General features: G+C 42.4%; 55 protein-coding genes (1 of these 55 running past the window's edge). 21 read left to right on the forward strand and 34 right to left on the reverse strand.

The features are described 5' to 3' along the window. Positions 1-478: 478 nt before the first annotated feature. A complete protein-coding gene (gene ccoG / locus BM736_RS22075) occupies positions 479-1,912 on the reverse strand; it encodes a cytochrome c oxidase accessory protein CcoG (RefSeq protein ID WP_076416324.1) in 1,434 nt (477 codons plus the stop codon). A gap of 88 nt (positions 1,913-2,000) precedes the next feature. On the opposite strand from ccoG, the gene BM736_RS22080 reads away from it, so the two are divergent. The 9 genes from BM736_RS22080 (at position 2,001) to fliB (ending at position 9,459) form a co-directional block, all read left to right on the forward strand. Next, on the forward strand, positions 2,001-2,354 hold the full coding sequence (locus BM736_RS22080; RefSeq protein WP_076416327.1) for a hypothetical protein: 354 nt from the start codon (positions 2,001-2,003) through the stop codon (positions 2,352-2,354). 148 nt (positions 2,355-2,502) lie between these two features. Further along, entirely contained in the window at positions 2,503-3,405 is a 903-nt protein-coding gene (locus tag BM736_RS22085; RefSeq protein WP_076416330.1) for a 1,4-dihydroxy-2-naphthoyl-CoA synthase, read from the forward strand. 207 nt (positions 3,406-3,612) lie between these two features. Beyond that, positions 3,613-3,807, forward strand: a complete 195-nt coding sequence (locus BM736_RS22090) for a DUF2061 domain-containing protein (protein ID WP_076416332.1) — start codon at positions 3,613-3,615, stop codon at positions 3,805-3,807. 462 nt (positions 3,808-4,269) lie between these two features. Continuing rightward, entirely contained in the window at positions 4,270-5,079 is an 810-nt protein-coding gene (locus BM736_RS22095) for a phosphate ABC transporter substrate-binding protein (protein ID WP_076416335.1), read from the forward strand. A 107-nt stretch (positions 5,080-5,186) separates the two neighbouring features. Next, positions 5,187-6,092 carry a phosphate ABC transporter permease subunit PstC gene (gene pstC / locus BM736_RS22100; protein ID WP_076416336.1) on the forward strand — a complete coding sequence of 302 codons (906 nt, stop codon included), beginning with the start codon at positions 5,187-5,189 and terminating at the stop codon, positions 6,090-6,092. Then, positions 6,092-6,952 (forward strand): phosphate ABC transporter permease PstA, encoded by an 861-nt coding sequence (gene pstA, locus BM736_RS22105; protein WP_143562464.1) that lies wholly within the window; start codon positions 6,092-6,094, stop codon positions 6,950-6,952. Before pstC ends, pstA begins: the two co-directional genes overlap by 1 nt. Before the next feature lie 14 nt (positions 6,953-6,966). After that, positions 6,967-7,716: a phosphate ABC transporter ATP-binding protein PstB gene (gene pstB, locus BM736_RS22110; RefSeq protein WP_076416339.1), complete on the forward strand. Its 750-nt coding sequence runs from the start codon at positions 6,967-6,969 to the stop codon at positions 7,714-7,716. A 144-nt stretch (positions 7,717-7,860) separates the two neighbouring features. Beyond that, complete coding sequence (locus tag BM736_RS22115) at positions 7,861-8,139, forward strand: hypothetical protein (RefSeq protein WP_076416342.1); 279 nt, start codon at positions 7,861-7,863, stop codon at positions 8,137-8,139. Positions 8,140-8,262: 123 nt separating this feature from the next. Then, positions 8,263-9,459: a flagellin lysine-N-methylase gene (gene fliB, locus BM736_RS22120; protein ID WP_076416344.1), complete on the forward strand. Its 1,197-nt coding sequence runs from the start codon at positions 8,263-8,265 to the stop codon at positions 9,457-9,459. Positions 9,460-9,800: 341 nt separating this feature from the next. Here the strand turns inward: fliB and glmS are convergent, their stop codons facing one another. From glmS to ubiG, 20 genes are all read right to left on the reverse strand, one after another. Further along, positions 9,801-11,630 (reverse strand): glutamine--fructose-6-phosphate transaminase (isomerizing), encoded by a 1,830-nt coding sequence (gene glmS / locus BM736_RS22125; protein WP_076416347.1) that lies wholly within the window; start codon positions 11,628-11,630, stop codon positions 9,801-9,803. A 58-nt stretch (positions 11,631-11,688) separates the two neighbouring features. Then, on the reverse strand, positions 11,689-12,459 hold the full coding sequence (locus BM736_RS22130) for a DeoR/GlpR family DNA-binding transcription regulator (RefSeq protein ID WP_076416350.1): 771 nt from the start codon (positions 12,457-12,459) through the stop codon (positions 11,689-11,691). 189 nt (positions 12,460-12,648) lie between these two features. Then, on the reverse strand, positions 12,649-14,790 hold the full coding sequence (locus BM736_RS22135) for a TonB-dependent siderophore receptor (RefSeq protein ID WP_076416353.1): 2,142 nt from the start codon (positions 14,788-14,790) through the stop codon (positions 12,649-12,651). 274 nt (positions 14,791-15,064) lie between these two features. Next, the gene (gene glmU, locus BM736_RS22140) at positions 15,065-16,447 is read right to left on the reverse strand and encodes a bifunctional UDP-N-acetylglucosamine diphosphorylase/glucosamine-1-phosphate N-acetyltransferase GlmU (protein ID WP_076416355.1); all 1,383 of its coding nucleotides are present in this window, start codon (positions 16,445-16,447) and stop codon (positions 15,065-15,067) included. Positions 16,448-16,948: 501 nt separating this feature from the next. After that, a complete protein-coding gene (locus BM736_RS22150; protein WP_076416522.1) occupies positions 16,949-17,305 on the reverse strand; it encodes a DsrE/DsrF/TusD sulfur relay family protein in 357 nt (118 codons plus the stop codon). A 327-nt stretch (positions 17,306-17,632) separates the two neighbouring features. Continuing rightward, on the reverse strand, positions 17,633-18,061 hold the full coding sequence (locus BM736_RS22155; RefSeq protein ID WP_076416360.1) for a F0F1 ATP synthase subunit epsilon: 429 nt from the start codon (positions 18,059-18,061) through the stop codon (positions 17,633-17,635). 40 nt (positions 18,062-18,101) lie between these two features. Next, positions 18,102-19,478 (reverse strand): F0F1 ATP synthase subunit beta, encoded by a 1,377-nt coding sequence (gene atpD, locus BM736_RS22160; RefSeq protein ID WP_076416363.1) that lies wholly within the window; start codon positions 19,476-19,478, stop codon positions 18,102-18,104. Positions 19,479-19,513: 35 nt separating this feature from the next. Continuing rightward, on the reverse strand, positions 19,514-20,374 hold the full coding sequence (gene atpG / locus BM736_RS22165; RefSeq protein ID WP_076416365.1) for a F0F1 ATP synthase subunit gamma: 861 nt from the start codon (positions 20,372-20,374) through the stop codon (positions 19,514-19,516). Positions 20,375-20,422: 48 nt separating this feature from the next. After that, on the reverse strand, positions 20,423-21,964 hold the full coding sequence (gene atpA / locus BM736_RS22170; protein ID WP_076416368.1) for a F0F1 ATP synthase subunit alpha: 1,542 nt from the start codon (positions 21,962-21,964) through the stop codon (positions 20,423-20,425). Positions 21,965-21,978: 14 nt separating this feature from the next. Then, complete coding sequence (atpH, locus tag BM736_RS22175) at positions 21,979-22,512, reverse strand: F0F1 ATP synthase subunit delta (protein WP_076416371.1); 534 nt, start codon at positions 22,510-22,512, stop codon at positions 21,979-21,981. 16 nt (positions 22,513-22,528) lie between these two features. After that, positions 22,529-22,999, reverse strand: a complete 471-nt coding sequence (gene atpF / locus BM736_RS22180; protein WP_076416373.1) for a F0F1 ATP synthase subunit B — start codon at positions 22,997-22,999, stop codon at positions 22,529-22,531. A gap of 37 nt (positions 23,000-23,036) precedes the next feature. Continuing rightward, positions 23,037-23,288, reverse strand: a complete 252-nt coding sequence (gene atpE, locus BM736_RS22185) for a F0F1 ATP synthase subunit C (protein ID WP_011639455.1) — start codon at positions 23,286-23,288, stop codon at positions 23,037-23,039. A gap of 67 nt (positions 23,289-23,355) precedes the next feature. Further along, entirely contained in the window at positions 23,356-24,150 is a 795-nt protein-coding gene (atpB, locus tag BM736_RS22190; protein WP_076416375.1) for a F0F1 ATP synthase subunit A, read from the reverse strand. 12 nt (positions 24,151-24,162) lie between these two features. Continuing rightward, positions 24,163-24,546 (reverse strand): ATP synthase subunit I, encoded by a 384-nt coding sequence (locus tag BM736_RS22195; RefSeq protein WP_076416377.1) that lies wholly within the window; start codon positions 24,544-24,546, stop codon positions 24,163-24,165. 225 nt (positions 24,547-24,771) lie between these two features. Then, positions 24,772-25,662 (reverse strand): ParB/RepB/Spo0J family partition protein, encoded by an 891-nt coding sequence (locus tag BM736_RS22200; RefSeq protein ID WP_076416380.1) that lies wholly within the window; start codon positions 25,660-25,662, stop codon positions 24,772-24,774. Positions 25,663-25,677: 15 nt separating this feature from the next. Continuing rightward, positions 25,678-26,466, reverse strand: coding sequence for a ParA family protein (locus BM736_RS22205; RefSeq protein WP_076416383.1), 789 nt, complete (start codon positions 26,464-26,466; stop codon positions 25,678-25,680). A 90-nt stretch (positions 26,467-26,556) separates the two neighbouring features. Continuing rightward, positions 26,557-27,177, reverse strand: coding sequence for a 16S rRNA (guanine(527)-N(7))-methyltransferase RsmG (rsmG, locus tag BM736_RS22210; protein ID WP_076416385.1), 621 nt, complete (start codon positions 27,175-27,177; stop codon positions 26,557-26,559). Positions 27,178-27,286: 109 nt separating this feature from the next. Beyond that, positions 27,287-29,179: a tRNA uridine-5-carboxymethylaminomethyl(34) synthesis enzyme MnmG gene (gene mnmG / locus BM736_RS22215; RefSeq protein ID WP_076416388.1), complete on the reverse strand. Its 1,893-nt coding sequence runs from the start codon at positions 29,177-29,179 to the stop codon at positions 27,287-27,289. A 458-nt stretch (positions 29,180-29,637) separates the two neighbouring features. Beyond that, positions 29,638-30,078: an FMN-binding protein MioC gene (gene mioC / locus BM736_RS22220; protein ID WP_076416390.1), complete on the reverse strand. Its 441-nt coding sequence runs from the start codon at positions 30,076-30,078 to the stop codon at positions 29,638-29,640. Positions 30,079-30,138: 60 nt separating this feature from the next. Then, complete coding sequence (gene ubiG, locus BM736_RS22225; protein WP_076416523.1) at positions 30,139-30,912, reverse strand: bifunctional 2-polyprenyl-6-hydroxyphenol methylase/3-demethylubiquinol 3-O-methyltransferase UbiG; 774 nt, start codon at positions 30,910-30,912, stop codon at positions 30,139-30,141. Between the two features lie 207 nt (positions 30,913-31,119). Here ubiG and BM736_RS22230 point away from each other — a divergent pair, with 207 nt between their 5' ends. Beyond that, complete coding sequence (locus tag BM736_RS22230) at positions 31,120-31,632, forward strand: NAD/FAD-utilizing enzyme (RefSeq protein WP_076416393.1); 513 nt, start codon at positions 31,120-31,122, stop codon at positions 31,630-31,632. 14 nt (positions 31,633-31,646) lie between these two features. Here the strand turns inward: BM736_RS22230 and BM736_RS22235 are convergent, their stop codons facing one another. Further along, a complete protein-coding gene (locus BM736_RS22235) occupies positions 31,647-32,288 on the reverse strand; it encodes a LysE family translocator (protein ID WP_076416396.1) in 642 nt (213 codons plus the stop codon). 837 nt (positions 32,289-33,125) lie between these two features. Between BM736_RS22235 and BM736_RS22240 the strand changes: the two genes are divergently transcribed. Further along, positions 33,126-33,359, forward strand: a complete 234-nt coding sequence (locus tag BM736_RS22240) for a hypothetical protein (RefSeq protein WP_076416399.1) — start codon at positions 33,126-33,128, stop codon at positions 33,357-33,359. Between the two features lie 74 nt (positions 33,360-33,433). After that, a complete protein-coding gene (locus tag BM736_RS22245) occupies positions 33,434-34,363 on the forward strand; it encodes a DUF1186 domain-containing protein (protein WP_076416402.1) in 930 nt (309 codons plus the stop codon). 335 nt (positions 34,364-34,698) lie between these two features. On the opposite strand, the gene BM736_RS22250 is transcribed toward BM736_RS22245, so the two are convergent. The 3 genes from BM736_RS22250 to BM736_RS22260 all read right to left on the reverse strand — a co-directional run bounded on the left by BM736_RS22250 (position 34,699) and on the right by BM736_RS22260 (position 37,499). Then, positions 34,699-35,352 carry an HNH endonuclease gene (locus tag BM736_RS22250; RefSeq protein WP_076416405.1) on the reverse strand — a complete coding sequence of 218 codons (654 nt, stop codon included), beginning with the start codon at positions 35,350-35,352 and terminating at the stop codon, positions 34,699-34,701. 109 nt (positions 35,353-35,461) lie between these two features. Further along, entirely contained in the window at positions 35,462-36,595 is a 1,134-nt protein-coding gene (locus tag BM736_RS22255) for an HpaII family restriction endonuclease (RefSeq protein WP_076416407.1), read from the reverse strand. Next, positions 36,588-37,499: a DNA cytosine methyltransferase gene (locus BM736_RS22260; protein WP_076416410.1), complete on the reverse strand. Its 912-nt coding sequence runs from the start codon at positions 37,497-37,499 to the stop codon at positions 36,588-36,590. Before BM736_RS22260 ends, BM736_RS22255 begins: the two co-directional genes overlap by 8 nt. A 340-nt stretch (positions 37,500-37,839) precedes the next feature. Between BM736_RS22260 and BM736_RS22265 the strand changes: the two genes are divergently transcribed. The 3 genes from BM736_RS22265 (at position 37,840) to BM736_RS22270 (ending at position 41,217) form a co-directional block, all read left to right on the forward strand. Further along, entirely contained in the window at positions 37,840-38,049 is a 210-nt protein-coding gene (locus BM736_RS22265; RefSeq protein WP_076416413.1) for a hypothetical protein, read from the forward strand. Between the two features lie 27 nt (positions 38,050-38,076). After that, entirely contained in the window at positions 38,077-38,241 is a 165-nt protein-coding gene (locus BM736_RS25265; protein WP_179079100.1) for a hypothetical protein, read from the forward strand. Positions 38,242-38,595: 354 nt separating this feature from the next. After that, complete coding sequence (locus BM736_RS22270) at positions 38,596-41,217, forward strand: helicase-related protein (protein WP_256717987.1); 2,622 nt, start codon at positions 38,596-38,598, stop codon at positions 41,215-41,217. A gap of 974 nt (positions 41,218-42,191) precedes the next feature. Here the strand turns inward: BM736_RS22270 and mnmE are convergent. The 5 genes from mnmE to rpmH form a co-directional block, all read right to left on the reverse strand. After that, positions 42,192-43,553 carry a tRNA uridine-5-carboxymethylaminomethyl(34) synthesis GTPase MnmE gene (mnmE, locus tag BM736_RS22275; RefSeq protein WP_076416416.1) on the reverse strand — a complete coding sequence of 454 codons (1,362 nt, stop codon included), beginning with the start codon at positions 43,551-43,553 and terminating at the stop codon, positions 42,192-42,194. 134 nt (positions 43,554-43,687) lie between these two features. Continuing rightward, positions 43,688-45,322, reverse strand: a complete 1,635-nt coding sequence (gene yidC, locus BM736_RS22280) for a membrane protein insertase YidC (RefSeq protein WP_076416419.1) — start codon at positions 45,320-45,322, stop codon at positions 43,688-43,690. A gap of 3 nt (positions 45,323-45,325) precedes the next feature. Next, on the reverse strand, positions 45,326-45,583 hold the full coding sequence (gene yidD / locus BM736_RS22285) for a membrane protein insertion efficiency factor YidD (protein ID WP_076416421.1): 258 nt from the start codon (positions 45,581-45,583) through the stop codon (positions 45,326-45,328). Continuing rightward, on the reverse strand, positions 45,550-45,906 hold the full coding sequence (gene rnpA, locus BM736_RS22290; protein ID WP_143562465.1) for a ribonuclease P protein component: 357 nt from the start codon (positions 45,904-45,906) through the stop codon (positions 45,550-45,552). The genes yidD and rnpA overlap by 34 nt, the downstream gene beginning before the upstream one ends. Positions 45,907-45,920: 14 nt before the next feature. After that, positions 45,921-46,058 carry a 50S ribosomal protein L34 gene (gene rpmH, locus BM736_RS22295; RefSeq protein WP_076416426.1) on the reverse strand — a complete coding sequence of 46 codons (138 nt, stop codon included), beginning with the start codon at positions 46,056-46,058 and terminating at the stop codon, positions 45,921-45,923. Between the two features lie 446 nt (positions 46,059-46,504). Here rpmH and dnaA point away from each other — a divergent pair, with 446 nt between their 5' ends. From dnaA to BM736_RS22320, 5 genes are all read left to right on the forward strand, one after another. Next, positions 46,505-47,896, forward strand: coding sequence for a chromosomal replication initiator protein DnaA (dnaA, locus tag BM736_RS22300; protein ID WP_076416428.1), 1,392 nt, complete (start codon positions 46,505-46,507; stop codon positions 47,894-47,896). Positions 47,897-47,915: 19 nt separating this feature from the next. After that, entirely contained in the window at positions 47,916-49,016 is a 1,101-nt protein-coding gene (dnaN, locus tag BM736_RS22305) for a DNA polymerase III subunit beta (RefSeq protein ID WP_076416431.1), read from the forward strand. Between the two features lie 290 nt (positions 49,017-49,306). Further along, positions 49,307-50,389, forward strand: coding sequence for a DNA replication/repair protein RecF (gene recF, locus BM736_RS22310; protein WP_076416434.1), 1,083 nt, complete (start codon positions 49,307-49,309; stop codon positions 50,387-50,389). A gap of 16 nt (positions 50,390-50,405) precedes the next feature. Beyond that, the gene (gene gyrB / locus BM736_RS22315; protein ID WP_076416437.1) at positions 50,406-52,823 is read left to right on the forward strand and encodes a DNA topoisomerase (ATP-hydrolyzing) subunit B; all 2,418 of its coding nucleotides are present in this window, start codon (positions 50,406-50,408) and stop codon (positions 52,821-52,823) included. Positions 52,824-53,069: 246 nt separating this feature from the next. Then, positions 53,070-53,747, forward strand: coding sequence for a hypothetical protein (locus BM736_RS22320; protein WP_076416439.1), 678 nt, complete (start codon positions 53,070-53,072; stop codon positions 53,745-53,747). Here BM736_RS22320 and pxpA read toward each other — a convergent pair. The 3 genes from pxpA to pxpB all read right to left on the reverse strand — a co-directional run bounded on the left by pxpA (position 53,744) and on the right by pxpB (position 56,256). Beyond that, entirely contained in the window at positions 53,744-54,478 is a 735-nt protein-coding gene (pxpA, locus tag BM736_RS22325) for a 5-oxoprolinase subunit PxpA (RefSeq protein WP_083700465.1), read from the reverse strand. The two genes, BM736_RS22320 and pxpA, sit on opposite strands and share 4 nt — an antisense overlap. Positions 54,479-54,610: 132 nt before the next feature. Then, entirely contained in the window at positions 54,611-55,555 is a 945-nt protein-coding gene (locus BM736_RS22330; protein WP_076416442.1) for a biotin-dependent carboxyltransferase family protein, read from the reverse strand. Further along, positions 55,552-56,256 carry a 5-oxoprolinase subunit PxpB gene (gene pxpB, locus BM736_RS22335; RefSeq protein ID WP_076416444.1) on the reverse strand — a complete coding sequence of 235 codons (705 nt, stop codon included), beginning with the start codon at positions 56,254-56,256 and terminating at the stop codon, positions 55,552-55,554. The genes BM736_RS22330 and pxpB overlap by 4 nt, the downstream gene beginning before the upstream one ends. Before the next feature lie 134 nt (positions 56,257-56,390). Here pxpB and BM736_RS22340 point away from each other — a divergent pair, with 134 nt between their 5' ends. Further along, positions 56,391-57,458 (forward strand): HDOD domain-containing protein, encoded by a 1,068-nt coding sequence (locus tag BM736_RS22340; RefSeq protein ID WP_076416447.1) that lies wholly within the window; start codon positions 56,391-56,393, stop codon positions 57,456-57,458. 82 nt (positions 57,459-57,540) lie between these two features. Here the strand turns inward: BM736_RS22340 and glyS are convergent, their stop codons facing one another. After that, a protein-coding gene (gene glyS, locus BM736_RS22345; protein WP_076416450.1) for a glycine--tRNA ligase subunit beta crosses the window boundary here: on the reverse strand, positions 57,541-57,671 show its final stretch. It continues 1,939 nt past the right edge of the window; only the last 131 of its 2,070 coding nucleotides appear in the window; its start codon lies off the right edge, out of view; it ends in the stop codon at positions 57,541-57,543.

Raw genomic sequence — 57,671 nt, forward strand, 5'->3', positions numbered from 1 at the left:
GCTTCCTAAGAAGCAATTTCGAATAACTCAACACCTGTGAATGTCCACACAGATTTCTTGTTTCGTATTGTTAAAGAACGTGGCGCTAAGTAGCACCGCCGTTGACGCTAGGTCGCTGGCTTGAGGAGGCGTATTCTACACTTCCCGTTGTTGGCGTCAAGTGCTTTTAAAAATTTAATTTCAAACGTTTAAAACGAGGAAATTAATTAGCTTACTTGTTGCCCTGACTGGGTTTCAGCTTCTGTTTAAGAAGGCTGGTTTGCCGTGTCAGTGGGAGCGCATTATAGGGATGTCTGCCGTGATGGCAAGGGCTTATTTAAAGAAAATCACAATACCATTGCTAAGTGGCCACTTATCAGGCGAAACGTATATATATGATACAAAACTGTTGTCGTTATGGCTGTTAGAATCAAAAACGGAGCCTAAGGCTCCGTTTTTGATTCTTTTAACTATTAAGTAAGTGCAGTGTTCTTATGAGTTATTGGCTAAAGAAGCGAGATTCTTGTGTCGCTTCGATAAAGGCCCCCTTAGCATCACTTTCTGTTCTTACTTTAAAGTCTATCTTCAGCATTGGCCTAGATAGCTCAACAGGGTCAACGGCAACACTGACAGGCAAGGTAAGCACTTCACCACCAGCTATGCTTACTTCTTGTGGACCATACCACTCATAATTCGGTAAACCTTCAACGCTAATTTTATATTTATGTGCCTGTTCAGTTTTATTCAAAATCTTCAATGTGAAAGTATTCTCAACTAATCCATCGTTATTCTCTCTGAACAACTGGTTCCGGTCTCGAATGATATCAATACGCACAGGTGCGATAGTGGCGCTCGCATAGACAAAGATAATAATCATAGCAGCGAGTGCTACGCCATATCCCACCAGTTTGGGACGAAGTACCTTTTCTTTAATACCATCTAATTTATTTTCGGTGGTATAAGAGATCAAACCTTTAGGGTAATTCATGCGTTCCATTGTTTTATCGCAGGCATCAATACATGCACCACAGTTGATACACTCATATTGCAATCCATTACGAATATCGATACCAGTAGGACATACCTGAACACAAAGGTCGCAGTCTATACAGTCACCTAACCCCATCGCTTTTGGATCGGCTTTTCGAGATCTGGGACCGCGCATTTCTCCACGCTTGCCATCATAGCCGACTATATAGGTATTCTTATCGAACATAGCAGCTTGGAATCTTGCATAGGGGCACATATGAATACACATGATCTCCCGCATCCAACCCGCGTTACCATAGGTAGCTAAGGTAAATAACACCACCCAAAAATAGATATCCCCACCAGCATTAAGGGTAAATACATCTGAGTAGACCTCATAAGTTGGTACAAAGTAGGAGACAAAGGTCATCGCTGTTAATAAGGAGATGAGTATCCATGCGGTATGCTTGGCTACTTTTCGCCACACCTTATTGAAGCTCCAAGGCATCTGGTCTAGCTTCATGCGCTTATTTCTTGCTCCCTCTAACTTCTCTTCAAACCAGATAAAGATAAAGGTCCACACAGTTTGCGGGCAGGTATAACCACACCAAACCCGACCTAAATAAGTGGTAACAAAAAATAAGCCGAAAGCGGCAATGGTTAGTAATGCAGCGAGTAGGGTGAGATCTTGCGGCCAGATAGTTAAGCCAAAAATATGGAATTTTTGCTCTGCAAGGTTGAACCACACCGCTTGCCTATCACCCCAAGGGATCCAAGGTAAGATGAGAAAAAACAACATGGCAACCCAACCAAGACGTCTTCGAAGCTGTGTCCAAACTCCCTCTACAGCACGAACATAAATCCTGTTTCTGGGATTAAATCGATCAGCTTTATTTGCATCGGGCTGATGGATTTTTATTCTCTTTTGCTTCGAATAATCCTTTTTCTCAGACTCTGTGCTCATCTTTGTAACCTTACCGCTTTAATATTGCACGAAAATTAGCTTATTATAACTGTATATTACATCTTATTGACCAAAGTTGGGCTTAAAAATGAGAGGCTGGATAATATTAGGTTTAGGTGCAGGTGTACTCTACTACCTAGCAACTGAAACCAACAAGCTTGACAAGCCAATAGCAGAAACTGACGAGCTGTTACATAAGATTGAACGTAAGCTTCACTCAATGACAGGCACCAAGATAATCAAAGTTGATAATAAGGTTTCCCAACTTAAAAAAGAGATTTCCCAACGTATGTCTACTGGCGAACTAGGGGCGCTCGACGATATTTTAGAATCTCAATACAGCGTGCAGGAATATAAAAAGGAATACTGCAGTGGATCTGCACCAAGACATGAGAGTCTTAGTAGAGATAACCTACAATTTATTTGCGATAAGCTAAGGTAAGTACTCTCTAAAAATCATTGCTCCCACCGCTTCATACTATATATAGGCAAGCTCGGCATTTATATATGCCGATGATTGACCTTAGTTCACTTTCCACCTAGCCTTTGGCCATCATGCCAAAGGGCATCAAGTTGAAAAGGCTATTATCATGACTCAACAGGTTTCAGACATCTTCGATCCTACTCTATGGGATCAGGTTACCGATTTTGATTTTGAAGACATCACTTACCACAGAGCAAAAGATCAAGGCACTGTACGCATCGCAATTAACCGCCCAGACTGCCTAAACTCATTCCGCCCTAAAACTGTCGATGAGCTTTACACTGCACTTGATCATGCTAGACAGTGGTCAGATGTTGGTTGTGTACTTATTACTGGTAATGGTCCTTCGGCTAAAGGTCAGTACTCATTTTGTGCTGGCGGCGATCAGCGTATCCGCGGTAAAGATGGTTATAAATATGAGGGCGCGGAAGAGGGTAAACCCGATGTAGCTCGAATGGGCCGCCTACATATCTTAGAAGTACAACGTTTGATCCGCTTTATGCCTAAAGTTGTAATCGCATTGGTGCCTGGTTGGGCTGTCGGTGGCGGGCATAGTTTACATGTTGTTTGTGACTTAACCTTAGCCTCTAAAGAGCATGCTATTTTCAAACAAACTGATCCAGATGTTGGCAGCTTTGATTCTGGCTATGGTAGTGCCTACCTTGCCAAAATGATTGGCCAAAAGCGTGCAAGAGAGATCTTTTTCCTCGGCTTTAACTACACTGCAGATGAAGCATTTGATATGGGTATGGTTAACAGGTCTATTCCCCATGCAGAACTTGAAACTGAAGCGCTAAACTGGGCAAAAGAGATCAACTCAAAATCGCCAACAGCAATGCGGATGTTGAAATACGGCTTTAACTTACCTGATGACGGTCTAGTTGGTCAGCAGTTATTTGCAGGTGAAGCGACAAGGCTAGCTTACGGCACAGATGAAGCCAAAGAGGGGCGAGACTCCTTCCTTGAAAAACGTGAACAAGATTTTAGTCAGTTTCCTTGGCACTACTAGCCAGTAACTAAACTCTTCACTATCTAAACTATCCAGTAACTAAGAAGTCACCTTCTATATAGCCATCTCCTTGATGGCTATTTTGTTTGATATATAACCAAGATTAACTTTTAACCTAAAATACCTATCAAACTAATCTAATAGTCTCTCTTTACAACCTTAATGATAATGATTATCATTTGAATATTGATTATTGAGGAACTCATTATGCTAAAAACATGTACTTTTGCAATTTTACATTTCGGTGTCGCGTTCACTATTACCTACTTGCTCACTGGAAGTGTTGTTATAGGTGGTGCCGTTGCCTTAATAGAACCCGCAGTCAATACTGTTGTTTTCTACTTCCATGAAAAAGTATGGAAAAGAATAGAGAAACAAAAAGAACAATTAATCACTGTATAGGTAATAAATACCTTTAGCTCACCTTATACCTACTTGGCTTAACTGATAAAGCGATATAACAGGTGTAATAAAAGCTTCATAAAAAATTTATCTCTGCTTATCACAACAGACATTTTAACAAAAACGCTTTTGAAGCTTAAGATAGCCTTAACGCCATAATTTATTACTCCATCTATTTCATTCTAAAAACAGAAAAAAATAATAATAAAAACCTAAATATCAACAAGATATATTTTAGTGCCAATTAAATTCTGTTCGTAAAAAATACAATACAGGACAACCAACAAACACAATCTTGCAACAAGAAAGAAACAAGTAAGATCATTTAGCCATTCACCACAATCCCACTCCTCGCCACACTGTAACTTGGCTGTCATATAACTCTGTCTTAATGCGCTTGCTTCCAGAGAGGAAGTCCTAATTTGAAATTTGTATTACGACTTAATAAGAGTGGAACTTGTGATGAAAAAAGTTATTGGTTTATTAGCCGCTGTAAGCTTTATGACAGCACCACTTGCTCAGGCAAGCACAGTTACGGTATCTGGATCGACTTCAGTTGCCCATGTAATGGAAGTTCTTGCAGAGAAATACCAAAACAGTGCAAATAAAAACGTTGAAGTACAAAGTACTGGCTCATCTGCTGGTATTCGTGCAGCGAAAGATGGCACTAGCATGATTGGCATGTCATCTCGTAACGTCAAAGACAGCGAGTTGAATTCAGATACTAAAGAAATAGTTATCGCACGTGACGGTATTGCTGCAGCGGTAAATAATGCAAACCCAGTTAAAAGCCTGACACAAGAACAGATATCTAAGATTTATCGTGGCGAGATCAAAAACTGGAGTGAAGTAGGCGGTGAGGCTAAGCCAATTGTCGTAGTAACTCGTGAAAATGGCTCAGGTACTCGTGGCGCTTTCGAAGAGATCATGAAACTACAACGTACTGTTAATGGTCACAAGGTAACGGCTATCTCACCAACAGCTCAAGTTGGTAATGGTAACGGTATGATCAAGACCATTGTAGCCAACAACCCATATGCCATTGGTTACATCTCACTCGGTAGTGTCGATAACTCTTTACGCGCAGTAGATGTTAACGGTATTGCAGCAACAGATGAGAATATTGCTACTGGTGATTACCAAATAGCACGTCCCTTCATCGTTCTGATGGATAAGAACGCTCATATCAATGCTCAAGATTTTGTTAACTACATCCTTTCTGAAGATGGTCAGAGCATAGTAGCAGAAGAAGGTTACATTCGAGTTCAGTAACTCATCTATTTAAAAGTAATTATATAGCTCAGAGGAATATAGGTTCCTCTGAGTTTATTTTAATTCATTGATTAAAAATAAATTCAAAATGCTCTCGAGGCAAAGTGATGAATACAGCAAGTAAAGCCAGTAATACAGGGCTACAACTCGCACCAGCAAAAGCAGTTGATTGGAAAGAATCATTCTTCCATATACTTTTTCTCGCCAGCGCTATGGTTGGTGTTATTTCTGTAGCCACTATAGGTTGGTTTGTATTTCAAGAAGGTCTACCTGCATTCAAAGAAGCAGGTGTTGTAAATATGGTTCTCGGTAGAGAATGGTTGCCACCAGCACTGTATGGCATCTTCCCTATGATTATCGCTTCGCTAATATCTACTGCAGGGGCAGTAATTATTGGTGTACCGATAGCCATTTTAACCGCAGTATTTCTCGCGGAACTCGCTCCCAAATGGTTAGCAGATATCGTTAGACCAGCAGTCGAACTGTTAGCCGGTATCCCATCTGTGGTTTATGGCTTTTTTGGCTTAGTTATCATAGTTCCAGCCATAGAAACTCTTTTCAATATTCCTGCAGGTAATACGCTTCTTGCGGGAATAATCGTTCTAGCAATCATGATATTGCCAACGGTAATTACCATTTCAGAAACCTCATTGCGCGCTCTGCCTCCAGTTTATAAAGAGGGAGCACTCGCACTAGGGGCTTCACATATTTACAGCATATTCAAAGTACTCATCCCTGCGGCTCGAAGCGGCATATTCACAGGCGTAGCACTTGGTATTGCTCGTGCTATTGGCGAAACAATGGCAATTATTATGGTGATGGGGAATGCTCCAGCTATGCCAGGCTCAATACTCGAACCAGCAAGAACTTTAACAGCCAATATCGCCATGGAGATGTCTTACGCAACAGGCATTCACTCCAGCGCTCTGTATTCGACGGGCATAGTCTTATTGGTGTTTATCGTTTTACTCAATGCAAGTTTGTTATACCTAAATCGTAAGAGGAGCTACTAATGCTTCAAGATAAACGTATTTTAAATAGAGACGTGCAAGACAAACTCTTGTTAGTCGCTATCTGGGGCGCTGCAGCAATTACTATTTCATTCCTGCTTTGGGTGGTATGGCACATACTAAGTAATGGCCTTTCACATGTTAGCTGGGAGTTTGTCACAGGAGCATATACCCGCATAGGAGAAGCCTCTGGCATATGGGCCATGATAGTCGCTACCGTTTATATGGTTGGACTATCTTTAGCCATAGCCGCCCCTATAGGAATAATGACAGCGATTTACTTAACTGAATACGCTAAGCCCGGCAGTAAAGTCGTTAAGACCATTCGTTTCTGTACAGAATCTTTAGCGGGTATCCCCTCTATTGTTTACGGTCTCTTTGGTATGACATTTTTCGTCACCACATTAGGCTTAGGCTTCTCGATTCTGGCTGGTTCACTCACACTATCGATGCTCATTCTTCCGGTACTCATTCGTACTACTGAAGAAGCCTTGCTAGCTGTCCCTATGAGCTATAGAGAAGGAGGCTACGCATTAGGTAGCTCCAAGATATACACCATTTGGCGTCTAATACTGCCGAGCGCGCTACCGGGTATAGTTACTTCTGTCATATTAAGTATTGGCCGAGTTATCGGTGAATCAGCACCTGTATTTTTGACTGCAGGTATGGTGACACAAATTCCTGAGTCAGTATTGGAGTCAGGACGTACCTTAACCGTGCACCTCTACAAGCTCACCCAAGAACTCTTTACTCAACATGAATGGGATCAAGCCTATGCCACGGCAACGGTTTTGATTGTACTCGTTCTTATTTTAAATCTGGCAACCAAACTCATTGCCACACGTATTAATAAAGCATCTTAATAAAGGCCAGAAACATGAATAAGTTAGAAGTGAGTGATCTCAATCTTTTTTATGGTGAAAACCACGCGCTGAAAGATATCTCTTTAAAGATACCTTCACGCCAGGTTACTGCACTTATTGGTCCATCAGGCTGTGGTAAGTCTACTCTGCTAAGAACCTTAAACCGCATGAACGACTTAGTTGAAGGGGTTAAAATCACTGGCGCAGTTAAATTCGAAGGAGAGGATATCTATTCCGATGTGGACGTAAAGCAATTGCGTATGCGAGTCGGTATGGTCTTTCAAAAGCCTAACCCTTTCCCTATGAGTATCTATGAGAATGTTGCTTTCGGCTTAAAAGCTCAAGGCGTCAAAGATAAAAGAAAACTAGATGAAGTTGTGGAGGAGTCTCTACGTGGTGCTGCACTCTGGGATGAGGTCAAAGACCGATTAGACAGCCCAGCGTTTGGTTTATCTGGCGGACAACAGCAAAGACTTTGTATTGCCCGAGCTATATCTATGCAGCCAGAAGTGATCTTAATGGATGAGCCCACCAGCGCATTAGATCCTATTGCAACTCATAAAATTGAGGAGCTAATGGATGAGCTTCGCAAGAAGTTTACTATCGTTATCGTGACTCACTCGATGAATCAGGCGAAACGAATTTCAGATAAAACGGCATTTTTCTGGATGGGTGAGCTCGTGGAGCACGGTGAAACAGCACAAGTGTTTAACCAGCCAAACGATCAGCGCACCCAAGGCTACGTCAGTGGTGAATTCGGTTAACAGCTTCAAGTCTATTTAAGTCATACGCCATTCTATTAAACAAACATAATGGGATGGCGTTTACCATAAAGGTGACTTGTTTAAATCATATTAATAAGATAGCTTCGGAGATATGGGTTTATCGCAAAAAGGATAGAAATTCATATGGAAAGAATTAGAGAAGCTCAAGAACACCTTAAAAACGAATTCGAAAGATACAACAATGCAGCATCTAAAAAACTGCCACCTATCTCGCTAGATAACGCAGAAAGTCTTGAAGAGATGCTTGAGTGTGTCACTCGCCGTGACTCTCTAGGACAAGCAAAATCTCAGGGCCTACCGCCGTCTGCAAAATTAAAAGCTGCCATTGCAGATACTTTACTCTTGTTAGATAACTTTGATATTAAGATATCAAAAGATAAAGGCGCTGCTGAAAGCAAGTAGCTCACCTAGCCGACATAAGCCTTCTCCTCTGAAGGCTTTTTAATCCACCAGCCAAAGTTCAATTTAAGAATCATCGCAAAAATGTCGCCCTGAGTACTTAATTAGCACCGATGAGACTCAGAGATGGAAGGCGAAATAATAAGACCTGGCTTTGTTAGTGAATTCAGCTGTATAGGCTCAGACTGTGAAGACAGTTGCTGTTATGACTGGGGGATCCATATCGATAAACAGAGTTATAAACACACCTGTGAACATCCAGAGCTTAAAGATAAAGCCAGGCAAGCACTCAAAAAGACGAAGAAAAGTGAGTCTAACTGGGCCACAGTAAAGCTCGATGCTAATGGTGGCTGCCCGTTCTTAGACGAAAAGAAGTTATGCCAAATACAAGCGACTGCAGGTGAAAAGCTATTGAGTAATACCTGTAAGACATACCCAAGACTCAATACAATCAGAGGTGGTGATAGGTATGAAAGTCTGTCTCTCTCCTGTCCTGAGGCTGTTAGAAGTGTACTATTTAAAGATAATGCATTTAACTTTGAGCGTATCCAAAGCGGGTCAAAGCAAAAGGCCAGTCCTGCACCAGCGTGGGCAACAAAAGGCCATGATTACTCAATCCAACTCTTACTCAATAATAAGCTAACTTGGGAGGAGTCACTGCTCTCTATCGGCATATTAACCAATACAGTAGAGTCGAGCCGGATCAGTAACTCAGGAACTGAGAATATTGACGCCATGTTTAATCAGCTTACCCAACTGATAAACAATGGCACTCTACAAAAGCAGTATGATGACTTTATCAATAACAACATACATCAAATGCATGCTTTTGAATCAATACACCTATGGCTAAATACAAACAGGACAGCAAGGGGTCAGGCTCGATTTGAGCTCATCAATGAGGCGATTAGATCTCTAGCTGCGAATAAAAAGATCTCCATGGACAATATTAACCATGCTTGGTGCAACATAGCTAAACCTGCACTAGCCAAGTACCCAGATCTATTCGACCGATATCAACTCTATTATATGTACAACATGAACTTCCCTATGGTTGAAAAGCTCTCACCCAGTCAAGCCTACCGTTTAATGCTGGTAGATAGCTTTATGATCCGCTGCTATCTTGCTGCCATGGCCTCATATAAAGGAGAGCTATCAGAAAGTGATATTGTGCTCTGTTTTCAGGTTTACCATACCAACCGACAACATAAGCTGAATTTTAGTACCTATGTGGTCGATATTTTAGAAAAGTCAGGCTTTAGCGATGTCGCCTCAGCCATTAGCTTACTGCACAGTGAACACACGGCACCAACCGCTCACTAATACCAATCAATATAAGAAAGTGATCTACTCAGAGTGCTTTTTAGCAACTAATTCAAGGCGAATAGCTGATGGAATGGTTATTCCCTTGTAAAGATGTTCAACGAATAAGTAGGCGGCCAAAAACACTCCTAAAAGGCGAGTTATAGCGCTTCATATGCTGTGTTAACGAGCTTAAACATAGAATAACTATGCTCTTCACTCGTTGCCTTGCCTCTGAAACGCTAAACTCTCGCTGAGCGATCACATCTTTATACTGATTGGTATAATCAGTTGAGTGAACCTCTATAGACAATAAAAAACCGCCCTAAAGGCGGTTTTTTATTAATGATTAACGCGACAATTTACTCAACGGTCACAGACTTAGCTAAGTTACGAGGCTGATCCACATCGGTACCTTTGATAAGGGCCACATGATAAGAAAGCAATTGCATTGGGATGGTATATATCAATGCCGCCATAAATTCATCACAATGTGGAATAGGGATCACTTTCATCGTGTCATCAGATTCGAACTCTGCATCTTGATCAGCAAACACGTACATCAAGCCACCACGGGCACGTACCTCTTCGACATTCGATTTAAGCTTCTCAAGCAATTCGTTATTGGGTGCAACCACAATCACAGGCATATCGGCATCAATAAGTGCCAATGGACCGTGCTTTAGCTCACCAGAGGCATAAGCTTCTGCATGGATATAAGAGATCTCTTTAAGCTTTAACGCACCTTCCATTGCGATTGGATATTGATCGCCACGGCCCAAGAAAAGTGCATGGTGTTTGTCAGCAAAATCTTCAGCAAGCTCGGCAATCGCATCATCTAAACTGAGTGCTTGCTCTACTTTAGCTGGCATAGACTGTAAGCTTTGAGTGATCTTTGCTTGTAGCTCTGCACTCATACCGTTATGGCGACCAATAACAGCCGTTAACATAAGCAGTCCCGCTAACTGAACGGTGAATGCTTTAGTCGAAGCCACACCTATCTCTGCACCGGCTTTCATCATGTAAGCCATATCAGACTCACGCACCAAAGATGAACCTGGAGCGTTACAGATAGTCATAGTTGCCTTGTAACCCATCTCTTTAGCTAAGCGCAGCGCTGCTAAGGTGTCAGCAGTTTCACCAGATTGAGAGATGGTCACTAATAAGCTGTTAGGGAACATATGTGATTTGCGGTAACGAAACTCAGAGGCTATCTCAACATTACATGAAACCCCAGCCCAATCTTCTAGCCAGTAGCGTGCAGCCATACCAGCATGGTAGCTGGTACCACAGGCGATGATCTGTACATGCTTAATATCTTTAAGAAACTCTGCCGCATTGTCACCAAAGGCTGAATCTAATACCTGAGAAGAGGCTATTCTCCCTTCGAGAGTATGGGCGATAGCACGAGGCTGCTCATAGATCTCTTTAAGCATATAGTGACGATATTCACCTTTATCACCCGCATCATGAGTCACTTCAGACTCTTTTATCTCACGTTCTATAGCATTACCGTCAACATCATAGATGCTCACACTACGGCGCATAACTTCAGCAACGTCTCCCTCTTCAAGAAAGGCAAAAGAGCGAGTAACAGGCAGCAGGGCTAACTGATCTGAAGCAACAAAGTTTTCACCTAGACCGTAGCCAATCACTAACGGGCTACCAGAGCGTGCCACTATCATGCGCTCACTATCACGGCGATCGATAACAACTGTACCGTAGGCACCTTCAAGCTGCTTTACGGTCGCTTGAACTGCCGCCAATAAAGTCTCGTGAGACTTAAGCTCATGATGTACTAAATGACAGATAACCTCAGTATCAGTGTCAGAGGCAAAGCTATAACCTAAGCCCTTTAGCCTTTCACGCAGTTTATTATGGTTCTCGATAATTCCGTTATGAACGACGGCAATATCACCTTCTGACTGATGAGGGTGAGCATTACGCTCACTTGGCTCACCATGAGTCGCCCAACGAGTATGGGCAATGCCAGTACCACCAGCTAATGGCAATGAATCTAGCGCAGAAGACAGCTCCTGCACCTTACCAACGCGGCGTGTACTGCTTAACTCAGCATCTTTAATGACTGCTACACCAGCCGAATCATAGCCGCGATATTCTAAACGGCGTAAGCCTTCAACCAATATCTCTGCTACATCTCTTTGCGCTACTGCGCCTACAATTCCGCACATACTAAGTACCTAAATTTTTATATAAATTGAAAAGTTAATAATCTGAATTTGAATAAAATCAGTTTGAAAAAGGTGCAACAATCACACGCACACCTTGTTCAGAAATCTTGTCAGCCGCCTCATCGGGAAGCTTGTCGTCGGTGACGATGACACTAATATCTTGCCAAGGCAGCTCTAGGTTCGGGATACGTCTGCCAATCTTGTCAGACTCAAGCATAACGATGACCTCACGAGAAACCTCTGCCATCACCTTGCTAAGTCCGGTCAATTCATTAAACGTTGTGGTGCCACGCTCAATATCGATACCATCTGCACCGATAAACAGTTGATCAAAGTTGTAGGAACGCAGCACTTGCTCAGCAACTTGGCCCTGAAAAGATTCAGAATGGGGATCCCAAGTACCACCTGTCATCAAAAGAGTGGGCTCTTGCTCAAGTTCATGAACAGCACTAGCTAGTTGGAGTGAGTTAGTCATCACCACCAAACCTCGTTTACAACTTAACTCTTGGACTAGGCCTGAAGTCGTACTGCCGCTATCTATGATGATGCGGTTATGATCTTTAATGAGTCTAGCTGCGGCTTTAGCAATATTAAGCTTGTTATTAGATATCGCTTCGGTGGCAACCTGAGTCATCTCTCTAGGCACAGATACAGCCCCGCCATAGCGACGTAACAATAAGCCTGTTTTTTCTAGTGCGGTGAGATCTTTACGTATAGTGACTTCGGAAGTTTCGAAACGTAAGGCTAACTCATCAACATTCACTTCACCCTCTTCATTAATCAACGAGATGATGGTGTGACGACGCTGCTGAGTATTACGTTTAGTCATAGAAGTTTCACTTAAGTTTCGATTCGAAAGCAGAATTATATTCAAACGAAACTAATTTGCAAATTAATTACCCAGATTATAGACAATATAAGTGATTATATTTTCTTCATTATCAGCTTTTAAAAGGTTGGAATATGAAAAAGGCAGCCAATTGGCTGCCTTGAAAGATACACTCATTGAAACTTCAGATTAGAACTTAGCTTCTAGCGCTAAGCCAAAATGACGACCCTCACCAACTGTCACATCAGTTGTTGTACCACCTGCAAGGTAATCCTCATCGAATAGGTTCTTCACATTCAAGCGAACGCTAACATCACTGCCCATAACGTCCATAGTGTACGCAGCGCCCATATCGAAACGAACATAGCCATCTTTAGTTACTGTGTTATTCGTATTAGCAAAGCGCTCTCCAACATAGATAGCACCGAAGTTAAATGCCAAGTTGTCAGTCATCTCGTAACGAGTCCATACGTTTGCAGACCACTCAGGCGCATCAATTGGTGTCATACCATCTAAGCTATCACCTGTAGCATACTCAGCATCAAGGAACATCATAGAGCCAGTCATAAACCACTTGTCACTGACCTGACCTTGAGCGCCCATCTCGAAACCTTTATGACGCTGCTCACCGCTTTGAGTGGTGATAGTTTGCTTTCCATCAGGTGTCGTAGCTTCTAACTGCTGAGTGACGGTTACGTTAGACACGGTAATATCAAATACAGCACCAGTTAGTAGTAAGCTGCCATCAAATAGCTCCCACTTAGTACCGATCTCATACTGCTCACCGTATTCAGGGTCAAGGTTAAGTCCGTTGTTTACATCTTCTTCGTCGTTCACGATTCCTTGCGGAGTGAAACTCTTAGAGTAGTTTACATAGATACTACCGTTAGCCGCTGGAGAATAGATAACGCCAAACTTAGGCGATACAGCGTAACTGTTGTTACCCGCGCCATCTTTTTTCTGCTCGTCATAACGTACACCTGCAAGCACCTGCCACTCATCATTAATGGTGATCAGATCTTGGATGTAGAAGCCGTAATGCTTGTACTCACTCTCATACTTAGTTTCATCACGGTTGTAATCAAGATCAGGTTTAGGCAAAGGCTGGCCTGGCATTACCACTTGTTTCTTTTCGCCTGACTCTTTTAGCTGACCATAGTAGTAGTCCAGCATATTGGCACCTAGTAGGAACTGATGCTCTAAGCCACCTGTAGAGAAATTACCAACAAAATCAACGTAACCTGTTTTATGCTGCCAATCATCGTAACGATCGAAAGGACTGACATAGTAACCATCGGTAAATGGATCTTCTGATCCACTCATAAGTGAAGGTGAAGAGTCTAAACGCTGGCGATTAAACTGCTGATCATTAACACCCGCTTTTACTTTCCAATCATCATTGATGAAGTAGGTGATATCAGCACCCATATTAGAGATTGTATTATCGGTAAACGCCCATGGCTGATCCCAAATAATATCTTTACCACCAATTAACTCACCATCAGAGTCCAACCAGCCACCACGGTCAATACCAGTCTTGTCTTGAGTGTGATCGTATTTTAAAGACAGTAGTAGGTCATCAGTAATATCAAATTCAAGGTTTAGGTAACCCAACCAGCGATCACGCTCTTGGTTACTGCCGTCTTGGTATTCACGCCAGTATTTAGTGTCTTGCTTGACTAACACTGTGCGGTAACGAATAGTTTCAGCTTCATTAATTGCACCGCCAGCGTCTAGCTGGAAGCGAGTTGAGCCATGTTCATCTGTATCAAAACCAAGATCAAAGATAGTTTCTGTGGTTGGCTTCTTAGTCACCATATTGATCAAGCCACCAGGACCTGACTGACCGTAAAGCATGCTTGAAGGACCTTTTAGGACTTCTACCTGCTGCAGGGTTTCAATTGGTTGTACGTAGTGAGACCACTGCTGTTGACCATTAATCAGGTAACCGGAACCAGAAGAAAGCTCAAAGCCACGAATACTGAACACTTGACGGTTCCACTTCTCACTACCGCCTGTCACACTTGAATCATTGACCAATACTTCTGAAAGGTTTGTTGCCAGCTGCTCGTCAGTGACAAAGTCAGGAATAACAGCAACAGACTGCGGCGTATCCATCAAGTCAATGTCACCACGCATCGCACCTGAAGCACTACCAACCTTGTAATCATTGAAACTACGGCCGGTTACCGAAATACGCTCGATATTTGCAGTAGAAATGCCTTCAGAGCCTTCATCTTCGGCAACAGCAACTGCAGGAGCAAGAGTAAGTGCAGAGACAACGGCGACACAAATTGGTGACACTTTAAAAGAACGAGATAGTAATGACATAGCCAACCCCAAATATGGATATCAAACGAAAGTTGGCCGTAATATAAATGAGAACAATTTTTATTTAAGTTTCTTTACGGAAATTTACAATTGCCTGTGAGCTAGTCCTAAATTACTAGATAATTCCGCTAAATTTAGTAAAAAGTTTCATTCTCACAACAAATTAATCAGGCTTGCTGACAAGCAGTTTTCATAATACAGATACAAAAAAAGCGACCTGTTAACGTCGCTTTCAAATCATTTACTTCAGTAAAGACTAAAGTTAATTCTGAACTTATTTAGGTTTTTTAACCGGTCTTACCCAGCCACTTAGGTGACGCTGTTTAACTCGAGTAATGACAAGTTCATTTTCACCGACATCGCGAGTAATAGTAGAGCCTGCGCCTAAGGTCGCACCTTTACCAATCGTTACCGGAGCGACAAGCTGGCTATCACTACCGACAAACACATTATCTTCTATTACGGTTAAGTGCTTATTCGCGCCGTCATAGTTACAGGTGATTGTGCCAGCGCCAATGTTTACACCAGCTCCAATCTGCGCATCACCAATATAAGCAAGATGTCCCGCCTTAGAGCCTTCGCCTAGTACCGCTTTCTTCATCTCTACAAAGTTACCAATATGAGCATCACGTTTAAGCTCAGCACCAGGACGAAGGCGAGCGAATGGCCCAGCACTGGCTTCTACACCGACTTTGGCATTTTCTATGATTGAGTAAGGCTTAATTTCAGCATTGTCACTAATTTCACAATCCATAAGGATAGCACCAGCACCAATAGTAACGTTATTACCTATAGTGACCTTCCCCTGCATGATGACATTAACATCTATCATCACATCCATGCCTACAGTGACATCGCCACGAATATCAATACGAGCAGGATCACGTAAATTAGCCCCTTCAAGCATCAACTTTTCGGCAGCACGAGCCTGATAAGCTCGCTCAAGTTGTGCTAATTGAACTCGGTTATTAGCACCTTCAACTTCAATAGCGGATTCAGGTTGAGCAGTAGTGATGGCGACTCCCTCTTTATGCGCCATAGCAACGATATCAGTTAGGTAATATTCACCTTGGGCATTATCAGATGAAAGCTGACTCAACCATTGTTTCAGCTGCTTGCCTGGCGCTGCCATGATGCCTGTATTGATCTCATTAATCGCAAGTTGCTCTGGGTTAGCATCCTTCTGCTCTATGATACCAACAACCTTGCCCTGAACTTGACCTTCACAAGGAGTACGCACGATACGGCCATAGCCTGTTGGGTTAGGCAGATTAACAGTAAGAATAGCTAAGCCATTATCTTCACGAGCAACAAGCAGAGCTTCAAGTGTTGATACCTGAATGAGGGGCACATCCCCATAAAGGATAAGCACAGTATCATCATCGGCTATATTCGGATTAGCTTGCGCAACCGCATGGCCGGTACCAAGCTGCTCAGCCTGCAGTACCCAGTTCAACTGCTGCTCGCCTAAGACACTTTGTAATTTTTCAGCTCCATAGCCATACACCAACTGAATAGCATCACTGCCTACATTGTGCGCAGCGTCGATCACATGCTGCACCATGCTCTTGTGAGCAATTGGGTGTAAGACTTTAGGAAGATCTGAGCGCATGCGGGTTCCCTTGCCTGCGGCTAAAATCACTACGTTTAGTGCCATGGAGTTATCCTTGAGCTAATGCTTATTAAAATAAGAAAGAAGAGGTCTATTTTTGTGCGCTGATTTTAACGGAAAAGTAGGGGAAAAGCGAAGAGGATAGAAGACAAAGGCGATGCTTACGCTGCAAGCAGATGGTGCAGAGATGACGGCTTCGCCTATTCGACACTTACAAGTAAGCTGGTGGATGCCAACGAGTAGGCTAAAGGATAGTAAAACTAAGACGACGCTTACAAGTAAGCTAATAGACGCCAACGAGTTGGCTAAATGCTGGATTCCGGCCTGCGCCGGAAAGACGAGAAAGAAAAGTATGACAAGCTCTCCCATAGCCTTGCTATTCTGTTACTTTTAGAGAGCACAGCGAACGCCTTTGTAGCGAAGCATCTTAAAGGGAAAAGCCCGTTCTTTTACTTACAGAGGATGCAGCGAATGTCCTTATAGCGAAGCGTCTTACAGGGCAAAGCCCATCCTTACAGCTTACACAGTAAGCATCCTTTTTTAACCTTAAAAAGTAATCGCTTTATCTGCAGTTAATACCCATTGAGCGAGAGCATCCATCGTCGATACCTCACAGCCCTCAATAACGGCAAGCTCTTGTAAGCCACGAGCATTCACGCAGGTACCGCAATACTTCACCTCACTACCTTGCGCTAAAATAATTTCGAGCATCTGCTGAATATTGTAACCCTCAGCAGGAGTTTGCTTAGGCAGCACAGCAGTCACTGCATCAGAGAGCAAAAACATGTTCACCTTAGCTGGTGGATTCTCCAACTCATTAAGCTGTATAGCTAAACGCAGAGCATTAAACAGCCGCTCAGAACCATATGGTGCATCGTTAACGATAATTAGAATTTGCTGCATAGAAGCGGGGCTTGAGTCATAAACGAGTGCATAGATAGTAACACCCACACTTGGAACAGGTTTTAGCTTAGATCACGATAATGGTAGCAGAAAGGTGGAAAATCTAAGACGATGCTTACAAGTAAGCTGGTGGAGCTAAGATGAGGGTAGAGCTGAGACGATGACAACTAACTCGCTTTTGACTTTACCTTATAGAGCGCGCAGCGAACGTCAAATAGCGAAGCGTCGAACAGGCCGTAGCCCGTCCTTACAGCTTGCGCAGCAAGCTTTAGATACAAAAAAAGCGCTCACCTTTCGGAGAACGCTTTTTTTCATCAAACAATAACCTTATCTGGCAATGTTCTTCTTGATGGTATCGACAACGCGTAGCTGAGCTACAGCCTGAGCAAGCTCAATCGCTGCTGCGGCGTAGTTGAAGTCAGCACCTGCATCAGCCATTGAGGCCTCTGCACGACGCTTAGCTTCTACAGCTGCTTTTTCGTCAATTTCATCGGCACGCATTACTACGTCAGCCAATACTGAAACAGAAGAAGGTTGAACTTCCAGGATACCACCTGAAAGGTAGAACACCTCTTCTTTTCCATCTTGCTTGACGATGCGCGCCATGCCAGGTTTGATATTTGTAAGCAGAGGTGCGTGACCAGGCATAATACCTAGATCACCTTCTCCACCAGTCACTTGTAGGTGTGCTACAAGTCCTGAGTAGATACTATTCTCAGCGCTTACAATATCAAGCTGTACTGTCATGGCCATCAGTTCTCCTTAAACTAGTACTCTGCATTAGCAGAATAACTAGTTATTTTTTGTTAGCTTTCTCAACGGCTTCGTCGATAGAACCAACCATGTAGAACGCTTGCTCAGGAAGGTGATCGAACTCACCATCTAGAATGCCCTTGAAGCCACGGATTGTGTCTTTAAGAGAAACGTACTTACCTGGAGAACCGGTGAATACTTCTGCTACGAAGAATGGCTGTGAAAGATATTTTTCAATCTTACGAGCACGGGCAACGGTAGTCTTATCTTCATCAGATAATTCATCCATACCTAGAATCGCAATAATATCTTTCAGCTCTTTGTAGCGCTGAAGTACGGTTTGAACACCGTTAGCAACATCATAATGCTCTTGACCAACAACCAATGGATCTAGCTGACGTGAAGTCGAATCCAATGGGTCAACCGCTGGGTAAATACCCATAGAAGCGATGTTACGTGACAATACAACAGTCGCATCTAAGTGAGCGAAGGTTGTTGCTGGTGACGGATCCGTTAAATCATCCGCAGGTACGTATACGGCTTGCACAGAGGTAATAGACCCTGATTTAGTCGAAGTAATACGCTCCTGAAGTACACCCATCTCTTCAGCCAGTGTTGGCTGGTAACCTACTGCTGATGGCATACGGCCTAGCAGTGCAGATACTTCAGTACCTGCCAAGGTGTAACGATAGATGTTATCAACGAAGAAAAGTACATCTTTACCTTCGTCACGGAACTTCTCAGCCATAGTAAGACCAGTAAGTGCCACACGTAGACGGTTACCTGGAGGCTCGTTCATCTGACCATAAACCATGGCCACCTTATCGAGTACTCCTGAATCTTCCATCTCGTAGTAGAAATCGTTACCCTCACGAGTACGCTCACCTACACCGGCAAATACAGACAAACCTGAGTGTGCTTTAGCGATGTTGTTAATAAGTTCCATCATGTTGACGGTCTTACCAACACCAGCACCACCAAACAGACCTACTTTACCACCTTTAGCGAATGGACAAACAAGGTCAATAACCTTGATACCAGTCTCTAAAAGCTCAGTGGTGTTTGATTGATCTTCGTATGAAGGAGCTTCACGGTGGATCACATAGCGATCATCTTCACCGATAGGGCCCGCTTCATCAACTGGTTGTCCCAATACGTTCATAATACGGCCAAGGGTTTTATCCCCAACCGGAACAGAAATTGGTGAACCAGAGTTTACAACCTCAAGGCCACGACGCAGACCATCTGAAGAACCCATAGCGATGGTACGAACAACACCACCACCTAGTTGCTGCTGTACTTCCAGCACCAAGTCTTCACTTTTGATCTCTAGAGCGTCATATACCTGAGGTACGGCATCTTGTGGAAACTCAACGTCCACAACCGCGCCAATTACTTGGACAACAGTACCTGTGCTCATGATAAATCCTCTAAAACTTGTATTCGTTACCTTGCCTAAACGGCAGCGGCACCTGAAACAATTTCCGAAAGTTCCTGCGTAATCGCAGCCTGACGGGCCTTGTTATAGACCAACTCCAAGTCACTGATAAGTTCACCAGCGTTGTCTGTTGCAGCTTTCATAGCAACCATACGGGCCGCTTGTTCGGATGCAATATTCTCAACAACACCTTGGTAAACTTGAGACTCTACATAACGAACCAGTAAGGTATCCAAAAGTTGCTTTGGATCTGGCTCATATAGGTAGTCCCAGTGATGAGAAATCTCATCGCTCTCTGACTTAGGCAAAGGTAGCAGCTGTTCGATCACTGGTGTTTGGCTCATGGTATTAACGAACTTGTTAAATACCACGTACAAACGATCCAGCTTGCCTTCGTTGTATGCTTGTAGCATGACACGTACTGTTCCGATCAAGTCAGTTAACGACGGAGCGTCACCTAAACCTGAAGCGTGAGCAGATACCTGACCGCCGAAGCTATTGAAGAATTGTACGCTGCGTGCGCCAATTGGGCAGAATTCAACTTCTGCACCAGCTTCACGCTGCTTCTTCACGTCTGCGACAACTTGCTTAAACAAGTTGACGTTCAGACCACCACAAAGACCACGGTCGGTTGACACTACAATGTAACCAACACGCTTGGCTTCTCGCACTTCCAAATATGGATGCTTATATTCGAGAGAACCTTGCGCTACGTGACCGATCACCTTACGCATATTTTCTGCATATGGACGACTTGCAGCCATGCGATCCTGCGCTTTACGCATTTTGCTGGCAGCAACCATTTCCATTGCAGACGTGATCTTCTGAGTGTTTTGAACACTCGCGATCTTGGTTTTAATCTCTTTAGCGTTGGCCATCTTAACTCTCCAATCTGGACCTGAGGCGCCTTACGACACCTCTATCGATTACCAGGTTTGGGTTTCGACGAACTTATCGAGGCCAGCCTTCAACTCACCTTCGATGTCGGCATTATAGTTGCCGGTCTCGTTGATGGTCTTCATAAGGTCAGCATGCTCGCTGTTCATGAAAGAGAGCAAAGACGCTTCGAAATCACCGATTTTCGCAAGCTCAACACTTTGAAGGTAACCTTTCTCAGCTGCGAAAATAGACACAGACTGATCAGCTACGCTCATAGGTGCGTATTGCTTTTGCTTCATTAGTTCGGTAACACGCTCACCATGCTCAAGCTGAGCACGTGTTGCATCATCTAAGTCAGATGCAAACTGTGAGAACGCTGCAAGCTCTCGATACTGTGCTAGTGCGCTACGAATACCGCCAGACAGTTTCTTGATGATCTTAGTCTGAGCCGCACCACCAACACGAGAAACCGAAATACCTGGGTTAACAGCAGGACGTAGTCCAGAGTTAAATAGGTCAGTTTCAAGGAAGATCTGACCATCGGTAATCGAAATTACGTTAGTCGGTACGAATGCAGATACGTCACCAGCTTGAGTTTCAATAATCGGTAGAGCAGTCAAAGAACCAGTTTGGCCTTTAACTTCACCTTTAGTGAACTTCTCAACATACTCTTCGTTAACACGTGAAGCACGCTCTAACAGACGAGAGTGAAGATAGAATACATCACCTGGGTATGCTTCACGTCCTGGAGGACGCTTAAGTAGCAATGAGATCTGACGGTAAGCAACTGCTTGCTTAGAAAGATCATCATATACAATCAGTGAATCTTCACCGCGGTCGCGGAAGTACTCACCCATTGAACAACCAGAGTATGGAGCCAAGTATTGTAGAGCAGCAGCTTCAGAAGCTGTAGCAACAACAACAATGGTGTTCGCCAAAGCGCCATGTTCTTCTAGCTTGCGTACTACGTTAGCAATTGTAGAAGCCTTCTGGCCTACAGCTACGTATACACACTTAATGCCGGTATCTTTCTGATTGATGATGGCATCGATCGCTAAAGCGGTCTTACCGATTTGACGGTCACCAATAATCAATTCACGCTGTCCACGACCGATTGGGATCATAGAGTCAACGGCTTTATAACCAGTTTGAACTGGCTCAGATACAGACTTACGTTCAATAACACCTGGTGCAATCATTTCAACAGGAGAGAAACCATCGTTGTCGATAGGTCCTTTTCCGTCGATTGGCTCACCCAATGTGTTGACTACGCGGCCTAATAGACCACGGCCAACTGGGACTTCCAAAATACGACCAGTTGTTTTTACTTTGTCGCCTTCAGCCAAAGAGGCGTAAGGGCCCATGACTACGGCACCGACAGAATCACGTTCTAAGTTCAACGCGATTGCAAAACGGTTACCAGGCAGTTCGATCATCTCACCCTGCATCACGTCGGCTAGGCCGTGGATGCGAATGATGCCGTCACTTACTGCAACGATAGTACCTTCGTTGCGAGCTTCACTAACGACTTCGAACTGCTCGATCCGCTGTTTAATCAGATCGCTGATTTCAGTGGAATTCAGTTGCATGCTCAAACTCCCAATTATGACTGCAGCATATCAGACAGACGCGAAACTTTTCCGCGAACCGAGCCATCTATGACTAGGTCTCCTGCCGTGATAATTAAACCAGCGATAAGGCTGGTGTCTATGCTACAAGTCAGCTTAACTTTGCGTGTGAGACGCTTCTCTAAAGAAGCGCTAATTTCCTGTTGCTGTTCAGAACTAAGCTCAGTGGCTGAAACTACAGTAGCTTCAATCTCTTTTGCCCAATCAAGTTTCATCTCAACAAAAAGTTGAGACACAGCAGGTAGCGCTTCTAAACGACCGTTTTCAGCCATTACCTTTAACAAGTTCTGACCTTGCTCATTGACCTGCTCGCCACAAACTCCGATAAAGAGTTCAGCAAGCTGGTGACTGGCTAATGCGCCAGATAGCAGTGGTTGCATGGTTTCGTTTTCACTTACCATAGCTGCGAAGTTGAGCATTTCTGCCCAGCTATCAACTGCATTTTTTTCAATGGCAAAATCAAAAGCTGCCTTTGCGTAAGGACGAGCGATGGTGGTTATTTCAGCCATAACTCAAACTCCTTATTTAAAGTTCAGCAACTAGTTTATTAACTATGTCACTGTGGGCGGCTTCATCAATCGAACGCTCAAGAATCTTCTCTGCACCAGCGATGGCAAGAGTAGCAACTTGCTTACGCAAGTCTTCTTTAACGCGATTACGTTCAGCTTCAATTTCTGCTTGACCCTGAGCGATAATTTTAGCTCGCTCAGCATCTGCTTCAGCCTTTGCTTCATCGACGATCTGAGCTTTGCGTTTGTTCGCTTGCTCAATGATCTCGTTAGCAGTAGCTTTGGCGTCTTTTAGCTGGTCAGTGGCTTTCGCCTGTGCCAACTCAAGGTCTTTTACGGCGCGGTCAGCGTCAGCTAAACCGTCGGCAATCCTTTTTTGACGCTCTTCGATGGCATTCATCAAAGGGGGCCAAACAAACTTCATGCAGAACCACACGAAGATAATAAAGGCAACCGTCTGACCGATTAGGGTAGCGTTGATATTCACAACAGCCTCCTATTTAGTTTAAAGACAGAAGCGTTTATTACAGCATTGCACCAAGAGGGTTAGTGAATAGCATGAATAATGCGATACCAACACCGATCATAGTTACCGCATCAAGAAGACCCGCAACGATGAACATTTTAACTTGCAGCATAGGAGCCATTTCTGGTTGACGCGCAGCGCCTTCCAAGAACTTGCCACCTAGTAGGCCAAAACCGATAGCGGTACCAAGAGCACCCATACCAATTAGTAGAGCAACAGCAATAGCTGTCATGCCTAATACAGTTTCCATCTCTATCTCCAAATATTCTAAATCTAGTTAGTTTATGATTTAGTTAATTAAATTTTACAGCAGATCCTTAATGATCTTCATGCGCCATGCTTAAATAAACAATGGTCAACATCATGAAGATAAACGCCTGTAGGGTAATAACCATAATATGGAAGATTAACCAACCTAGTTGTAATGTTACACCTAGAGTAGATAACGCCCAGTTAGCACCGTACATCAACGCAATAAGGATGAAAATCAACTCACCCGCATACAAGTTACCGAACAAACGCAGTGCCAATGAAATAGGCTTAGCGATAAGAGTAACGGTTTCTAGCAGGAAGTTGACGGGTATCATTGCCCAATGGTTAAAAGGCTGCATGGTCAGTTCTTTAACAAAACCTGAAACGCCTTTGACTTTAATGCTGTAGTAAATAATCAGCACAAACACACCTAAAGCCATACTAAAGGTAATGTTTAAGTCGGTCGTTGGTACAACTTTCATATACGGGATACCAGCAGCCATCGCTAGTTCAGGGATCCAGTCAACTGGAACCATATCCATGAAGTTCATCATGAATACCCATACAAAAATCGTTAATGCCAACGGAGCAATAACAGGATTGCGGCCATGGAAGGTTTCTTTCACGCTAGAATCGACAAATTCAATGATCATCTCGACAAAGCATTGAAGCTTGCCAGGAACACCAGTGGTTGCCTTTTTTCCTACGCTACGGAATAGCCACAAGAACAGAACACCAAGCCCAACCGAAAAGAACAACGAATCAATATGCCATGTCCAGAAGCCTTCACCAACACTTAAGTTGGTAAGGTGGTGCTGGATATAGCCCTGCGGTGTTAACGCTTCACCAGTTGCAGCCATGATTCATCCCACTTAACTTTGCTTGAAATATAAAGGAGCTGTCCAATGCACGATTAACGCTAAGGTATAACATACAAAAAGTGGCATAAAGCCGATTTTCATATTGATAAACACTAGTGAAAACATTGCAATTGTAAGCAGCAACTTTACCGCTTCCCCCCAGTAAAAAGTCTTTACGACCTTAGCTGATGAACTTGCTCCCGTATGGGAAAAAGCGAGGGTTGCGAATACAAAATTAGGAAGTACAGCGATTGAACCACCTGCCAAAGCAGATAATCCAGACTGAGCTCCCCACACGGCGAAAAAGAAAACCGAAGCAATCCCAGCTACCGCCGCCTGCATCAATACCAATTTATAGGCTGACCACCGGCCACGACGAGCTAAAACTTTACTCAATTTATCCTCTCCGCATTAACGCTTTTTGTTTCGATGACCGGACTATATTTATCCGAACACTGTCGAGCGACAAAAAAGCTTGCGAAAGTATACCTTTTCAGGCCCTCAAAGCAAGTTTAAGCTGAGGAAAATCGACTCTTTTCGCGTGATCTAGCGCCAAAACTGCAAAAGTGTAAAGTTAACAGTTGTCACAAAATTACGTAATATGGCGTTAACTTGGGGTATTTAGTGGATTTTATTGATAATACCGTCTAATTCAGCGAGATCTTGGTAGTTTATTACCAATTTTCCTTTACCCTTTTTATTATGAGTGATGGAAACTTTTGCACCGAGTCTTTCAATTAATTGGCTCTCAAGACGGGCGACATCATGATCTTTTGCTGGCTTTTCGGCTATTTCAGGTTGGGTTAAGGTTTTATTAACTAAGCGTTCAGTTTCACGAACAGTTAATTCTTTAGAAGAGACTAATCTGGCGATATTTGTTTGCTCATCACCTTCGATGGCAAGCAATGCTCTGGCATGACCCATGTCGATATCGCCATACTCGAGCATACGTTTAACAGGTTCATTGAGACCGTTAAGACGTAGTAAATTTGATACTGTTGCGCGAGATTTTCCTACTGCTGTAGCAATTTGTTGGTGAGTCAGCTCAAATTCGCGCATTAAGCGGTCGAGTGCAATCGCTTCTTCCATTGCATTGAGGTCTTCACGCTGAATATTTTCGATTAATGCGATGGCAACAGCCGCCTCATCTGGCACCTGTTTAACGATACAAGGTACTTTTTGAAGCTGTGCAATTTGTGCTGCACGCCAGCGTCGCTCACCCGCGATGATTTCATACTTATTATCTGAAATCATACGTACAACGATAGGCTGAATAATCCCTTGAGCCTTTATCGATTCAGCGAGTTCTTCAAGTGCTTCAGGAGACATATCTTTACGCGGCTGGTACTTACCAGGTTGCATCATATCGATATCGAGTACTAACAAGTCATCTGTTTTAGCGGTAACTTCAGCAGTAACTTCTTCAGCAGAGTTGAGCTTGCTGCTTGCCGCATGGCTAGTACTAAGTAATGCGTCTAGACCTTTACCCAGTCCACGTTTTTTCAATGTCATTTCCACTGCCTTTGTTTAAACTTCTTCAACCTGTTGATGCTGTTCAGCACGACGAATGATCTCTCCTGCTAAGGACAGATAGGCTTTGGCACCTGCACTCGACTTGTCGTAATACATGGCCGGAGCACCGAAACTTGGGGCTTCAGCCAGACGGACATTTCTTGGGATCACAGTTCGATATACTTTTTCACCAAAATGTTGCTTCAATTGGTCCGAAACATCATTGGCCAAGCGATTGCGAGGGTCGTACATGGTACGTAAGATCCCTTCGATACACAGACCAGGGTTAACCATGGCACCTATCTTACTGATAGTGTCCATCAGTGCGGTTAATCCCTCCAGCGCATAATATTCACACTGCATAGGCACAAGTACTGAATCTGCGGCTGACATGGCATTCACCGTCAACATGTTCAACGAAGGAGGGCAATCAATAAAGATAAAGTCATAATCATCTTTAATTGGCGCTAATGCGTTTCTTAATCTGATTTCGCGAGCGAAAAATTCCATCAGCTTGATCTCTGCTGCAGTCACGTCACCGTTACCTGCGATCAGATCATATTTTCCACTTGTGTCTTTATAGACCACTTCATCGAAAGATTTTTCGTCGACCAACAACTCATACGCGGTATTTTCGACACTGTATTTGTCGATACCACTCCCCATAGTTGCGTTACCCTGGGGATCGAGGTCAATCAAAAGCACTTTGCGCTTAGTTGCCGCCAAAGAGGCAGCTAAATTGACACAAGTTGTTGTTTTTCCGACGCCACCTTTCTGGTTGGCCACGGCAATCACTTTACCCACAATACCATCCTGTATGTCGCGTACTTGTTACCGACACAATTAAAACCCATACCAAGTTGCTTGAATCATCAGAAGAATGCAACTGTAATGCTACTTTTTAACCACTCTTAGCAGGTGTCTTTGTTCATCAAGACAGGGGACTTCTAGCTCAATAATATTGGTAATTTCAAAACCGTCGGGTAGTTTCGCCATTTCATCATCAGCTAACTGACCTTTGAGTGCATAGTAACAACCAGTGTCAGCCGGAAGATGATGGCACCAATGCAGCATGTCTTCGATTGAAGCAAATGCACGACTCAGTACACCATCGAACTTAACTTCAGGTTCAAAGGCTTCAACGCGACTTTCTACCGAGCTAATATTATTAATTCCAAGTTCATGCTGAACTTGTTTTTGGAAACGGATTCGTTTGCCTAGACTATCTAATAAGACAAACTCTTTATCTGGATTGATAATAGCCAGCGGGATCCCAGGTAGGCCTGGTCCAGTACCTACATCAATGAAGCGCTCACCCACTAAGTGTGGCGATACAGCTAAACTGTCCATGATATGTCTAATCAGCATCTGCTGAGGATCTCTGATCGATGTCAGGTTATAGGCTTTATTCCACTTGTTGAGCATCTCAACAAAACCAATGAGCTGTTTCTTTTGCTGCTGCGTAACAGTCAGGCTCATCTCAGCTAGATAGTCATCTAATTGGGCTGATAACACGGGATTAATCCTTAATAACAAACTTAAATCGACAGTAACTGACTATTATGAAGGCGTCATAGGACTAAAGGAAGCGCTAATGGCTCCCCTTAGCAATAATTAATCCAAATTAGGTCGCTTTTCTACGAAGTAAACCACGTCTCTTGAGGTGAACAAGCAGAATAGAGATAGCGGCAGGGGTCATTCCTGAGATTCTTGAGGCTTGGCCTACAGTTTCAGGTTTATGCTCATTCATTTTAGCAATGACTTCATTTGAAAGGCCTGGCACCTCTTGATAATCAAGATCTAAGGGTAAACCAGTGGTTTCATGCTTGATCGCTTTATCAATTTCATCTTGCTGACGTTGGATATAACCTGAGTATTTCACTTGGATCTGTACTTGCTCTGCTGCACGCTGATCTTCAAGTCCAGGGCCGAAGCCTTCAAGCGACATCAACTTAGGGTAATCCATCTCAGGACGGCGAAGCAGATCTTCAAATGATGCTTCACGAGAAATTGGTGTATTTAATTCAGGATTGAGCACGTCGAGTAGCGGTGAGTTAGGGTGAACCCACTGACCTCTTAAACGTTGCAGTTCTTGCTCAATAGACTCACGCTTTTCATTAAACTGGCGCCAGCGATTATCATCAACTAAACCAAGTTCACGGCCTTGTTCAGTTAATCGTAGATCCGCATTGTCTTCACGGAGTAACAAACGATATTCTGCACGGCTAGTAAACATGCGGTAGGGCTCTTTAGTGCCAAGTGTTGAAAGATCATCAACAAGTACACCTAAATAAGCTTGATCGCGGCGCGGACACCAGGTCTCTTTACCTTGCACTTGCAATGAAGCGTTCATACCGGCTAATAAGCCTTGCGCTCCAGCTTCTTCGTAACCAGTGGTTCCATTGATCTGTCCAGCAAAGAAGAGTCCATCAATGGCTTTAGTTTCCAAAGAGTTCTTTAGATCTCTTGGATCAAAATAATCATATTCAATCGCATAACCAGGACGGATGATCTCTGCATTTTCCATCCCTTGAATTGATCTCACTAAATTAAGCTGTACATCAAAAGGTAAACTGGTCGAGATGCCATTTGGATAGATCTCATTAGTATTTAAGCCTTCAGGCTCAATAAAGATCTGATGCGATGATTTATCAGCAAAGCGATTGATCTTATCTTCGATAGAAGGGCAGTAGCGTGGGCCAACGCCCTCAATTACGCCTGAGTACATAGGACTACGATCGAGTCCGCCACGAATAATCTCATGGGTGCGCTCATTGGTATGAGTCACATAACAAGATATTTGGCGAGGGTGATCTTTTACATCACCAATGAATGACATAACAGGCAATGGCGTATCGCCTTTCTGTTCTGTCATCAGATCAAAATTAATCGTATTGGCATCGATTCTTGGCGGTGTACCTGTTTTTAATCGTCCAATGCGGATTGGCAGTTCACGAAGGCGATCTGCTAGTGCGATCGAAGGTGGATCGCCTGCTCGTCCACCGCTGTAGTTTTGCATGCCGATGTGGATTTTTCCACTGAGGAATGTGCCTGCAGTCAAGACTACTGAAGGGGCTTCAAACGCTAAGCCCATTTGAGTAACAACACCGGTCACTCGGCCATTTTCAACAATCAGATCATCAACGGCTTGTTGAAATAATCTTAAGTTTGGTTGGCTTTGCAAAATCTGCTGAATTTTGGCTCTGTACAGGGTTCTATCGGCTTGAGCACGAGTGGCTCTTACGGCCGGGCCTTTGCTTGAATTTAAGGTTCTAAACTGAATGCCTGCAAAGTCAGTGGCAATGGCCATTGCTCCACCCAATGCATCAATCTCTTTTACCAGATGACCTTTGCCGATCCCGCCAATGGCTGGATTACAGGACATCTGGCCTAAGGTATCGATGTTATGTGTCAGCAAGAGGGTTTTCGATCCCATTCTTGCAGCTGCGAGTGCGGCCTCTGTTCCGGCATGGCCACCACCAACAACAATTACATCAAACCGTTCATGAAAATGCATTACAAAACCTTAAATCAAAACTGATGTCGATAAAGAACTACTGTGAATTTGAGCTGCGTATTTTAGCACTTGAATCAAAGAAGGTGAACGATCATTTTAGATCGAAAGATCTCATGAGGATCTGCTTAATAGATCTTAAGATCTTTATATAGATCCTTTATTATGTTTACTATTAGGATCGCGATCTTCTGTGGATAATCCATTTTCTCTTTTATTATCATGAGTTAGCGGCGATCAGATCCTGTGATCTATTAATGATCAAACTTAAATAAGCTTGTGGGTAGATCGGCTACTTATCCACAGGGGGGATCATTAACCAGATCGGACCTTGAATAATACAGAGTTTGATCAAAAGAAAATAATACCTTATCCACATCTTTACCATTTTAGATCGTAATATGTGGATAAAGTAGATCTAATCTGTGAGTTGATCTTAGAGTTATCCTTTTAAAGTGATCTTAAAGACGATCTTGCCACTGAGTTAACCACTCTATAGCTGGGTCTTCCGGAATATAACTATATTGTACGTCGATCTGGATCTTATCCACATAAACTTGTGCACCGCAGGTTTCTAAAGCTTGAGCCAGTTTTTCTGGTCCTTGACAGAAAGTGTCGTAACTTGAATCTCCGATCGCACAAATCGCATATTTGGTCTGGTTAAGATCTGGGTTTTGAGTCAATATTTCACCTAAAAATGGGGCTATATTATCAGGAAGATCGCCTGCGCCATGTGTTGATGAAACGACTAACCATAGAGAATTTGGATCTAAATCCGCCAGTTTTGGACTCATGTGGATCTGGTTTTCATGTCCTATTTGACTCAAAATTGCTGCAAACTCATCAGCCACATACTCTGCACTACCTAAAGTTGTGCCTACTAATATTTCGATTTTAGCCATGTTCGTCCTATTACTACTCTTGCTATATTGTCATAGCGTTTATTGTAAATACTGCCGATATTAACCTGCTTTATAAGCATATAAAAGATAGTTTACTTCAGTGTTATTTGTTATTTTCCACTGTTTATTTAATGGGTTAAAGCTCATTCCTTCTTTTTTAATTATATGTAATCCATGCTTTTCAATGTGATCACTTATCTCTTTAGGCTTAACAAAGTAGCGCCATTCATGGGTACCTACTGGTAGATATCTCATCACGTACTCTGCACCTAAAATGGCAACCAGATATGATTTAATCGTTCGATTCAAGGTTGCAAATACGAGTAATCCACCAGGTTTGAGTAGCTGGCAGCAAGTGTCCATGAGGGCCTTTTGATCACTTACGTGCTCAATAACTTCAGTATTGAGCACGATATCATATTGTTTTACATTAGGATTATTGGTGAGCGCATCGGCTAAACAGTGAATGTAATTGATTGATATATCTTTATTTTTTGCATGACGTTTTGCTATTCGTATGTTCTGGTCACTGCCATCGATACCTGTAACATCCGCCCCTTGTTGGGCAAATGGCTCGCATAACAGTCCTGCTCCACAACCTATATCGAGTAAATTCAGACCTTTTAGTGCTGTTTTGCTCGATAGATCTCGTCGAAAATGGGTTGATATTGTCTGTTCTATCGCGCTGAGACGTGCCTGATTAAACTTGAATATATGCTTAAATTTGCCGTTAGGATCGCGCCAGTCTTCAGCTAATTGATCAAATTTAGCTATCTCTTTAGCTGTTTTATTAACTGTGTTGCCACTGTAAGTTAATTGGTCTCTATCTAACACTTTATCCCCCAGTGAGTTTTGCTTATAACTTGAGTATACCAAGTCATGATCAAGGGTGAGCAACTGATCATGAGCTTTATTACCACACACTAAAGACTAACAAACCGCTGCTATACTTGAGTTAGCAACTAAAGATTTTTATCACCTTTTGATAGTTTCATCGTGATCATATGCAAAAAGTGAAGAGAGCATCGTGGAGGTATGACCATGTTGAGGCACTACTTTATTAGCAGCGATCTCGATGAGCTAGAGGCTGTTGAGCATGAGTTGGAAGCTGAAGGGATTAATGAGCCGCAGATCCATGTACTGAGTGAAAGTTGTTGTGAGTTTGAGGATAAGCAGCAGTTTGAAGTTGAGTCAGTGCTTGAACAAGATGTACAGCACTCTGCTGACATAGGCAGTATTATCGGCTTGATTGTCTCAGCGACAACTTTGATGTTTGCTTATCAGATGGGTTGGACAACGAGTGAAGTCGGGTGGTTACCCTTTATTTTTCTTGGCATTGTTATCTTAGGGTTTTGTACTTGGGAGGGGAGCTTTATAGGATTAGAGAAGAACCATATTATCTTCGAGCGATTTGAGCAGTTATTACATCAAGGTCAACATGTGTTAATTGTTGATGTTAATAGCCATCAGGAGCCTGTTTTTGCAAAGGTAATTAATGGTCATCCAAGATTAGAAGCTGCGGGTTTAGAGAAAGGACTACCTTTTATAAGCTAGTCCTAAATATGTCTTTAAGCTAAAGATTGTACCTGAGATGCCAGTAACCAGATGGCCAAAGCAAAGAAGATCATCCCCATAAATTTGTTTTGATTGGTTCTAAACTTTTCATTTTTAAGCAGTGACTTGCCTAAAGTGCCTACCATAACCACCAGCAATAGATTAAACAGTAATCCCATCACATTTAGTAGTAGTCCTAGCGCTAGCATCTGCTCGCCTGATGTTGCTGATAACTGAGGGGAGACAAACTGAGGCAAAAATAATACAAAAAATAGCAGTGCCTTGGGGTTGAGCAGGTTACTAAAAACAGCACGACGATAGAGTAACTTAGCTAAACCAGATTGCTGATCAATCTCAGGTGCATCAGCAGCACTACTACGCATACAGTCCCAGCCCATCTTAAGTAAGTACGCAGCGCCTATAATCCTTAGGATTTCTAAAGCCATAGGGTTCATCGCTATTAATGCTGAAACGCCCATAGCTGCCAGAAGTGTCAATATTATTCCTGAAGTCGCATTGCCAAGGCTGGCAGATAATCCGACTTTTTTGCCATAGCTAAGGCTTGAGCTGGCAATGAGTAACATATCTGGACCTGGGATCAATAGCAGGGCGACAACGGTAGTAAGGTAAAGGGGGAGTACAGCAAGATCTATCATGGTTTAGGCATAAGTTATTACAGACGCGGGCATTCTACATTTATCACTATCTATACGGCAGCATTTAATCACTATTTTTGATAACTCTTAGCTATTAAAACTATAGGCTACTGATGTATTAGTACTAGAAGTGGTACAGGAGGGATATCTGTGTATTCGGTAAAGTGCAGGCCAATATCGTGTCAGTTTTCCGTCGAAATGCGATAAACACTGACTTACAAGAGAAGCCTTGCCATATTTATCTATACTATTTTGTTCGGATTAAATGATTTTTGGTTATAGAACTCGCTAGTTTTCTAGGTGAAGCTCAAACCCTATAACTATCCTTAATTCGTATCTAAAATTGATTTTTCAGTTTTATCTACTAATACAGTCTAGGGAGTAAACATTAATTAAGTAGAGTTTATCTCTTAATCTTCAGCTCGGAATTGGCTCATTAACTTGCTGCTACCATTGATAATTAGTTTATAGCCTGAAGGGGAGATGAAGGTAACCGGCAACTTAATATCTAGTAATAAACCTACATACCTCTCCCTATCGAGATGTCACTGTGAGCACTAAAGCTTTCAAAATAGGTGGTTTAGGTTTCGCTTTATAAGTGTCCAATAAAATGACGTCATGATGAATGTTTGACGCTTTTTAAAGTCAGTCAAAACTCAAAAGTTGTTGATAAAGTAGACTATATCTTGACAGTATTAAGTGTTTAAAAATTACTCTAAACTAGTTTGTATACTTTCATCATTACTAATCGTTATAGGTATTACCGCCTGTTTAGTAGTGACATTAATTAAAGCTTCTCAACTAGTTTTTGATTAGCTTCGCGAATAAAGAGTCCCCATGTTACGTTTTATTTTATCAGCCATCATAATCTACGCATTCTGGTTAACGTACCAAGATGCATCGGCATACTTCGACGGTGAGTCCGTTTCTGATAGTCAATTAGAGCTGGCGCAGTCTCCTGTCGCAAACACTGAACTTGTTATTAGCAATAGTCTGCTTAATGAAGCCAGTAAGTACAGGGTAGTGGAAGAGTTAAGTTGTGAAGAGACTGCTAGTTGTAAAAGTGAATAACCATTATTACTTGGGGTTTTAGTGCACTCTTTTGCTACTCTATGGGCTAAATCATCCCTTAGCCTGAATGTAATATGAAATTAGATAAGATAGTAGCCACGCTTAGTCGTGGTGACCTGAAGGAATTACCTGTTGATGCCTTGAAAGCGGCAAGACTAGAGTGGCCTGAATTGCTTCCAGTTATTGATGAACTTATGCAGAAGTTTATCGATAAAGAAGCGCTAACCGATACTGAGGCTAACCTTCTCTTCTTTGGTATCTGTCTGATTATCGATCGTAAACAGTTTAGCTGTTTTGACTCCTTGATAAGTCTTACTAACAAGGATGACTGTAATGCACCACTAGATAATTTGCTTGGTGACTTCATCGCTTCAGACCTTTCAACTGCTTACTATATTTTGGCTCAAGGAAACCCTGAGCAATTATGTTTTCTGGTTAATTCAGCGCAAGCAGGTGAGATAGTCAAAATGGCTGCATTAAGTGCACTATTTACTCAGCTGCATACTAATCAAATAGATAGAGAGTCACTTAATAAAAGCATTCCTGGCTTTATCGACAGTCTCATCGAAAACAATCACTCAATAGCGCTGTTTGAGTTAGTTAATCTACTCATTTCAAATCAGTTTAATCAGTACCATAAACAGTTTGCTGACTATGTCGAGCGTAAAGTGATTGATGAAGGCTCAGCTGAAAACCAATGTATTTTAGATTGGGATAATCAGTCTATCGGTTACTCAGAGTGGGAAAGTGGCTTAATAAGCGGTGACTATGATGTTATTGATTCACTTAGCCAATGGGCTGGCTTTAATGCCGAGTCAGAGATGAATGATGAGGACTTACTGGCTGTTTTCGATGATTTGATGAATACCCCAAGAGAACTCGATGATAGGTACTTTGAAACTCTAGAGAGTCACCAACCTTTTATTGCCGATCTTCAACCCGGTCGTAATGATCCATGTCCCTGTGGTAGTGGTAAGAAGTTCAAGAAGTGTTGTTTGAACTAGGTCGTTTTCCACTTGTCGGTTCACAAGGTTGAAGGAACTTATGCTTCGTTAAACGGGGTTGGAGTTAAATAGGGCTATGGGGAACCATGGCCTTTTTGTATGAATCGCCTTCCTGCGGGGGATGTGTAGGTGAGCTCTCGGGACGCTGTGAAGCCATCCATGGTCGCTTCGCGAAAACCAATAACATCCATGTTAAACGGTCAGTTCGATACCCCTATCTCTCGTTCGAAGAGTATTACTTCGTAATATCTCACCTTGTTTTCGAAAACCTTTGTCTACCTACACTTTATCTTTAAAAAGCAGACGGTTTCTTGGGTTTAGATATTTTTATTAGATTATTTTTTATCATAGATATAGTATCCGTCTGGAAACTCTATATCACCTTTTCTAAAAACTATTTCTATACCAGAACTATTTCTTATTTCTCTTATTGTTCTTGTCCAATCTCTTATTCCAGAAATCCCTTGTAAAATTGTAGGTGAAAACTTTATATTTGGTGACTCTATAAATAAGGTTTTTAATCTAAGGTGTCCGCTATTATTAGAAAACACTTTGGTCATTACTTCTGAATTCATATCATCCTTGAAGTAAGATTTTTTACCTTGGTTACATTTAGCACATAAAGTCCATAGATTACTTTCGTTATTTGTGCCTCCCATATCTATAGGTATTTTATGATCTATATGCAATTTTACATTATCTTTAGCACCATTACCGCATGCTTGGCATCTATGTCCATCTCTATTGCTTATTGCATACTTTATCTTATCTGTTAGGTCTGAACGGGAAGTTTTAGAAGTATAATTGTTTATTTCAGTTACGTTATAAAAACCATTGTTATATGAGTATTTGATAATATTGTCTTGAGTAAGTTGTCTTAATACTCTTGTGTTATCACTAACTAAACCTGCGTTTTCAATTTCCTGTAAAGTGTACTCTCTTAAACCATTCTTAAATATGTGATTATAAATTCTTTCCCTAGCACTCATTTTTATCTCCTTAAATATCAAAGTGATATCTTGAAATCTAAGGTGTGTCAATAAGTATACTTGCGAACAGATGGATATTCTGTCTATTGGAAGAAACAAGAGTTTTCGACTATTTTTTAAATCTAATTTGGAGGCATATATCCATGTATTGTATTCCTTTAATTTCTAAGGGAAGTGCATAATTAAATGAACTTTTTGACCCTTTCCCAGTAGAAGAGGGAGCTTCAAATTTTAGGTTATTGAATAAGTAGTCTTGAAACGCATTCCAGCTGAAAATATGATAACAAACAATGTCACCAGCTTCCTTTACAATAATGTAGCCGCCAGATGCATCAAACTGACCTTTCCAAGGTTTACTTGGCATCATTCCTAAAGCTGCATCAATTAGTAATCTTTTTACCTTGTAGATATAGAAATCTTTAATTCTTTCTGAATCTCTAGCTTTAAATCCACAGGGGTTTTTTTTTGCTACTTCTTCAACTATGTAACTCAACGAAGTTTTGTTCGAGTTCATATAAAACTTTAAGCATTCAGATAAGATAAGTGCCAAAGAAGAATCTATTAAAGTTAGGTTTTCTGAAAAGGACTCACCAACAACGTATTCAAATTCGAGATCGTAGCCATTTTTGTTTAAATTTTGAACTCTTGTTTTTGAACCAATTTTTTCCTTATTAACATCATAAGTCGCTAGTGATTCTTTTACAGATTTAGAGCTATTTTTATCTACAACTCTATATCTAAACAGTGTTTGTTTTGATGCATTGAGGAGCGTGGCTGGCTTACTGTGTCTTGATTTTATGCTGAAGCCACTATTAACTGTTTGACCAGTATTTATATCGTGCAAACAAATATGAATATCTGCCTTCTTATCACTTGATTGCTTCGTTGTTGGGTTTTGAAGTTTATCTAACAGAGGTTCAATTTCTGGAACGGAAAAGCTTCTACCTTTTCGTGAAGAGATGATTTTGAAAAAGTTGCTTGCCTCGGTATGAAGCTCTTTCATTGTAATTATGTTGGTTTTATCTGGTGATTTGACAAGAATAGTCTTGTCAGATTCAACTCTAAACTCTATTGGTGAGCTATTATCATCATTTTGCATCGGTATACTGACTACTGGATAATAGGAGCCTTCAATAATATTTTGTTCACCATCTGCTGGGAATAGCTTTCCATCTGCCAATATTTTTATGAGAGCATATAATTCAGCCCATTCACCAGCATTTTTAGTTTTATTTTTAGCCAATAGTTACACCATCTTCATTAAATAATTTTTCATTATCACTTAGGTATTCTTTTATTTGCTTGGCAAATGCACTTACAGCATTTACAGCAACACTATTTCCTAGCTGTTTAAGCGCTTGTGTTTCTGAAACAGGAAAATGATAGTTATCAGGATAACCCATCATTTTTTTACCTTGTATTGAGGTTAATCTTTTTTCTTCACCATCAACTAAATACGAATCCCAGTTTCTTCGGTCATGTAAGCCAGATCCTCTCCCTCCAACACGTAGCGTATAACCTATATCTCGGCTACACTCGCCTTCCCATACATCTGACATTGTCATTTCTAGTTTTAAAGGTTCTGGAAATTTAAACTCTGGTAATAATTGAGAGCCTTTTCTAAAGCCAACCATAAATATTCTAGGTCGATGCTGTGGAAGACCATAGTCAGATGCTTTCACCAATTTATAATGAAATGTATAGCCTAGGTTTTCTTCTAAATGCTGTTTAATTATTTCGAATGTTTTACCGTCTTCATGTTTTAGAATATGTCTTACATTTTCTAAAAAGAAAGCTTTAGGTTTTTTGGCTTCAAGGATTTCACAAATTCGGAAAAACATATTTCCTCTATCGTCTTTATCTTCCTTAAAGCCTTTTTTGTAACCTGCCTGGCTAAATGGCTGGCATGGGAAGCCTGCACATAGAATTTCAAAATCTGGAATTTGTTCTTCTGGATTATCAATTTTCAATATGTTGTCATTAAATAATCCATTTTCGAATAGGCTCGGTGTAACACTTTCAAAATTAGCTTGGTAGGTAATTCGAGCATGAGGGTTTATCTCAGAAGCAAATACGCATTCAGCACCAACCTCATGAAATGCAAGGTGAAAACCACCAATCCCAGCAAATAAATCAATAAATCTCATACAGTTCCGATTCTAAAAATGAAAAAAAATTAGCTCGATATTCTATCATTGTTAAACGAAAATAAATGCAGTTTTTTGGTTAGTTTTAATCAGTGAATAGCTTTGTATTTACTGTAAATGCAAGGTATTGGTTATGCTTTGTTTTTTATAAATAGAGGTCAGAAGTTACTGTCTGTAAGATTATTTCAGTTTTTAGAGTTAACAAAGTAGTCTGGTTAACCTATTGAAGTAAAGGCTAAAGTGTCTAATATATATATAAAATAATATTATGCTTTGAGGCATGTTTTATCTATATCTATCAGTACTATAATTAAGTGGTGATCAGCTTGAAAGCCAAGTTATGAACCAATACAATCAAGAGCTTGGTGAATTGTTTCAGCTTGGCTTTGAGCTTAGCCATTACCCATTTCTTAAAGATAAGAGCTGGCACAACTATATGTGCCCAAGCTTTATTTTTAAGGCTAAGGTGAACTCAGATAAATCTGCTTACTTAGAACAAAGTGAGAAATACCTCTTCTTGCAGATCGACTATCTGAGGGAGGATGAATGAGAGAACATTGGCTCTAGTCGTTACACAGTGATTACTGCAACCGCAACTCGGTTTAGTGACTCTGAGTGGGATATAGAGATGGATCATGATGAACAAAGCGCTATCTTGTTTGAACCTGAAGGTCCTGATGCACTCGCCCAATTCCTTGAACAGTCTCGCCTATCAATAATCTTCACTTTAGAAACAAGCTAATACACCGCAGACCGAAGAGATACACTGTTTTTCTTTTTATCAACAGGTGTAATGCGGCTGCGAGCTTCGATGACAGGGAGGTCATCGCAGAGCCTATAGGGCCTATTTTGTTCCATACAAAATTAGGCATTTCCTCCATCCCTGGAGGTCAGATATGCTAGCGGCGTCTCGCAGAAGTATCTGCAGTAAAGCCTGCTGCAAGCAATAAATATCAACATGGTAATACTTACCAAATAATCCCACCAAATAACAAAATACCCAAATGAAACGATAAGCTATTTCCCCGACTTGTTAACTGACAAGTCATCAATCAAGTTATCATTAGGCTATTAATGCCCCTTAGCAAGTAAAGTTATGTCAAAGATGTCAGCCAAAAGTATTACCTTGCCGATCGATAAACTCTATGATGAGTTCAGATCTGCGATAAAAGACAATCACTTAGTGGTTGAGTCTGATACAGGCTCGGGTAAGTCTACCCGTCTGCCGCTCTGGTGTGCTAAAGCTGGGTGTGCTGAAGCGGTTGAAGGTGGCAGGGGTAAGCGAGTCTTGGTGGTGGAGCCTAGGCGTGTTGCTTGTTTAGCGCTATGTTCATTTGTGAGCTCTTTGTTTAAAGACGCTGAGGGCTCTGCTCAGTCTGCTAATAAGGTCGGTTATGCCATACGTTTTGATTCGACAGTGACAGATACGACTCAAATTGCGTTTGTTACCCCGGGCATTGCACTGCGTTGGTTACAGCAAGATGGCTTAGCCAGCTTCGATACTGTGATTATCGATGAGTTCCACGAACGGCGCTGGGATACTGATCTGTTATTGGCCATATTGAAGTTAAAGGCGCAAGAGTCAGCAGAACTTAGGCTAGTTTTAACATCAGCGACCATTGATGGTGAGCGGCTAACTGACTATTTAGGCACAAGTTTAAGCTCTAATACAGCAAGTGACTCACTATCGAATACACGTCAAGTTCCCGAGCCTAAATCTCAACGATTAGTAGCGGAAGGTAAAAGGTTCCACGTGGAACTAAAATTTCAGGCCCGCGAAAGTCACCATCTACCTGACATCCGTGGCGTGGAACAAGCGGTTAAAACAGCTGTGTCTGGTCTGCTTAATGACACTCAGGGTGATATTCTTGTATTTCTTCCTGGTAAACGTGAAATACAGAGCTGCTTACAAGCGTGTGGCTCTCTATTTAGGGAAGCTGAAGGCTCTTTACTACGAGAAGCTGAAGGCTCTCTATTTCAAACCGCTGAGGGCTCTATTGAGCTACTTGCGCTACATGGAGGTATTACTCCCCAAGAACAAGAGAAGGTACTTCAGCCAGCTAACCATCAAAGAGTTATATTCTCTACCAATGTGGCTGAAACGTCTTTGACCATTCCGGGGGTTACAGCGGTGGTTGATAGTGGCCTGGAGCGGCGTACTCATCAGCGAAATGGTCGTACAGTATTATCATTAGCACGCATCTCTAAAGCCAGTGCTGCTCAGCGAATGGGGCGTGCAGGCCGTACGCAAGACGGTATTTGTATTCGATTGTGGGGCAAGAGCGCTCCTATGGAGGCTATGACGCCACCGGAGCTACAGCGAGAAGAGTTAGTCGAACCTTTGTTAACTGCAGCTTGCTGTGGTTACCGCTTATCTGAGCTCAGTTTTGTAGATCAACTGCCTGAAAAATCACTGATGATTGCAACTAATAAACTTGTAGCTATGGGGGCGGTTAATAGCGATGGCATTGTAACTGCTCATGGGCGAAAAATATCGCCACTGCCTATAGATACGCTGTTTGCTCATCTTATCAGTGCAATGCCCGATGATACCTGCCGTGGACTGATGATTGACTTAGCGGCGGCACTGAGTGTTCCACAACGACTATTTCAGCTACCCAGTGATGAATTTGATCTAAAAGAGCTCAATGAGTGGGAGCCTCTATCTTGTGACGCTTTTACTCTAATAAAGATACTTAGAGAACCCGTAACTAGTTTATTGAAGTCTTCGAGTACGCATAGGTCGTATATAGACACTAGTGCACGAAAAGAAGCACGCCTGTTAGCTGAGCAGATACGTACAGCACTGGGTTTAGAGAGTATTAATAAGGCTAATACGCTTAATATACGTGACGATGAGTTGCGTCGGTCTTGGTTGCTAGCTGTGATAAAGGCCTCACCTGAATTAGCGTTTGTTAGACGAGAAAAGCGATTTAGCGCATTAGGTAATGGTTTCAGTGAGGTGCAGATAGGAAGAGATAGTCGTTTTTCCTCTGAGCTTAAAATGAGTGATGGTAAGGAGAGTGCTTTGGCTGCTGTGGTATTTGATCAGCATTCCATTGCAGGTAAGGGAAGTAAGCAAACCCTTAATCTAGCCAGCTGTATGGCGCCTATATCATTCAAGTTACTTAGCCAGGCTGCCCTAGGTGAAGAGCGATTAGCTGAGAATAGGGAGCAGGGCAATAAGCATAAAGTGCTTGTGGAGACTGTATACGCTGGAAGAGTGATAGCTTCTCATTTGAAAGAGGTGGAAGGGGCGCAAGCAATTGAAGCTATAGTGCGTAGCATTAAGCTTGGACGACAGTTTAAAGGTGTTGCAAGTCAGCTAGAGCGGGATATCGCAGCTTGGAATATATGGCTGGCCGTAGGAAAAGCAGATAAAGCGGCTCTGAGTATGGATTTAGACCAATATCTTGCAGATAAATTAATTGAGTTAGGTGTGGAGTGTTTTGATGATCTGCAGATGATTGAGGCGAGTGATCTTTTATTTGAAGGAGTTCCTGAGTGGGAACGAGAGGAGTTTGATCGTCTCTATCCGACTAAGCTGTTATTGGCCGAACTTAAACTGACTGTGGAGTATCAGGCAAAGCGTAAGCTTGTCACGGTAATTTATGCCAGTGGAATGCGCAAGACTGGGCCAAAACGCTGGGAGCTACCAAGATGGCAAGGTTGGAAAATCCAGTATAGGAAGGCGAGCAGAGTGGTTGATGTGAAGTGATTTTAGTAACTGCAATGGGATAAGTAGGTAGCTCTATATGAGTGAGAGCGACTAACATTTTTAGTGTGTTTTTATCGTTTTTTTATTTTTAATTTTGATAGATATATTGAGTTTGTTTTTAAAAGTAATGAAGTGAAAAAAAATATTTTTGATCTTTAGCCGATCAGATCGATTTTGATCACCAGAATGAAAAATCATTTTGAGTATAACTTTTCTACTAAGATCTAATAATTAGTAATAATCAAGAAAAAATGCAAATTTTATCCACAGGTCGATTCCTTTTAAATCAAGTGGTTATCTTTGTGTTTGGATCTTTTTTTAATAAAAGATCGTAAATTTAATTAGTTGTTGATATCTCTGTTGATGCTTTTGATCGAGATCAAAAAATGAACAGGCTTAAATCTGCTATTTTTATCGTCAAAAATAGTGGCTTTATCGGCTAATTTAGCTTCAAAAAGCATAATATTCAGTCGTTGGTTTTATTTTTCAATATGACGATATTTGATTGCTGACAGATCTAATGAGATTAGGGGAATATGTCGATCTAAAATAGGGGGCTAGTTACTAAGATCTAAAACCTTAAATCTAAGCTAAGGATCTGTTTTTATCGAAGCGTACTTTTAGCTTTAACTGGAGGGAAGATCATCGAAAAGCGAAGCGTTGTTCTTTACCTGGATCCTATAAGTAAAATCTAGATTCCGGCCAACAGCGTGCCGGAATGACAAATGATTAAAGCATGTAGGAATCACTAAGGATTTACGTATTCAGAAAGATAAGGAATATCTGAGTTGAAAAGTAAGCTGTCATTCTTAACTCGTTTCAGAATCTAGCTTCGAGCTAGGTACCTAAGGCCTGGGTTTTAGTAGCCTTAGGAGTTTGAAATACCATAGCGTCATCAGGGCGGAGCCCATCGAACAGCAAAGCGTCTCTCTTTGTCTATGCCCTAGGAGATAGATCCTAGGGCCTTATTACAATTACTTCCCTATACAGAAGGAGCTAAAGATCTTTCCGAGTAGATCATCTGAAGTAAATTTACCGGTGATCTCTGACAGTGCGAGTTGAGTCATACGTAACTCTTCGGCAAGTAGCTCTCCGGCTTGGTAGACCTCTAGTTGCTCTTTTCCTAGCATCAAGTGGCTAGTAGCGAGGTCTAAGGCTTCTAAATGACGTCGACGTGCGATAAAGCCGCCCTCAAGGTTACTTTGGTAACCCATGAGTGATTTTAGGTGTTGTTTAACAGAATCTACACCTAAGCCTGTTTTAGCTGATATACGGAATACGCTATGACCATGATCTTCTGTTACATCTAATGACTCACCAGTAATATCTGCTTTATTGCGCACTACCGTGATGCCTAAGCGGGCAGGAAGCCTGTCAATAAAATCTGGCCAAATCTCGTGTGGGTCGACTGCATTAGTTGTTGTACCATCGACCATAAACAAGACTTGATCGGCTGTTTCTATCTCACTCCAGGCACGTTCGATGCCTATCTGCTCTACGGTATCTGAGGTATCACGTAATCCTGCAGTGTCTATGATATGCAGTGGCATGCCATCTAAGTGAATATGCTCTCGTAGCACGTCGCGGGTTGTACCGGCAATTTCGGTAACAATGGCAGACTCTTTACCTGCTAGGGCATTTAGTAAGCTAGATTTCCCTGCATTAGGGCGTCCAGCGATGACCACTTTCATCCCTTCTCGGATAATAGAACCTTGCTTGGCACTCGCCTGAACTGAGTCTAGTTTGGTAATAATTCGATTAAGTGAACCAGCAATTTTACCGTCAGACAGGAAGTCGACCTCTTCATCGGGGAAGTCAATCGCTGCCTCGACGTATAAGCGCAAGTTGGTGACCTGATCGACAAGTTCATGTATCTGAGTAGAGAACTCTCCTTGTAGCGAGTTCAGGGCGCTCTTAGCGGCTTGTTCACTGGTTGCATCAATGAGATCGGCAATCGCTTCAGCTTGAGTTAGGTCAAGCTTGTCGTTCATAAAGGCTTGTTCGCTAAATTCACCAGGCTTAGCAATACGTAGTCCTTCGGTTTCCATGACTCGCTTGATCAACATATCGAGAACGATTTGGCCGCCATGGCCCTGCAGCTCTAATACGTCTTCACCGGTAAAGGAGTTGGGACCTTGAAAGTAAAGTGCAATACCTTGGTCAATAACTTTGCCATCGGCATCTTTAAAATCACAGTAATCTGCATAACGTGTTTTAGGGATATGGCCCAGTATTGCCATAGCAACGTCGCTGGCTTGATCCCCTGAAATACGAATGATACCTACACCACCACGCCCTGGAGCGGTTGCTTGTGCCACGATAGTATCTGTTGTCATTACTGTGATTCCTACATTTGAATATTGAAAAGCTTATTAAAAGTGACTGGGCCCATAAAGGACGGTCTCTCATAAAAAGCAAAAAGCGGTCAATACTAAGTATTAACCGCTTTTTCTTAGTTGGAGTTTAAGACCTATTTAAGACCTTTTTTCTCCAAACCAGCATAGATGATCTTCTGCTGTGTGATAGCAACTAAGTTACCAATCAACCAGTATAGAACTAGACCTGCAGGGAACCACAGGAAGAAGACGGTAAATACTACAGGCATCCATTGCATCATCTTAACTTGCATTGGGTCCATAGTAGGTGCCATTGGCTGCATCTTCTGCATCACGAACATAGAGATACCCATAAGAATAGGCATCACATAGTATGGATCTTGTACCGATAAATCGGTGATCCATAGCATGAATGGTGCATGACGTAGTTCAACACTTTCAAGCAGTACCCAGTAAAGTGCGATGAAGATAGGCATCTGTAATAAGATAGGTAGACAGCCACCCATAGGGTTAACTTTCTCTTTCTTATACAGCTCCATCATAGCTTGACCCATCTTCTGACGGTCATCACCAAAACGCTCTTTCATCTCAGCAAGCTTAGGCTGTAAGTTACGCATCTTAGCCATAGAGGTGTATTGCGCTTTAGTTAGCGGATACAGCACACCACGAACGGTTAGTGTGATTAAGATAATCGCCACACCCCAGTTAGTGACTAAAGACTGGAAGAACATTAGCAATTTGTAGATTGGTACAGCTAACCACCAAAGGAAGCCATAATCTACTACTAAGTTAAGCGAGTCTGAAATTTCAGAAAGGGCTTTTTGATCTTTAGGACCAACATAAAACTCAGAGTTAATTGCTTGAGTTGCACCTGGTGCGACATCATAGATTGCACCGCGGAAACCGATATTCGCTTGGCCGCCAGCACTGATGCTAGAGAAGATGATGTTTTGATCATTCGCTGGTGGTACCCAGGCAGAAACAAAGTAGTGTTGTAGCATTGCTGCCCAACCACCTAATGTTTTCTTATCTAGGTTTTTGTCAGCCATATCGTCAAAGCTGTACTTCTCGTAACGCGTGTCTTGAGTTGAGAAAGCGGCACCACGATAAGTAGGCATCATCATGCTACTTTCACTTTTCTTGATGCTGTGCTTAATCTGACCGTACATCTGCACTTGTAGCTGCTTGTCAGTGGTGTTGTTAATTACATAATCAACATCAACTTTGAATTGGCCACGGTGGAAGATAAATAACTTAGTGTACTTAGCGCCGTTTTCAGCAACATATGTCAAAGGCACTTCGAGCGTGTCCTGACCTGAAGCTAAAGTGTACTCACGTGACGCACTGTCAAAGTGGGCACGTCCTTTAGTGCTGCTATCGATACCATTACGGCCAATAAGACCACTTTGAGCAATGTAGTTAATATCGTTTGTTTGCTCTAGAAGGACAAATGGTTCGTCGTTATCTAGTTCAAGCTTGTGCTCAACAAGTGCTGAGTAAACGATATCACCACCGATAGGGTTAATCTTAAGGATTAACTGGTCGGTGTTTACTGTAATCAACTCTTTAGAAGCGACAACTGCAGCTGGAAGCGCAGAATCGGCATCTGGAACATCAGAACTGTGCGCGTTTGTAGCGTTTGATGAAGTAGAAACTGAAGTTGATTCAGTAGCCACTTGCTGTGGAGCTTGATCCATCTGCCACTGTTGCCATAGTAAAAAACTGACAAAAAGCAGACCGATAAGCAATATATTGCGTTGAGATTCCATAGCCTATTTATTACACCTGTGTTTTTTTGGGGGGACGGGGTCGATACCGCCCGGATGTAAAGGGTGACATTTTAATACGCGTTTTGCTGTAAGCCAACAGCCTTTTACAAATCCATGCAAACGAATGGCTTCGATTGCGTAAAATGAGCATGTTGGATGAAAGCGGCACTTATTAGCCCCCAAAAGGGGACTGATGAAGATTTGGTAGCCACGAATAATCGTGGTTGCTAGCCATTGTAACGGCGAGTAAGTTTTCGCCATAGCTTTTCTACCAATTTATGGAGCTCTGCATTGTCCATCTCTACCACGCCATTTCTGACCAAAACAACAATATCAAGTGGAGGTAGTTCGTGCTGATGCAAACGAAAGTTATCTCTGATGATACGTTTAATTTGATTTCGCTGATGGGCCTTCTTTACAAAACGTTTTGCAACAGTTAATCCAATACGTGGATGTTGCTCTGAGTTTGGAATAGCAAGTAAAGTGATTTCAGCTGAAGAAGCTTTGATGGGTTTGGTAAATACAGATTTAAATTGCGCGGGAGTTAACAAACGTAACTCCCGCGTAAAGGTATAGCTAGTCACTTGCATCTCTACTATTAAGCAGAAAGTTGAGCGCGACCTTTAGCACGACGACGAGCTAGGACCTTACGGCCTCCAACTGTAGCCATACGAGCGCGGAATCCGTGAGAACGCTTACGCTTTAGGTTGCTTGGTTGAAAAGTACGTTTACTCATTTTGGCAATCCGTCTTTGTGTAAGTTGAACAAAACCCAAACCCTCGTAATGAGGAATAGGGGCAAAAAAGAGGCCGAATTGTAATCACTTTAAGTTTGCCCGTCAACAAGCAAACGCATTAAGTGACAAAATTCTAGCCTTTTATTTACTAGCCGATTTATCCAAAGGCACCAGAATGTGTGGATAACTCTGTGTATGACCACTACATCTTGTGGATCCAGTGATCATTTAACCGATCTAGAGGTTGTAATTATAGATCGATCTGGATCGCTTAATAAAGCTGGTTTTGACGCTTTTTATAAAAACGAGGATCGCGACAGATCCTTTTGGATCGGTATATTCTGCGAAAGGTGATCTATCTGGGGATAATTATATTATAAGGATAGCGATCCTAGTGATCTCACTATAGAATACACCTCTTTACATGACCTTTTGGGGATAAGTACGTGGCGGTTTCACTTTGGCAGCAATGTATCGGACGACTACAAGATGAGCTTTCAGCTCAGCAATTCAGCATGTGGATCAGGCCGTTACAAGCAGAAATGGATGGAGACACTCTTGTTCTCTACGCGCCAAATCGCTTCGTTCTCGACTGGGTTAGAGACAAATACATTAATATCATTAATCAGTTCTTTACTGAGCAGATGGGTAGCGATGCCCCTAAGTTGCGCTTTGATATTGGTAGCAAGCCTGCTGCGCCTCGTCCTGTTCAAGCTTCTCCAGCGGTTATAAGTAGCCCGAAAGCTGAACCTCGTAGCAAGCCGAGTAAAACTTCATTTAATGTAAATACGCCTGAGCCCGCTGTTGCGGCCAACCATAGAAGTAATATTAATCTGACTTATCAGTTTGATAACTTCGTTGAGGGTAAGTCAAACCAACTTGGTAAAGCTGCTGCTCTGCAAGTCGCGGAGAACCCTGGTGGTGCCTATAACCCGTTATTCCTCTACGGGGGAACAGGTTTAGGTAAGACTCACCTGTTACATGCGGTAGGTAATGGCATTATTAAAAATAATCCCAATGCCAAAGTTGTGTATATGCACTCCGAAAGGTTTGTACAGGATATGGTTAAGGCATTACAAAATAATGCCATTGAAGAGTTTAAGCGTTATTACCGTAGTGTTGATGCGCTGTTTATCGATGATATTCAATTCTTTGCTAATAAAGACAGATCCCAGGAAGAGTTCTTCCATACCTTCAACGCGCTTTTAGAGGGTAATCATCAGATCATTTTGACCTCAGATAAGTATCCAAAAGAGATCGATGGCGTAGAAGATCGTCTTAAGTCTCGTTTTGGTTGGGGCTTAACGGTTGCGATTGAGCCACCTGAGTTAGAGACTCGAGTCGCGATCTTGATGCGTAAGGCTCAAGAGAGTGGGATCAACCTACCTGATGAAGTCGCCTTCTTTATTGCAAAACGTCTGCGCTCAAACGTCCGTGAACTTGAGGGGGCGTTAAACCGTGTTATTGCTAACGCCAACTTTACAGGTCGTCCAATTACTATCGACTTTGTGCGTGAAGCGTTGAGAGATCTATTGGCACTGCAAGAGAAGTTAGTGACGATTGATAATATTCAGAAGACAGTTGCTGAATATTACAAGATCAAGATGGCTGATATGCTTTCAAAGCGCCGTTCACGCAGTGTTGCCAGACCTCGTCAAGTTGCAATGGCATTGTCTAAAGAGCTTACAAACCAGAGTTTGCCTGAAATTGGTGATGCCTTTGGTGGTCGTGATCATACAACTGTTCTGCATGCATGTCGTAAAATTGCACAGTTGCGTGAAGAAAGTCATGACATTAAAGAGGATTATGCTAACTTAATCCGTACTCTTTCTTCGTAGAATCAGGGAATTGAAACTGATGAAATTTTCAATTGATAGGGATGCCCTATTAAAGCCGCTGCAATTAGTTAATGGCGCGGTGGAGAGACGACATAACTTGCCTATTCTGGCAAACCTTTTAGTTGAAGTGAGTGGTCACTCACTTAAGATGACAGGTACCGACCTAGAAGTTGAGTTAGTCGGACAAGTACAGCTTGAGGGTGACATTCAAGAGGGGCGTACCACGGTCCCAGCTAAGAAATTCCTCGATATTGTTAAATCTCTTCCTGATCAAGTTGAATTAAAAATAGAGCAGCAAGAGAATCGTTTGCTGCTTAGATCGGGTCGAAGCCGTTTCACGTTAGCCACACTTCCTGCAGAAGAGTATCCTAATGTCGAAGCTTTCCAGTCTGACATCGAATTTACTCTTAAACAGGGTACGTTAAAGTCGTTGATAGATGCGACCCAGTTCTCGATGGCAAACCAAGATGTACGTTACTACCTCAATGGTCTTTTACTAGAGACCGAAGGTAATGTACTACGCGCTATCGCAACCGATGGGCACCGTTTAGCCCTCAGTCATCGCCCAATTGAAGATACCTTACCCGAGAAGCAGGTGATTGTGCCTCGCAAAGGCGTGGTTGAGCTACAACGTTTGTTTGAAGGTGAAGAGCTAGAGGTCACCATAGCTATCGGTGACAATGCTATACGTGCAACCACAGCAAGTGCTGTGTTAACCAGTAAGTTGGTTGATGGGCGCTTCCCTGATTATCGTCGAGTTTTACCTAAAGGTGGCGATAAAGTTGTTATAGCTAGCCGTAATCAGCTGAAACAAGCCCTGCTTCGTGCCTCTATTCTTTCTAATGAAAAGTTTCGTGGCGTGCGCGTACAGCTCGAAAATAACTTGATTAAAATCACCGCGAATAATCCTGAGCAGGAGGAAGCGGAAGAGATACTCGATATCGAATATGAAAATACCCCATTAGAGATTGGTTTTAATGTGAGTTATCTACTCGATGTACTCAATAATCTGCCTTCAGACGATGTGCGCATTACACTTATAGACGGTAACTCTAGCGCATTGATAGAAAATCATATCGAAGAAGATTCTATGTATGTCGTGATGCCGATGAGGCTCTAGTCTTCATTGGACTAAGTTGAAAGAATAAATCATTTAAAAGGCTGTTAATACAGCCTTTTTTATTTCCACATTTTCTTGTTTTACCATTTCCACTCTTGATTCAAATAGCCCCTTGTTTTTTAGCTAAATATGTCGCAAATATGCGCTTTGATGTGGCTTGCAGATATGCTAATCTTCTTGGCTATTTTAATTTTTTTAACCTAACAAAATAGACCACTTTTCTTATGTTTTTTCATATTGATAGCTGGATATTTAGTTAGTTTGCTAGATAAGCGACTAATGAGCCTTAAATGAGTCTGACGCGTCTTCATATTGAAACATTTCGGAATATCGTTTCTGCTCAACTGCTGCCTAGTGAAGGAATTAATCTGATTTACGGCCAAAATGGCAGTGGAAAAACCAGTATCTTAGAGGCGATCTACTTTCTGGGGATGGGTCGCTCTTTTCGGAGTCACCTTTCACAGCGAGTGATACAGCATGCTGATGATAAGTTGACCTTGTTTGCCAATTTATCAGTACTGGAAAAAGAGAGTAAAATCGGATTAAGACGCTTTCGTAGCGGTGAAACCGAAGTCAAGATTGATGGCGATAAAGTAAAGCGCTTATCGACGTTAGCTGAGTCATTACCGATACAGGTGATCACTCCTGAGAGTTTTGCCTTGTTGTTTGAAGGGCCTAAATCTAGACGCCAGTTTATTGATTGGGGCGCCTTTCATACTGACAGAAACTTTCATTTAGCTTGGGTCAATGTTAAACGGATTTTAAAGCAGCGAAATCAGCTACTTAAAAATGAGGTTAACTATTCCCAAATTCAATTCTGGGACAAAGAGTTAGTTCGATACTCTGAAGTCGTGACCGATATAAGAACTCGATATGTAAACTCGTTAAATGAGCTACTTAAGGGTATAATCGGAGAGTTTTTACCTCAGGTAGATGTGAAGGTTTCCTTTACCCGAGGCTGGGATAGTAAAACTGATTACGCAGACTTGTTAGAGACGCAATATCCTAGAGATCTTGCTAGCGGTAATACCGGTAGTGGACCCCATAAAGCAGACTTGAGATTACGTGTAGGTACCTTGCCGGTACAGGATGCTTTATCCCGGGGCCAATTGAAATTGTTAGTCTGTGCACTGCGTATTGCACAGGGAAAGTTGCTAAAACAACAAATAGATAAGAACAGTATTTATCTGGTGGATGATCTTCCAGCAGAATTGGATGCAAAGCACAGACAGCTGTTGCTGCAGCAGTTAATCGACACAGGTGCACAAGTATTTGTCACCGCCATCGACCCTGCAGCGATACTAGATTCGTTAATCACGCCGCCGAGCAAGACGTTCCATGTGGAACACGGTCGTGTAACGGTAATTGAATAACCGACGAGAGAATAATATGTCAGAGAACAGTTACGATTCTTCCAGTATTAAGGTACTAAAAGGCCTTGATGCAGTACGGAAGAGACCAGGGATGTATATCGGTGATACCGACGACGGCACTGGTCTACATCATATGGTATTCGAAGTAGTCGATAACTCAATCGATGAAGCCTTAGCGGGCCATTGTAATGACGTTATCATCACTATCCATGCCGATGGTTCAGTATCGGTAAAAGATGATGGTCGTGGTATTCCTGTTGAGATTCACCCAGAAGAGGGGATCTCAGCAGCCGAAGTTATTATGACGGTACTCCACGCTGGTGGTAAGTTCGATGATAACTCATACAAGGTTTCTGGTGGTCTTCACGGTGTTGGTGTTTCAGTTGTAAACGCACTGTCTCACAAGCTACAGTTGACGATTCGTCGCGAAGGTAAGCTTTATGAGCAGTTTTACACTCATGGCGAACCGAATGAGCCTATTAAGGTTATCGGTGATGCAACTAATACCGGTACTGAAATTCGTTTCTGGCCAAGTGAAGAGACCTTCACCGATGTGCAGTTCCATTTCGATATTTTAGCCAAACGTGTTCGTGAACTTTCGTTCCTTAACTCAGGGGTTGGTGTTCGTCTTATTGATGAGCGTGATAATCGTGATGAGTTCTTCAAGTACGATGGTGGTATCAGTGCTTTCGTTGACTACCTTAACGTTAACAAAACACCAGTCAACAAAGAGGTGTTCCACTTCAACCAAGAGCGTGAAGATGGCATAACCGTAGAAGTGGCTATGCAGTGGAATGATGGTTTCCAGGAGAATATCTTCTGTTTTACCAATAACATCCCTCAGCGTGATGGTGGTACTCACCTTGCTGGCTTCCGTGGCGCCTTGACCCGTAACCTTAACACTTACATGGAGCGTGAAGGTTACAACAAGAAAGGCAAAACTGGCGCGACGGGTGATGATGCCCGTGAAGGTTTGACTGCGGTTATCTCTGTGAAAGTGCCTGATCCTAAGTTCAGCTCTCAGACCAAAGACAAATTAGTTTCTAGTGAAGTTAAATCTGCTGTTGAGCAGACTATGGGTGAACAGTTAGGTGACTACCTAATGGAGCATCCAAACGAAGCTAAATTGATTGTTGGTAAAATTATCGACGCGGCTCGTGCTCGTGAAGCGGCGCGTAAAGCTCGCGAAATGACTCGTCGTAAAGGCGCATTAGATTTAGGTGGTCTGCCAGGTAAACTTGCCGATTGCCAAGAGAAAGACCCTGCGCTTTCTGAAATATACATAGTGGAAGGGGACTCTGCTGGCGGTAGCGCCAAGCAGGGGCGTAACCGTAAGAACCAAGCGATTCTTCCGCTTAAAGGTAAGATCTTGAACGTTGAGAAGGCACGCTTCGATAAGATGCTCTCTTCTCAAGAGGTCGCGACGCTGATCACCGCACTAGGTTGTGGTATTGGCCGTGATGAATACGATCCTGATAAGACGCGTTACCATAACATCGTTATCATGACCGATGCCGACGTCGATGGCTCGCACATTCGTACCTTGCTATTGACCTTCTTCTTCCGTCAGATGCCTGAACTTATTGAACGTGGCTATGTGTATATCGCTCAGCCGCCGCTATATAAGGTGAAGAAAGGTAAGCAAGAGCAATACCTTAAAGATGATCCAGCATTAACTGAGTTCTTAACTAACTTAGCACTAGATGGTGGTGAAATTCATGCTACTGCAGATGCTCCAGCTATGTCTGGCGCACCACTTGAAAAGTTGGTTTATCAGTACCGTGAAGTCGAGTCAATCTTCGAGCGTATCGACCTACGTTACCCAACGCTACTCACTGAGCGTATGCTATATCACCCAGCATTGAGTGCAGAAGTGATGGCTGATGAAGCTAAAGTTAAACAGTGGTGTGATGCATATATTGCTGACTTAACAGAAAAAGAATCGGGTGGTGTTATCTATAATGCTGAGCCAATTCTTGATCCAGAGCGTCAAGTTTATCTACCGAATATCACCATTCGTAAGCATGGTATAGACACTTGCTTCCTGTTTACCTACGAGTTCCTTACATCAAGTGACTACGAGCGTATGGTTAAGCTAGCTGAAGCCCTTGAAGGTCTAATCGTTGAAGGTGGTTATGTTAAACGTGGTGAGCGAGTTAAAGAGGTTTCTACATTCGTTGAAGCACTTAACTGGTTGATGAATGACTCTAAGCGTGGCCTTTATATTCAACGTTATAAGGGACTGGGTGAGATGAACCCAGAGCAGCTTTGGGAAACCACTATGGATCCTGAAACACGCCGCATGCTTGTTGTAACGATTGAAGATGCTATTGCAGCAGATCAACTGTTTACCTGTTTGATGGGTGATCATGTTGAGCCGCGTCGTAACTTCATTGAAGAGAACGCACTAAATGTAGCGAACTTGGATGTTTAACAGCTGCCTTAAGCTGTAAGTTATAAGCGATAAGTAAAACCTAAGCCCTGGAGAAATCCGGGGCTTTTTTGTACATGGCGGGAGATGTTCCTACATCTCTGTGCATTCCTATCATCCTTGATAGTCAGAGTACTTATCCCCAAAGAGCTTGGCAGTCTGATCATACATACCATTCATTGCTTTACTTAGTAGGAAGTTTTACTTAGTTTATGTGATAACTAATTGTCTACGAAAGGGATATCGAAGATGAAACCACCTCAGTTACTCATTTTAGTCATAGCTATTTCGCTGGTTATGTCTGCCTATCTCTTCAATTTTTATGGCGATGCAGAGCAAGCTACCTTAGCGCCTGCTCCTCTAGTTACAGCTCTTAGTAAGCAACAAAGTCATGAGCCATCGCATGATGAAATATTGATAGAGGCTAATGTCGTACCACAAATTGTGGATGAATCGATTGAGGTCGATGAAGAAGAGAGAGTCGTAATTCGCTCTTTTAATATTGATAGTTCAGATAAAAATTTTCAGAGGTTATATGCAAAGTATCTGAAGGAAAGTGGGCCATTTGTAGAAGCGGGTATCGTTTACTTTTATAAGGAAAATGATGGTGATCCCCATTTTATTGCTACACCTCCCTCGCTGAATGATTTGATGTTTGATGACCCGGATCAGTATATCGAGTTACGTGTTGCTGAGTTTAATGAGATAGATGAGCCATATAGCAATAATTGGGGCGGCTTATTCGAGCTGCTGAACGTAAATTATCACTACTGCAAAGAAACGACTTGCTTAGTAAGAGCAAGCCACGACTCAATCGCTTTTGCTCGCGATTACCTTGAACAGTTTCAGCATAGTCATCCCGAACTGGACGTCGATTTTGCAAGCATGAGTAGTGGGGATATAGTGCTAACTTACTCTAAGCGCTAAATAGCTAGCTTGTCAGATATCAGCTTGGCATAGTTAAGAGCGTGCTCATTATCTCCATGTAGGCAGATGCTATTTGCTGAAATAACGATATCATTGCCATCTAGAGTGGTGATAGCTTGTTGCTTTATGAGCTTTTCGACCTGCTTCAATACTTGCTCAGCATCCTCAATCACCGCTCCAGCTTGGCCTCTGGAAGCCAAAGAACCATCAGTTAAGTAAGCACGATCTGCAAAAGCTTCTTCGATAACGGTTAATCCGTGATGTTTTGCGAGTCCGACAAGTGGGCTAGAAGCAAGGACCATCAAACTTAGATTTGGGTCTATTTTTTTTATAACATTAATTAAAACATGTCCTAAACGCTCACTGTAGGCCGCTTGATTATAAAGTGCACCGTGAGGTTTCACGTGGAACAGTTTGGCGCCCACAGCATCACATACGGCCTTTAGGCTAGATATTTGTTGGTATAAAGAGTCTGTTAGTGCTGTGTCTGTTATTGTCATTACTTTCCGGCCAAAATGTTCTCTATCTGGAAAGCTGGGGTGGGCACCAATATTGACGATATGGTGATGTGCTAATTTGACTGTTTTCTCCATTGTTTGTTTATCACCCGTATGGCCACCACAGGCGATATTAGCCGAGGTAATCAATTGTAATAGCGCTTCGTCATGTTGACCACCTTCACCGAGATCGGCATTGAGGTCGATAGGGTAGTTTCTCGAATTTAGCTTCACCGTATATCCTTATTCTTGAAGTATTATTTACGAGCTACAAGAGTCTAATGCTACCTGAAGTCTGTGGAAGCATTGCTCCCACTCGATACATTATATTAGTCGTCAGCTTGGCTTTATTTATAGCTTTTACATCTAACTCATCGCTATTTTAAGCCTATGAAAGTATTGCTCCCACTCATAGTTCGCGTCATCAGCTTGATTGGGACTAACATGGATAAACCTTACTTTTTCGCCAGGCCTAGTTTGCGCTAACTTCCAGAGATCGGCTTCGATAATGGTGGCAATTTTAGGGTAGCCACCCGTTGTTTGAGCATCGGCAAGCAGAGCTATGGGTTGTCCCGATGGCGGAACTTGGATGACACCGGGCATTACGGCATGTGATTTGAGTTCTGTTGGAGACTCTAGTTGCAGGGGCTCACCTAAAAGCCGGGCTCCCATACGATTACAATCATTGCTGACTTGCCATTGGCTACTCCAGAAGGTCTTACGGGCTATATCGGTAAATAGTGACATCTCAGGCCCAGGAAGGGCACGGATCTCATTGGTATAGCCACGCTGTACAGCTCCAATTGGCTTAGATACTCTTTGCTGCTCACCCAGTGCTAACTTATCTCCTTTCTGCAAACTGCTGACATTATTACAGTTATTGTTACAGTTGTTATTGCTGAGGGCCGTAAAGTTGAGTGATGTTGAGCGTGAGCCTAAATAGGCTGGAGTATCTATGCCACCATCTATTGCTAGGTAAGCATGCCTCCCTGAGCTTGGGCCACGCAAAATAAGTGTCTCTCCCGCTTTTATTCTATTGCGCCAACCTTGCCAAATATCTCTATTGCCGATTTTTATCTTATATTGCGCACCTGTAAGGGTAAACCAGGCGTCTCTATGGAATTTAATGGCGAGGTTGCCAGCTGTGAGCTCTAGGGCTGCAGAAGTGTCTTGATTGCCTGTTAATCGGTTGGCAAGCATTAGTGCTTGCCGATCTAGAGCGCCTGATACCGGAACGCCTAAATGACGAAACCCTGTTCGCCCTAAGTCTTGAATTGTGGTCTGAAAGCCTGGCTCGATTATCTCAATCATAGGTTTAATCCTGAGTACTTATCTTCTATCTCATCTAGTGATTCAGCGGGAATAAACTGCACTGTGTCACCAGGAGAGAGTAAAGATGGCTGAGCTTGGGTTTGATCAAACAGAGGTGTAAAACTTCGACCTATCAGTTGCCAGCCACCGGGCGACTGTGCTGGGTAAATACCTGTTTGCTCTCCGCCAATACCAACAGAACCCGCTGGAATAGAGAGCCTTGGAGTTGCTAGTCTCGGAGTGAAAAGACGTTTATCAAGCCCTGAAAGATAGGGAAAGCCAGGTTGGAAGCCGAGAAATAAGACTTGGTACTGTATTGAAGAGTGAATAGCTATCACCTCTTCGGGCTGAATTTGGTTGTGTTCGGCGACATTCATAAGGTCTGGCCCATACTCTCCACCGTAGATAACGGGTATTTTTATCAATGTACCTGGCTTATGTTGAATGCTTGTCTTATGCCAAAGCTGCAGTAATTGGTTGTACCAGAAGGGCACTTGCTTGTTACTTTTTAGAAAGAGGGTCAGGTTGTTATTACCTGGAACAATATCTTCAAAGTCATCACTTTCATGACAGCGAGCAGATAGGCACCAAATCTTACTCTGAATAGTAAGTTCAGATTCAGCCCCCGTTAGGGAGGTGCAATCTAAAACCAGAGCTTTTTCACCGAGTCGGAATAACTTAGGTTTTTGTGTCTGGTTCATCGCTCACTTCTTGATTAGTTAGTCCTTAGATGCAGGATAATACTTAAAAATAGGTTTGTAACCCGATAAACTGCGCTTCGTTATCTGTAAAGCACTTATTGCACTGTATTTATTCATCAACCCGGTCATATAAATTGGTTAAAACCTTATTTAAAAAACTCTTTAATATTAGAGAGAAAACTTCATTGTCGCGGCCAAAAGGCTTTAGCCAAGATCGCTCGGTTCAACAAAAAATTGAGCAGGTCTCAGTAAAGCCTGTCAGCAAGGCTGTGGTTGAAGAGGCAATTGTTACTGATTCAGTCGATATCTCAGCGTTGTTCTACAGCTTATTATTTCCAGCCAAGACCGCTGACACAGGTGGTGTGGCTAATAATTTAGAAAGAAATATCATTAGTGATGTTGAGCTTGCGTTATCTTCACCTCAAGAGATCGCTGAAAATGTACTTAAGCTGCCAACTCGCATGGCTGAACTAGATAGGTACCTTGCGGATAATAATGCAGACACTAATGATTTAGTTGAGCTTATTCAGCAAGATCCAGTGTTAAGTGTTGAGCTGCTGAAGTTATGCAATTCACCAGCATTCAAGCGTAGTGAAAAAGAGATCACTAGCTTACAACAAGCGTTTGTACAGCTAGGCAGGGAGCAACTACGTCGTTATGTCAGTACTTGTTTAGTGCGAGAGATGATAGCAATTAAGCCCATCTATTATAGACGCTTTGGTTTACAGGTTTGGCGTCATTCTATGCAGGTTGCTTCCCTTAGTGTGCAGTTGGCACAACACCTTTCTGAAGAAGATCAAGAAACGGCATTTATGCTGGGGTTACTTCACGATGTCGGTAAAATTGCCATTTTTAAGATGTTATTGGATGCCTTTCACCATGCCGAGCCAGGCGAGCAGCCTAACTCATGGTTGTTTAGGCAGGTAATGACAACTAAATCACTGACCTTAAGTGCATTATTAGTTCAGTGTTGGCAACTGCCGAAACGTTTTGAGTCCTCCCTGAGCTTATTAGCAAATACGACCTCTCAGCCAGTAGAGCCATTAGCGGCTGTCGTTTGGCGCGCTAATTTGATCAGTGAATGCTCTATGTTGTTTCAAGCCAATAAACTCGATAATGCCTGTTTAACACGTTTGCTAATAGATGCTGATTTGAGTAGAGAAGAGTTTGATATTTTGCATGAGCAGTTAAAAGAAATTTAAAAAAAGACCAGTAGCAAAGCTACTGGTCTGATAAAGCGATAGGTATGAGTTCCTAGATTTTAAGGTCTAGGAATTCGATACTTTATTGCAGTAATGAAATATCAGCTGCATGTAGGAACTGCTCGCGTAGGCTAGAAAGTAGCGCTAAACGATTGTTCTTCAGTGCTTCATCATCTGCCATCACCATGACATCTTCGAAGAAGGTATCAACAC

It is taken from the genome of Shewanella sp. UCD-KL12 (assembly GCF_001957125.1).
In the GTDB taxonomy this organism is placed as follows: Bacteria; Pseudomonadota; Gammaproteobacteria; order Enterobacterales; family Shewanellaceae; genus Shewanella.

Excerpts from the sequence above, each read along its gene's own strand:
- BM736_RS22265 (WP_076416413.1), top strand. The coding sequence starts at position 37,840 with ATGAACCAATACAATCAAGAGCTTGGTGAATTGTTTCAGCTTGGCTTT.
- BM736_RS22090 (WP_076416332.1), top strand. The coding sequence starts at position 3,613 with ATGCTAAAAACATGTACTTTTGCAATTTTACATTTCGGTGTCGCGTTC.
- BM736_RS22115 (WP_076416342.1), top strand. The coding sequence starts at position 7,861 with ATGGAAAGAATTAGAGAAGCTCAAGAACACCTTAAAAACGAATTCGAA.
- BM736_RS22150 (WP_076416522.1), bottom strand. The coding sequence starts at position 17,305 with ATGCAGCAAATTCTAATTATCGTTAACGATGCACCATATGGTTCTGAG.
- yidC (WP_076416419.1), bottom strand. The coding sequence starts at position 45,322 with ATGGAATCTCAACGCAATATATTGCTTATCGGTCTGCTTTTTGTCAGT.
- BM736_RS22245 (WP_076416402.1), top strand. The coding sequence starts at position 33,434 with ATGAAATTAGATAAGATAGTAGCCACGCTTAGTCGTGGTGACCTGAAG.
- pstB (WP_076416339.1), top strand. The coding sequence starts at position 6,967 with ATGAATAAGTTAGAAGTGAGTGATCTCAATCTTTTTTATGGTGAAAAC.
- rpmH (WP_076416426.1), bottom strand. The coding sequence starts at position 46,058 with ATGAGTAAACGTACTTTTCAACCAAGCAACCTAAAGCGTAAGCGTTCT.
- yidD (WP_076416421.1), bottom strand. The coding sequence starts at position 45,583 with ATGGCGAAAACTTACTCGCCGTTACAATGGCTAGCAACCACGATTATT.
- pstA (WP_143562464.1), top strand. The coding sequence starts at position 6,092 with ATGCTTCAAGATAAACGTATTTTAAATAGAGACGTGCAAGACAAACTC.
- mnmG (WP_076416388.1), bottom strand. The coding sequence starts at position 29,179 with ATGCATTTTCATGAACGGTTTGATGTAATTGTTGTTGGTGGTGGCCAT.
- BM736_RS22200 (WP_076416380.1), bottom strand. The coding sequence starts at position 25,662 with ATGACATTGAAAAAACGTGGACTGGGTAAAGGTCTAGACGCATTACTT.
- BM736_RS22230 (WP_076416393.1), top strand. The coding sequence starts at position 31,120 with ATGTTGAGGCACTACTTTATTAGCAGCGATCTCGATGAGCTAGAGGCT.
- mioC (WP_076416390.1), bottom strand. The coding sequence starts at position 30,078 with ATGGCTAAAATCGAAATATTAGTAGGCACAACTTTAGGTAGTGCAGAG.
- BM736_RS22250 (WP_076416405.1), bottom strand. The coding sequence starts at position 35,352 with ATGAGTGCTAGGGAAAGAATTTATAATCACATATTTAAGAATGGTTTA.
- glmU (WP_076416355.1), bottom strand. The coding sequence starts at position 16,447 with ATGGCACTAAACGTAGTGATTTTAGCCGCAGGCAAGGGAACCCGCATG.
- atpB (WP_076416375.1), bottom strand. The coding sequence starts at position 24,150 with ATGGCTGCAACTGGTGAAGCGTTAACACCGCAGGGCTATATCCAGCAC.
- pxpB (WP_076416444.1), bottom strand. The coding sequence starts at position 56,256 with ATGAACCAGACACAAAAACCTAAGTTATTCCGACTCGGTGAAAAAGCT.
- dnaN (WP_076416431.1), top strand. The coding sequence starts at position 47,916 with ATGAAATTTTCAATTGATAGGGATGCCCTATTAAAGCCGCTGCAATTA.
- gyrB (WP_076416437.1), top strand. The coding sequence starts at position 50,406 with ATGTCAGAGAACAGTTACGATTCTTCCAGTATTAAGGTACTAAAAGGC.
- ccoG (WP_076416324.1), bottom strand. The coding sequence starts at position 1,912 with ATGAGCACAGAGTCTGAGAAAAAGGATTATTCGAAGCAAAAGAGAATA.
- pstC (WP_076416336.1), top strand. The coding sequence starts at position 5,187 with ATGAATACAGCAAGTAAAGCCAGTAATACAGGGCTACAACTCGCACCA.
- BM736_RS22270 (WP_256717987.1), top strand. The coding sequence starts at position 38,596 with ATGTCAAAGATGTCAGCCAAAAGTATTACCTTGCCGATCGATAAACTC.
- BM736_RS22235 (WP_076416396.1), bottom strand. The coding sequence starts at position 32,288 with ATGATAGATCTTGCTGTACTCCCCCTTTACCTTACTACCGTTGTCGCC.
- fliB (WP_076416344.1), top strand. The coding sequence starts at position 8,263 with ATGGAAGGCGAAATAATAAGACCTGGCTTTGTTAGTGAATTCAGCTGT.
- BM736_RS22240 (WP_076416399.1), top strand. The coding sequence starts at position 33,126 with ATGTTACGTTTTATTTTATCAGCCATCATAATCTACGCATTCTGGTTA.
- BM736_RS22135 (WP_076416353.1), bottom strand. The coding sequence starts at position 14,790 with ATGTCATTACTATCTCGTTCTTTTAAAGTGTCACCAATTTGTGTCGCC.
- atpD (WP_076416363.1), bottom strand. The coding sequence starts at position 19,478 with ATGAGCACAGGTACTGTTGTCCAAGTAATTGGCGCGGTTGTGGACGTT.
- BM736_RS22260 (WP_076416410.1), bottom strand. The coding sequence starts at position 37,499 with ATGAGATTTATTGATTTATTTGCTGGGATTGGTGGTTTTCACCTTGCA.
- atpH (WP_076416371.1), bottom strand. The coding sequence starts at position 22,512 with ATGGCTGAAATAACCACCATCGCTCGTCCTTACGCAAAGGCAGCTTTT.
- mnmE (WP_076416416.1), bottom strand. The coding sequence starts at position 43,553 with ATGACAACAGATACTATCGTGGCACAAGCAACCGCTCCAGGGCGTGGT.
- atpG (WP_076416365.1), bottom strand. The coding sequence starts at position 20,374 with ATGGCCAACGCTAAAGAGATTAAAACCAAGATCGCGAGTGTTCAAAAC.
- BM736_RS22130 (WP_076416350.1), bottom strand. The coding sequence starts at position 12,459 with ATGACTAAACGTAATACTCAGCAGCGTCGTCACACCATCATCTCGTTG.
- glmS (WP_076416347.1), bottom strand. The coding sequence starts at position 11,630 with ATGTGCGGAATTGTAGGCGCAGTAGCGCAAAGAGATGTAGCAGAGATA.
- BM736_RS22095 (WP_076416335.1), top strand. The coding sequence starts at position 4,270 with ATGAAAAAAGTTATTGGTTTATTAGCCGCTGTAAGCTTTATGACAGCA.
- atpE (WP_011639455.1), bottom strand. The coding sequence starts at position 23,288 with ATGGAAACTGTATTAGGCATGACAGCTATTGCTGTTGCTCTACTAATT.
- BM736_RS22330 (WP_076416442.1), bottom strand. The coding sequence starts at position 55,555 with ATGATTGAGATAATCGAGCCAGGCTTTCAGACCACAATTCAAGACTTA.
- BM736_RS22080 (WP_076416327.1), top strand. The coding sequence starts at position 2,001 with ATGAGAGGCTGGATAATATTAGGTTTAGGTGCAGGTGTACTCTACTAC.
- BM736_RS22320 (WP_076416439.1), top strand. The coding sequence starts at position 53,070 with ATGAAACCACCTCAGTTACTCATTTTAGTCATAGCTATTTCGCTGGTT.
- atpA (WP_076416368.1), bottom strand. The coding sequence starts at position 21,964 with ATGCAACTGAATTCCACTGAAATCAGCGATCTGATTAAACAGCGGATC.
- recF (WP_076416434.1), top strand. The coding sequence starts at position 49,307 with ATGAGTCTGACGCGTCTTCATATTGAAACATTTCGGAATATCGTTTCT.
- BM736_RS22085 (WP_076416330.1), top strand. The coding sequence starts at position 2,503 with ATGACTCAACAGGTTTCAGACATCTTCGATCCTACTCTATGGGATCAG.